48 protein-coding genes, 1 pseudogene and 1 riboswitch (2 of these 50 running past the window's edge) are annotated in these 57,671 nt (G+C 64.4%); of the genes and pseudogenes, 16 read left to right on the plus strand and 33 right to left on the minus strand.

The window, feature by feature from the left end; all coding sequences use genetic code 11:
• The 3 genes from cpdA to PSEEN_RS22995 all read right to left on the minus strand — a co-directional run.
• Window positions 1–48, minus strand: the start of a protein-coding gene (cpdA, locus tag PSEEN_RS22985) for a 3',5'-cyclic-AMP phosphodiesterase (RefSeq protein ID WP_011535972.1). Its footprint begins 756 nt before the window's first position; only the first 48 of its 804 coding nucleotides appear in the window; the start codon lies at window positions 46–48; its stop codon lies off the left edge, out of view.
• Between the two features lie 85 nt (window positions 49–133).
• Window positions 134–586, minus strand: coding sequence for a DUF1249 domain-containing protein (locus PSEEN_RS22990; RefSeq protein ID WP_011535973.1), 453 nt, complete (start codon window positions 584–586; stop codon window positions 134–136).
• Window positions 577–1,197, minus strand: a complete 621-nt coding sequence (locus tag PSEEN_RS22995; RefSeq protein ID WP_011535974.1) for an NUDIX domain-containing protein — start codon at window positions 1,195–1,197, stop codon at window positions 577–579. The genes PSEEN_RS22990 and PSEEN_RS22995 overlap by 10 nt, the downstream gene beginning before the upstream one ends.
• 185 nt (window positions 1,198–1,382) lie before the next feature.
• Between PSEEN_RS22995 and PSEEN_RS23000 the strand changes: the two genes are divergently transcribed.
• Window positions 1,383–2,129, plus strand: coding sequence for an RsiV family protein (locus PSEEN_RS23000; protein ID WP_011535975.1), 747 nt, complete (start codon window positions 1,383–1,385; stop codon window positions 2,127–2,129).
• On the opposite strand, the gene cytX is transcribed toward PSEEN_RS23000, so the two are convergent.
• Both cytX and thiC read right to left on the minus strand, forming a co-directional pair.
• A complete protein-coding gene (cytX, locus tag PSEEN_RS23005) occupies window positions 2,098–3,381 on the minus strand; it encodes a putative hydroxymethylpyrimidine transporter CytX (protein WP_011535976.1) in 1,284 nt (427 codons plus the stop codon). The genes PSEEN_RS23000 and cytX overlap by 32 nt on opposite strands.
• A 148-nt stretch (window positions 3,382–3,529) precedes the next feature.
• Window positions 3,530–5,410, minus strand: a complete 1,881-nt coding sequence (gene thiC / locus PSEEN_RS23010) for a phosphomethylpyrimidine synthase ThiC (protein WP_011535977.1) — start codon at window positions 5,408–5,410, stop codon at window positions 3,530–3,532.
• Between the two features lie 158 nt (window positions 5,411–5,568).
• A riboswitch (TPP riboswitch) is annotated at window positions 5,569–5,675 on the minus strand.
• A gap of 160 nt (window positions 5,676–5,835) precedes the next feature.
• On the opposite strand from thiC, the gene PSEEN_RS23015 reads away from it, so the two are divergent.
• Entirely contained in the window at window positions 5,836–7,272 is a 1,437-nt protein-coding gene (locus tag PSEEN_RS23015) for a TolC family outer membrane protein (RefSeq protein WP_011535978.1), read from the plus strand.
• A gap of 109 nt (window positions 7,273–7,381) precedes the next feature.
• Here PSEEN_RS23015 and waaA read toward each other — a convergent pair whose 3' ends face one another.
• Both waaA and PSEEN_RS23025 read right to left on the minus strand, forming a co-directional pair.
• Window positions 7,382–8,650, minus strand: coding sequence for a lipid IV(A) 3-deoxy-D-manno-octulosonic acid transferase (waaA, locus tag PSEEN_RS23020; protein WP_011535979.1), 1,269 nt, complete (start codon window positions 8,648–8,650; stop codon window positions 7,382–7,384).
• Window positions 8,651–8,688: 38 nt separating this feature from the next.
• Window positions 8,689–9,579: a LysR family transcriptional regulator gene (locus PSEEN_RS23025; RefSeq protein WP_011535980.1), complete on the minus strand. Its 891-nt coding sequence runs from the start codon at window positions 9,577–9,579 to the stop codon at window positions 8,689–8,691.
• Between the two features lie 90 nt (window positions 9,580–9,669).
• Between PSEEN_RS23025 and PSEEN_RS23030 the strand changes: the two genes are divergently transcribed.
• From PSEEN_RS23030 to PSEEN_RS23045, 4 genes are all read left to right on the plus strand, one after another.
• Window positions 9,670–10,002, plus strand: coding sequence for a DMT family transporter (locus tag PSEEN_RS23030; RefSeq protein ID WP_011535981.1), 333 nt, complete (start codon window positions 9,670–9,672; stop codon window positions 10,000–10,002).
• Between the two features lie 165 nt (window positions 10,003–10,167).
• On the plus strand, window positions 10,168–11,343 hold the full coding sequence (locus tag PSEEN_RS23035; protein WP_011535982.1) for an NAD(P)/FAD-dependent oxidoreductase: 1,176 nt from the start codon (window positions 10,168–10,170) through the stop codon (window positions 11,341–11,343).
• A complete protein-coding gene (locus PSEEN_RS23040) occupies window positions 11,340–12,152 on the plus strand; it encodes an aldo/keto reductase (protein ID WP_011535983.1) in 813 nt (270 codons plus the stop codon). The genes PSEEN_RS23035 and PSEEN_RS23040 overlap by 4 nt, the downstream gene beginning before the upstream one ends.
• A gap of 37 nt (window positions 12,153–12,189) precedes the next feature.
• The gene (locus tag PSEEN_RS23045) at window positions 12,190–13,158 is read left to right on the plus strand and encodes a hypothetical protein (RefSeq protein WP_011535984.1); all 969 of its coding nucleotides are present in this window, start codon (window positions 12,190–12,192) and stop codon (window positions 13,156–13,158) included.
• Between the two features lie 89 nt (window positions 13,159–13,247).
• Here the strand turns inward: PSEEN_RS23045 and hldE are convergent, their stop codons facing one another.
• The 3 genes and pseudogenes from hldE to PSEEN_RS23060 all read right to left on the minus strand — a co-directional run.
• Complete coding sequence (gene hldE / locus PSEEN_RS23050; RefSeq protein WP_011535985.1) at window positions 13,248–14,669, minus strand: bifunctional D-glycero-beta-D-manno-heptose-7-phosphate kinase/D-glycero-beta-D-manno-heptose 1-phosphate adenylyltransferase HldE; 1,422 nt, start codon at window positions 14,667–14,669, stop codon at window positions 13,248–13,250.
• Between the two features lie 129 nt (window positions 14,670–14,798).
• On the minus strand, window positions 14,799–16,607 hold the full coding sequence (msbA, locus tag PSEEN_RS23055; RefSeq protein ID WP_011535986.1) for a lipid A export permease/ATP-binding protein MsbA: 1,809 nt from the start codon (window positions 16,605–16,607) through the stop codon (window positions 14,799–14,801).
• 18 nt (window positions 16,608–16,625) lie between these two features.
• A pseudogene (locus PSEEN_RS23060) lies at window positions 16,626–17,797 on the minus strand (O-antigen ligase family protein); the annotation flags it as partial.
• A 103-nt stretch (window positions 17,798–17,900) separates the two neighbouring features.
• Here PSEEN_RS23060 and PSEEN_RS23065 point away from each other — a divergent pair.
• The gene (locus PSEEN_RS23065; RefSeq protein ID WP_011535988.1) at window positions 17,901–18,506 is read left to right on the plus strand and encodes a BUD32 family EKC/KEOPS complex subunit; all 606 of its coding nucleotides are present in this window, start codon (window positions 17,901–17,903) and stop codon (window positions 18,504–18,506) included.
• 3 nt (window positions 18,507–18,509) lie between these two features.
• Here PSEEN_RS23065 and PSEEN_RS23070 read toward each other — a convergent pair whose 3' ends face one another.
• From PSEEN_RS23070 to putP, 9 genes are all read right to left on the minus strand, one after another.
• Entirely contained in the window at window positions 18,510–19,598 is a 1,089-nt protein-coding gene (locus tag PSEEN_RS23070) for a glycosyltransferase (RefSeq protein WP_044488901.1), read from the minus strand.
• Between the two features lie 47 nt (window positions 19,599–19,645).
• Window positions 19,646–20,419: a hypothetical protein gene (locus tag PSEEN_RS23075; protein ID WP_011535990.1), complete on the minus strand. Its 774-nt coding sequence runs from the start codon at window positions 20,417–20,419 to the stop codon at window positions 19,646–19,648.
• A 63-nt stretch (window positions 20,420–20,482) separates the two neighbouring features.
• Window positions 20,483–21,439: a glycosyltransferase family protein gene (locus PSEEN_RS23080; RefSeq protein WP_011535991.1), complete on the minus strand. Its 957-nt coding sequence runs from the start codon at window positions 21,437–21,439 to the stop codon at window positions 20,483–20,485.
• 16 nt (window positions 21,440–21,455) lie between these two features.
• Window positions 21,456–22,859, minus strand: coding sequence for a PIG-L deacetylase family protein (locus PSEEN_RS23085; RefSeq protein ID WP_011535992.1), 1,404 nt, complete (start codon window positions 22,857–22,859; stop codon window positions 21,456–21,458).
• Window positions 22,856–23,752, minus strand: a complete 897-nt coding sequence (locus PSEEN_RS23090; RefSeq protein ID WP_011535993.1) for an antimicrobial resistance protein Mig-14 — start codon at window positions 23,750–23,752, stop codon at window positions 22,856–22,858. Before PSEEN_RS23090 ends, PSEEN_RS23085 begins: the two co-directional genes overlap by 4 nt.
• Window positions 23,752–24,882, minus strand: a complete 1,131-nt coding sequence (locus tag PSEEN_RS23095; protein WP_044488509.1) for a glycosyltransferase — start codon at window positions 24,880–24,882, stop codon at window positions 23,752–23,754. Before PSEEN_RS23095 ends, PSEEN_RS23090 begins: the two co-directional genes overlap by 1 nt.
• The gene (locus PSEEN_RS23100; RefSeq protein WP_011535995.1) at window positions 24,866–26,623 is read right to left on the minus strand and encodes a carbamoyltransferase family protein; all 1,758 of its coding nucleotides are present in this window, start codon (window positions 26,621–26,623) and stop codon (window positions 24,866–24,868) included. Before PSEEN_RS23100 ends, PSEEN_RS23095 begins: the two co-directional genes overlap by 17 nt.
• Window positions 26,624–26,829: 206 nt before the next feature.
• On the minus strand, window positions 26,830–27,666 hold the full coding sequence (locus PSEEN_RS23105) for a 23S rRNA (adenine(2030)-N(6))-methyltransferase RlmJ (protein ID WP_011535996.1): 837 nt from the start codon (window positions 27,664–27,666) through the stop codon (window positions 26,830–26,832).
• A gap of 152 nt (window positions 27,667–27,818) precedes the next feature.
• The gene (putP, locus tag PSEEN_RS23110; protein ID WP_011535997.1) at window positions 27,819–29,297 is read right to left on the minus strand and encodes a sodium/proline symporter PutP; all 1,479 of its coding nucleotides are present in this window, start codon (window positions 29,295–29,297) and stop codon (window positions 27,819–27,821) included.
• Between putP and PSEEN_RS26765 the strand changes: the two genes are divergently transcribed.
• On the plus strand, window positions 29,296–29,559 hold the full coding sequence (locus PSEEN_RS26765) for a hypothetical protein (RefSeq protein ID WP_158020274.1): 264 nt from the start codon (window positions 29,296–29,298) through the stop codon (window positions 29,557–29,559). The two genes, putP and PSEEN_RS26765, sit on opposite strands and share 2 nt — an antisense overlap.
• A 96-nt stretch (window positions 29,560–29,655) precedes the next feature.
• Window positions 29,656–33,609 (plus strand): trifunctional transcriptional regulator/proline dehydrogenase/L-glutamate gamma-semialdehyde dehydrogenase, encoded by a 3,954-nt coding sequence (gene putA, locus PSEEN_RS23115; RefSeq protein ID WP_011535998.1) that lies wholly within the window; start codon window positions 29,656–29,658, stop codon window positions 33,607–33,609.
• A 138-nt stretch (window positions 33,610–33,747) separates the two neighbouring features.
• Here putA and PSEEN_RS23120 read toward each other — a convergent pair whose 3' ends face one another.
• A complete protein-coding gene (locus PSEEN_RS23120) occupies window positions 33,748–34,176 on the minus strand; it encodes a hypothetical protein (protein WP_044488510.1) in 429 nt (142 codons plus the stop codon).
• Window positions 34,177–34,869 carry a hypothetical protein gene (locus PSEEN_RS26770; RefSeq protein ID WP_158020275.1) on the minus strand — a complete coding sequence of 231 codons (693 nt, stop codon included), beginning with the start codon at window positions 34,867–34,869 and terminating at the stop codon, window positions 34,177–34,179. It lies immediately after the preceding gene.
• A gap of 333 nt (window positions 34,870–35,202) precedes the next feature.
• On the opposite strand from PSEEN_RS26770, the gene PSEEN_RS23125 reads away from it, so the two are divergent.
• From PSEEN_RS23125 to yccS, 7 genes are all read left to right on the plus strand, one after another.
• A complete protein-coding gene (locus PSEEN_RS23125; RefSeq protein WP_011535999.1) occupies window positions 35,203–36,999 on the plus strand; it encodes an acyl-CoA dehydrogenase in 1,797 nt (598 codons plus the stop codon).
• A gap of 30 nt (window positions 37,000–37,029) precedes the next feature.
• Complete coding sequence (locus PSEEN_RS23130; RefSeq protein ID WP_011536000.1) at window positions 37,030–38,472, plus strand: TldD/PmbA family protein; 1,443 nt, start codon at window positions 37,030–37,032, stop codon at window positions 38,470–38,472.
• Complete coding sequence (locus PSEEN_RS23135) at window positions 38,472–39,803, plus strand: TldD/PmbA family protein (protein ID WP_011536001.1); 1,332 nt, start codon at window positions 38,472–38,474, stop codon at window positions 39,801–39,803. Before PSEEN_RS23130 ends, PSEEN_RS23135 begins: the two co-directional genes overlap by 1 nt.
• 106 nt (window positions 39,804–39,909) lie before the next feature.
• On the plus strand, window positions 39,910–41,337 hold the full coding sequence (gene mdtD, locus PSEEN_RS23140) for a multidrug transporter subunit MdtD (protein ID WP_011536002.1): 1,428 nt from the start codon (window positions 39,910–39,912) through the stop codon (window positions 41,335–41,337).
• A 112-nt stretch (window positions 41,338–41,449) separates the two neighbouring features.
• Window positions 41,450–42,787 carry an ATP-dependent RNA helicase DbpA gene (gene dbpA / locus PSEEN_RS23145; RefSeq protein WP_231845326.1) on the plus strand — a complete coding sequence of 446 codons (1,338 nt, stop codon included), beginning with the start codon at window positions 41,450–41,452 and terminating at the stop codon, window positions 42,785–42,787.
• A gap of 136 nt (window positions 42,788–42,923) precedes the next feature.
• The gene (locus PSEEN_RS23150) at window positions 42,924–44,105 is read left to right on the plus strand and encodes a BaiN/RdsA family NAD(P)/FAD-dependent oxidoreductase (RefSeq protein ID WP_011536004.1); all 1,182 of its coding nucleotides are present in this window, start codon (window positions 42,924–42,926) and stop codon (window positions 44,103–44,105) included.
• Between the two features lie 187 nt (window positions 44,106–44,292).
• A complete protein-coding gene (gene yccS / locus PSEEN_RS23155; protein WP_011536005.1) occupies window positions 44,293–46,476 on the plus strand; it encodes a YccS family putative transporter in 2,184 nt (727 codons plus the stop codon).
• 96 nt (window positions 46,477–46,572) lie between these two features.
• On the opposite strand, the gene PSEEN_RS23160 is transcribed toward yccS, so the two are convergent.
• From PSEEN_RS23160 to epd, 12 genes are all read right to left on the minus strand, one after another.
• On the minus strand, window positions 46,573–47,310 hold the full coding sequence (locus PSEEN_RS23160) for a substrate-binding periplasmic protein (protein WP_011536006.1): 738 nt from the start codon (window positions 47,308–47,310) through the stop codon (window positions 46,573–46,575).
• 141 nt (window positions 47,311–47,451) lie between these two features.
• The gene (locus PSEEN_RS23165; protein ID WP_011536007.1) at window positions 47,452–48,399 is read right to left on the minus strand and encodes an ornithine cyclodeaminase family protein; all 948 of its coding nucleotides are present in this window, start codon (window positions 48,397–48,399) and stop codon (window positions 47,452–47,454) included.
• Window positions 48,396–49,415 carry a threonine/serine dehydratase gene (locus PSEEN_RS23170; protein ID WP_044488511.1) on the minus strand — a complete coding sequence of 340 codons (1,020 nt, stop codon included), beginning with the start codon at window positions 49,413–49,415 and terminating at the stop codon, window positions 48,396–48,398. Before PSEEN_RS23170 ends, PSEEN_RS23165 begins: the two co-directional genes overlap by 4 nt.
• Window positions 49,416–49,490: 75 nt before the next feature.
• The gene (locus PSEEN_RS23175) at window positions 49,491–50,120 is read right to left on the minus strand and encodes a helix-turn-helix transcriptional regulator (RefSeq protein WP_011536009.1); all 630 of its coding nucleotides are present in this window, start codon (window positions 50,118–50,120) and stop codon (window positions 49,491–49,493) included.
• Between the two features lie 156 nt (window positions 50,121–50,276).
• Entirely contained in the window at window positions 50,277–50,579 is a 303-nt protein-coding gene (locus PSEEN_RS23180) for a winged helix-turn-helix domain-containing protein (RefSeq protein ID WP_011536010.1), read from the minus strand.
• A gap of 14 nt (window positions 50,580–50,593) precedes the next feature.
• Window positions 50,594–51,094, minus strand: coding sequence for a M48 metallopeptidase family protein (locus PSEEN_RS23185; protein ID WP_011536011.1), 501 nt, complete (start codon window positions 51,092–51,094; stop codon window positions 50,594–50,596).
• Window positions 51,095–51,133: 39 nt separating this feature from the next.
• Entirely contained in the window at window positions 51,134–53,251 is a 2,118-nt protein-coding gene (locus PSEEN_RS23190; RefSeq protein ID WP_011536012.1) for a putative bifunctional diguanylate cyclase/phosphodiesterase, read from the minus strand.
• Window positions 53,252–53,599: 348 nt separating this feature from the next.
• On the minus strand, window positions 53,600–54,664 hold the full coding sequence (gene fba, locus PSEEN_RS23195; RefSeq protein WP_011536013.1) for a class II fructose-bisphosphate aldolase: 1,065 nt from the start codon (window positions 54,662–54,664) through the stop codon (window positions 53,600–53,602).
• A 99-nt stretch (window positions 54,665–54,763) separates the two neighbouring features.
• Window positions 54,764–55,093 (minus strand): MliC family protein, encoded by a 330-nt coding sequence (locus PSEEN_RS23200; RefSeq protein ID WP_011536014.1) that lies wholly within the window; start codon window positions 55,091–55,093, stop codon window positions 54,764–54,766.
• Window positions 55,094–55,253: 160 nt separating this feature from the next.
• Window positions 55,254–55,505, minus strand: a complete 252-nt coding sequence (locus PSEEN_RS23205; protein ID WP_158020305.1) for a hypothetical protein — start codon at window positions 55,503–55,505, stop codon at window positions 55,254–55,256.
• Window positions 55,505–56,668 carry a phosphoglycerate kinase gene (locus PSEEN_RS23210; RefSeq protein WP_011536016.1) on the minus strand — a complete coding sequence of 388 codons (1,164 nt, stop codon included), beginning with the start codon at window positions 56,666–56,668 and terminating at the stop codon, window positions 55,505–55,507. The genes PSEEN_RS23205 and PSEEN_RS23210 overlap by 1 nt, the downstream gene beginning before the upstream one ends.
• Window positions 56,669–56,680: 12 nt before the next feature.
• Window positions 56,681–57,671, minus strand: the 3' portion of a protein-coding gene (gene epd / locus PSEEN_RS23215) for an erythrose-4-phosphate dehydrogenase (protein ID WP_011536017.1). The gene runs 71 nt beyond the window's last position; only the last 991 of its 1,062 coding nucleotides appear in the window; its start codon lies beyond the right edge, outside the window — the gene reads right to left on this strand; its stop codon occupies window positions 56,681–56,683.

A 57,671-nucleotide genomic window follows, 5' to 3' on the forward strand; every position in this document is an offset into this window, starting at 1 on the left:
CAGTTGCACCACATGAACGGGTGACGGAGTCGAAAGTGGTTGCGGCAACGGCCGTCTCCTCGAACGGATTCAGCACGGATTATGGCGGGGGATCGGTTGCGAGCAAACACTCGGAACCGACCTACATCACATTTCAGCGCACGGCTTCCAGTTCATGGCCGCACGCCAGGCAGTGGCTCAGCCACTCACCGAGGAACAGGTTGAGCTGGGCTTTTTCGTCCGGCTGGTGCATTGCCGTGTTGGGGTACGGATAAATACTGCGCAGGCGGCGGGTGTGTTCGGCGCTGACCACCTCGGCCATGCGCGCGTCGTGATAGACCTGCACTTCCAGTGCAGGCACCGGCAACCACGGCAGGCTATGCTCCTGGCGCACCCGCAGCGTGGTGGTATAGGGACAGGCCAGCACCACGTCGAGCACCAGCACACCGAGCATCTGGTCGCCCTGGGTCATGCCGATGCGCCGCGAACTTTGCGTGGTACGCATGTCCGGCAACAGGCGCATCAGGCGGGCATAGTTGGCCTCGCAGGCGGTCTGCAGCCCGACCAGGTCGACCCGATAGCGCTCACGCAGCAGGTTCACTTCCACATACCTCGGACTTCATCACGGTTCAGGGCCAGCCATTGCAGGGCGATGATCGTGGCCGCATTGTGAATCTTGCCATCGCGCACGGCTTGCAACGCATCCTCGAATGCCCACACGCGCACACGGATATCTTCGCTCTCTTCTTCGAGACCATGCAGGCCGCCTGCACCTTCACTCTCGCAACGACCCAGGTAGAGATGGACAAATTCGTCGCTGCCGCCAGGTGACGGGAAGTACTTGGTGATCGGCCAGAGCGCCTTGAACGTCAGGCCTGCTTCTTCTTCACCTTCGCGACGGGCAACTTCTTCAGGGTCTTCACCCTCCTTGTCGATCAGCCCAGCCACCATTTCGATGAGCCAAGGGTTGTCGACCTTGTCCAGGGCACCGACGCGGAACTGCTCGATCAGGACCACCTCGTCGCGCTGCGGATCGTAGGGCAACACGCAGACGGCGTCATGCCGCACGAACAGCTCGCGGGTGAACTCACGGCTCATGCCGCCGGCGAACAGTTCGTGACGCAGGTGCAGCTTGTCCAGCTTGTAGAAGCCCTTGAACAACTGCTCGCGCCTTGCGATCTCGACCTTCTGGGGCACTGAATTCAACGTGTCCGTCATGCAAACTCCTCATTACCTCGATTACCGCATCGCGCAATCCTACTCTGCGCGCCGCGCGGTTTCATCCCTTTCCGCCGACCGTTCGGGCAGCCGGGACAGGCGCGCCACTCTCTGTTAGCTTAGTGGCGAACTGAAGGCCGCGCAGGCGGTCCAAGGCCGATCATCACCGTTGTGCAAGGATCAACATGAGGCTAGTCAAACTGACTTGCGTGGCCGCCCTGGCCCTGGCGCTCGGCGCCTGCCAGAGCCTGTTCACGCCCAACTACCGGGCGCCGCTCGAGGTCAAGCGCGAAGCCTGGGAACACCTCAAGCCCGGCTGCAGTGAAAGCGACTGCCCGCTGGTCAACATCGACGTGGTGCACTTCCCGGCCCTGCCCAAGCTCGACGCCATCGTCGAAAAACGCCTGTTGCAACTGACCGAGGACAACCAGCGCGGCACCCCGCCGACCTCGCTGCAGATGTACGAACAGCAGTACCTGGCCCAGGCCGACAAGCGCAACAGCAGCTACCTGCAAGCCAAGGTACGCGAACAGCATGACGGCCTGGTGATCATCGAGCTGTCCAGCTACCTCGACAGCGGCGGCGCCCACGGCATGCCCGGGCGCGGCTTCATCAACTACTCGCGCAAGCTGGACAAGGTGCTGACGCTGCAGGACATGCTGGTGCCCGGCCAGGAAGAGACGTTCTGGAAGACCGCCGAGGAGTCCCACCGCGCCTGGCTGATCAGCACCGGCATGGACAAGGACCCGGAATTCATCAAGACCTGGCCATTCAAGCAGTCGCCGCACATCGCCCTGACCTACGGCGCGGTGGTGATCAAGTACGAGGTCTACGCCATCGCCCCGTACTCCATGGGCCACGTCGAGCTGAAGATCCCCTACCCGCGCCTCAATGGCGTGATCAAGCCCGAGCTGTTTCCCGGGCGCGGCTGAGCGATAGCACCAGGTGCAGCCCCCCTGCCAGCAGCAATGCCGGCAGGGTCGCCCCCAGCTCCGGCGCCGCGTTCGCCATCAGGTGATAGGCCGCCACCCCCACCGCCCAGGCCAGCAACGCCTGCCAGTGCAACCCCTCCACCACCGCCGGCAAACGGCGGCGACGGACCACGAAGTGGTCCACCAGCACCACGCCGAACAATGGCGCGAATACCGAGCCGATCAGCAGCAGGAAGTTCTGGTACTGGGCCAACGGCGCCAGCAGGGCGATCAGCGTACAAAGCACACCGATGGCCAAGGCCAGGTGCTCGACCTTTAGCTTGATCAGCAGCCCGGTGGAAACCGCAGCGGAATGAATGTCGGCGAAGGCGTTCTCCGACTCGTCCAGCAGAATCAGCAGCAGCGGAATACCCAGCCCGGCGCCTGCCAGCGCCAGCAGCAGTGCATTCACCTCACCGCTCGGTGCGAACGCCAGGGTGTAGGCCACACCCAGGCTCATCAACCAGGCATTGCCGATGAAAAAGCCCAGCGCCGTGCCGCCGAACACCCGGCTGGCGCGCTGGCCAAAGCGTGAATAGTCGGCGATCAACGGCAACCACGACAGCGGCATGGCAATGACGACGTCAAAGCCCACGGCCTGGGACAGCGAACCGTCCCCTGGGCGGCGCCACAGTTCGGCCAGGTCGGCCTTGGCGAACAGGTTCCAGGTCAGCCACAGGCAGGCGCCGAGCAACAGCCAGATGCCCCATTTGCGCAGCACCTTGCGCACGAAGGCCAGCGGCCCGCTGACCGCCAGGAGCGTCGCCAGGGCGCCAAAGCACAGGGTCCACAACAGTGGGCTGCTCCAGTGGCTGCCTTCTCCGAACGCGCGCGTACCCAGCAGACTGGCGGCGTCGCGCATGACGATGATCTCGAACGAGCCCCAGCCGATCAGTTGCAGCAGGTTGAGCAAGGCCGGCAGGCGCGCGCCGTGGCGGCCCAGGGTCAGGCGCAGGCTGCCCATCGCCGACAAGCCGGTGTCGCTGCCGATCACGCCAGCCGCCGCGAGCAGCAGCACCCCGACCGCCGTGCCGAGGGTGATCGCCAGGATCGAGCCGGCCAGGCCCAGACCTGGCGCCAGCAGCCCGCCGACCTGCAGGACCATCAGGCCGATGCCGAGGGAGAACCACAGCGAGAACAGGTCGCGGGCACCGAACTGGCGGTGGTGGGAGGGGACCGGGTGGTCGGGGGAGAAATGGCTGGGTGATGTCATGGGAGGCTCGCCGGAATATTGGAATTGTTGCTGGCGAGGACTTTGTCCTCGATTCGCGGCACAAGGCCGCTCCTACAGAGACCTGCACCGTCCCTGTAGGAGCGGCCTTGTGCCGCGAAAGGGCCGCGACGCGGCCCCCAAGGTTTACTTACACCTTTTGGTACAGCTGGCTGCCTTCCTGGCGGAACCGCTCGGACTGCTCGCGCATGCCCTGCTCGACCGTCACATCCACGGTTTCGATCTTGGCGGCGTACTCGCGCACTTCCTGGGTGATCTTCATCGAACAGAACTTCGGCCCGCACATGGAGCAGAAGTGCGCGACCTTGGCCGACTCCTTGGGCAAGGTTTCGTCGTGGAACGAGCGTGCGGTGTCCGGGTCCAGGCCCAGGTTGAACTGGTCCTCCCAACGGAACTCGAAGCGCGCCTTGGACAACGCGTTGTCACGAATCTGCGCGCCCGGGTGGCCCTTGGCAAGGTCGGCGGCATGGGCGGCGATCTTGTAGGTGATGATGCCGGTCTTCACGTCATCCTTGTTCGGCAGGCCCAGGTGTTCCTTGGGCGTGACATAGCAGAGCATGGCGCAACCGAACCAGCCGATCATCGCCGCGCCGATGCCCGAGGTGATGTGGTCGTAACCCGGGGCGATGTCGGTGGTCAGCGGGCCCAGGGTGTAGAACGGCGCCTCGTCGCAGCATTCGAGCTGCTTGTCCATGTTCTCCTTGATCAACTGCATCGGCACATGGCCAGGGCCTTCGATCATGCACTGCACGTCATGCTTCCAGGCGATCTTGGTCAGCTCGCCGAGGGTTTCCAGCTCACCAAACTGGGCAGCGTCGTTGGCGTCGGCGATCGAGCCCGGGCGCAGGCCGTCACCCAGCGAGAAGCTGACGTCGTAGGCCTTCATGATTTCGCAGATTTCGTCGAAGTGCGTGTACAGGAAGTTCTCTTTGTGGTGCGCCAGGCACCACTTGGCCATGATCGAGCCGCCGCGGCTGACGATGCCGGTGACGCGCTTGGCGGTCAGCGGTACGTAGCGCAGCAACACGCCGGCGTGGATGGTGAAGTAGTCCACGCCCTGTTCGGCCTGTTCGATCAGGGTGTCGCGGAACAGCTCCCAGGTCAGGTCCTCGGCGACGCCATTGACCTTCTCCAAGGCCTGGTAGATTGGCACGGTGCCGATCGGTACCGGCGAGTTGCGGATGATCCACTCGCGGGTTTCGTGGATGTGCTTGCCGGTGGACAGGTCCATGACCGTGTCCGAACCCCAACGGATGCCCCAGGTCAGCTTGGCCACTTCTTCCTCGATCGAGGAGCCCAGGGCGCTGTTGCCGATGTTGCCGTTGATCTTCACCAGGAAGTTGCGGCCGATGATCATCGGCTCCAGTTCCGTGTGGTTGATGTTGGCCGGGATGATCGCACGGCCACGGGCGATCTCCTCGCGAACGAACTCGGGGGTGATCTCTTTCGGAATGCTCGCGCCGAAGCTGTGGCCGGCGTGCTGCTGGTCCAGCAGGCCGGCGGCACGGGCTTCCTGCAGCTTCATGTTCTCGCGGATGGCGACGTATTCCATCTCGGCGGTGATGATGCCCTGGCGCGCGTAGTGCATCTGCGAAACGTTGGCGCCGGCCTTGGCGCGGCGTGGGTTGCGCACGTGGGCGAAGCGCAGCTTGGCAAGCTCCGCGTCGTTCAGGCGCTGCAGGCCGAAGTTCGAGCTCAGGCCCTCCAGGCGTTCGGTGTCGCCACGGGCGTCGATCCAGGCCGAGCGCACATCGCCCAGGCCCTTGCGCACGTCGATGACGACGTTGGGGTCGGTGTACGGGCCGGAGGTGTCATACACCAGCACCGGGGCGTTCTTCTCGCCGCCGAAGTCGGTGGGGGTGTCGTGCAGGCTGATCTCGCGCATGGGCACGCGGATATCGGGGCGCGAACCTTCGACATAGACCTTGCGCGAATTGGGCAGGGGTTGCACGGACTGTTGGTCGACTTGGGCCGACTCGCTCAGACTGATCGCTTTTTCTTGTTTGCTCATCACAGGCTCTCCAGACAGCTCCCTCGCGGGCGGAATGTCGGGGTGAACCTGAAAGGCGCGGACGCACCCGTATTGACGAGTGCAGTGCCGGATATGGGGTGCCGTGAGCTGCATGCAGCTGTGACGATCCCGGACCTGGCACAAGAGGCTCCCGGGATAATGAGAGCAATCTTGTTCCCTACGCAGGCGCTAACCTGATCAGGTTCAACGGGATCCGCAACTTTGCGATCTCAGCCTTTGCTTCAAGGCACCCCGACAAGAACATGCGCAGTCTAGACTGGAGTGGCCGGCAAAGCCAAGCGGGTAAATCCGGGGGTGATAAATGGCACAAGCGGCGGATTGTTGAGGACGGCGCGCGGCACTACACTGGCGCATCGCTCGATACCCGACAGTACAGTAAATAAAATTTGATCAAGGATTGCCCTATGCTGCGCAAACTCTCACTGGCAATTGCCGTGTCTTGTGCGTCCCACGGAGTGGCCTGGGCAGTGGATACGCCCACGACGGTGAAGACCGACCTGGTCAGCGTCTACCAGGAAGCGGTCGACAACAACGCCGACCTGGCCGCCGCCCGCGCCGACTATGGCGCCCGCCGTGAAGTGGTGCCCCAGGCCCGCGCCGGCCTGCTGCCCAACCTCTCGGCCGGTGCCGAGATGATGAACACCCGGACCAAGCTCGACGAGCCGTCGATCACCTCCAACCGCAGCGGCAACGCCTGGAGCGCCACCCTGGCGCAACCGATCTTCCGCGCCGACCGCTGGTTCCAGTTGCAGGCCGCCGAGTCCGTCAACGAACAGGCCGCGCTGGAACTGTCGGCCACCGAGCAGAACCTGATCCTGCAGACTGCCGAGAACTACTTCGCCGTGCTGCGCGCCCAGGACAACCTGGCCTCGACCAAAGCTGAAGAAGCGGCCTTCAAGCGCCAGCTGGACCAATCCAACGAACGCTTCGACGTCGGCCTTTCGGACAAGACCGACGTGCTGCAATCGCAAGCCAGCTACGACACTGCCCGGGCCAACCGGATCATCGCCGAGCGCCAGGTGCAGGATGCCTTCGAAGCCCTGATCACCCTGACCAACCGCCAGTACAGCGCGATCCAGGGCGTGGTCCACACCCTGCCGGTGCAGGTGCCGACCCCCAACGACGCCAAGGCCTGGGTCGAGACCGCCGGGCGGCAGAACCTCAACCTGCTGGCGACCAACCACGCCGTGACGGCCGCCGAAGAGACCGTACGCCAGCGCAAGGCCGGCCATGCGCCGACCCTTGATGCCGTGGCGAAATACCAGAAGGGTGACAACGACAATCTCGGTTTCACCAACTCGCAATTGCAACCGAACGTGCATTACGGTCGTGACGTGGAACAGACCAGCATCGGCCTGCAACTGAACATCCCGATCTACAGTGGCGGCCTGACCAGCTCGCAGGTTCGCGAAGCCTACGCGCGCCTCACTCAGACCGAACAGCAGCGCGAAAGCCTGCGCCGCCAGGTGGTGGAGAACACCCGCAACCTGCACCGCGCGGTGAACACCGACGTCGAGCAAGTGCAGGCGCGCAAGCAGTCGATCATCTCCAACCAGAGCGCGCTGGAAGCCACCGAGATCGGCTACCAGGTGGGTACCCGCAACATCGTCGATGTGCTCGACGCCCAGCGCCAGCTGTACACCTCGGTGCGCGACTATAACAACAGCCGCTATGACTACATCCTCGACAACCTGCGCCTGAAGCAGGCCGCGGGCACGTTGAGCCCGCAGGACCTGCAGGACCTTGGGCGCTACCTGAAAGCCGACTACAACCCGGACAAGGACTTCCTGCCACCGGACCTGGCGGCGGCGGCGGCGAAGAACTTCGAACGCCGCCCCTGATTGCCGACCCAGGCACCGCCATACCTGTAGGAGCCAGCGTTGCTGGCGAACGGCGCCACGCCGTTTTCGCTAGCAAGGCTACGCCTTGCATCGCCAGCAAAGCTGGCTCCTACAGCAGCCTTGCCAGCCCATCCAGCAGGCGCTGCAACGCGCCCTGATTAGCCTGCATCACCGCCCTGCCCGCCTCGCCCATGCGTCGGGCATCCTGGGGCAGCTCCACCAGTCGGCGCACCGCCCCTGCCAGCCCTTCGGCGTCATCCACCTGCTGCAACGCTCCCGCCTCGCGCAGCATCGCGCTGATCTCGAGGAAGTTGAACACGTGCGGCCCCATGAGCACCGGCAACGCCAATGCCGCTGGCTCCAACGGGTTGTGCCCGCCCGTGGGCACCAGGCTGCCGCCGACGAAGGCGATGTCGGCCAGGGCATAGAGGAACAGCAATTCCCCCATGGTGTCACCCAGCAACACCTGGGTCTGCGCCGCCACCGGCTCGCCCAGCGAGCGGCGCACCGTGGCGAACTGCTCGGCGCACAGGGCATGCACCGCGTTGAATCGCTCGGGATGGCGCGGCACCAGGATCAGCAGCGCATCACTGTGCACCTGCAGCAATTGCTGGTGGGCAGCGAGAATCAACGCATCCTCACCGTCATGGGTACTGGCGGCGATCCATACCGGGCGCTGGGTCGCGCCCCACTGCCCACGCAGCTCACGGGCACGCGGCAACAACTGCTCGTCGACCTTCAGGTCGAACTTGATCGAGCCGGTCACTTGCACGCACTCGGCGCGGGCACTCAGGCTGCGAAAACGCTCGGCCTCGGTCTCGGTCTGCACCGCGATCAGGCTCATCTCCTCGAGCATCGGCCGGGTCAGGCCGGCGAAACGGGCATAGCCCCGCGCCGAACGTTCGGACAGCCGTGCATTGGCCAGCGCCACCGGAATGCCGCGCTTCGCGCACTGGTGGATATGATTGGGCCACAGCTCGGTTTCCATGATGACGCCCAGCTTCGGCCGCACATGGTCGAGGAAGCGCCCCGCCGCCCACGGCAAATCGTAGGGCAGGTAGCAGTGCTGCACCCGTGGCTCGTTGGCGAACATCGCATGGATCCGCTCCGAGCCGGTCGGGGTCATGCAGGTGAGCGTGATGGGCAGGTCCGGGTACTGCGCGAGCAGGGCGCGAACCATCGGTGCGGCGGCGATGCTCTCGCCCACCGAGACCGCATGTACCCAGATGCCTCCCTGGCGCAGCGGCGGCAACTGCCAGGCGAAGCGCTCTGCAATGCGCGCTCGGTAGGCCGGCGCCTTGCGCCCGCGCAGGAACAGGCGCAGCGCGACCAGCGGCAGGCCCAGGTGAAACAGCAGGGTATAGAGGGTTCTGTTCATGGCGGCGGAGTTTACTAGGAACCGCGCGAAAAGGCCTGTCAGCCAATCGCTCGCAAGTGCACGGCGAAGCGCTCGGCCAGCCATTGGGCGGCCGGCCCCAGCGGTTCGTCACGGCGCCAGGCCAGCTCCGCGACCAGCGCTGGCGGGCGCCACTCGCTGTCCAGCTCGACCATCTGTGCCTGGTAGGTGGGGTACTGCACCACATGGCGGGGCAGCCAAGCCCACCCCAGGCCGCGCATCAGCAGCTCGGCCATGGCGTAGAAACTGTCGGCGCGCCAGACCTGCGGGCTGATCGCCTCGCCACCGGGGTAGCCGCTTTGCTGGGGGGTGATCAGCAATTGACGATGGCGGGCCAGTTGCTGGCGGCTGACCTTGGCCAGGCCGGCCAGTGGATGGTCGACGGCACACACCGTGACCATCTCGACACTGCCCAGCGCGCGGCGCTCAAGCGAAGCCGGAATGCTTTCGTGATGGAAGAACAGGCCAAGGTCGGCGCGCCGCTCCACTAGCTTGCGTGCCACATCCCCCTGGGCACCGCTGGCCAGTTGGACCTCCAGGTAGGGGAAGCGCGCCGCCAGTTCGTCGAGGCTATCGATCACCGGCTGGTACGGCATGGCCTCGTCCTGGGCCACCCGCAGCAAGGCTTCCTGACCACGCATCAATGCCAGGGCACGACCGTCGAGCCGTTCGCACTGGCGCAAGAGTTCGCGGGCATCCTCCAACAACGCGGCGCCGCTTTCGGTCAGCCGGGGCTGGCGCCCGCTGCTGCGCTCGAACAGCGCCACGCCCAAGTCCGCCTCCAACAAGGCGATGGCGTTGCTTACCGCCGACTGCGCCCTGCGCTGCTCGCGCGCCACGGCGGAAAACGAACGCAGTTCCGCCGTGCGCACGAACAGCCGCAGTTGCTCCAGGTTCCAGTGCTCGGCCATGACCAACCCATCTCCAAATCAGATAGGTAATGACTTTACCGCATCTTGGCATCCTCTAGAATGCACAGCCAGCAACGGAGGACCCGCACCATGAACGCCTATACCTATCTCGCCATCGCCATCTGCGCCGAAGTCATCGCCACCGCCTCCATGAAGGCGGTCAAGGGGCTGAGCACGCCGCTGCCGCTGCTGTTGATGATCTGCGGCTACGGGGTGGCGTTCTGGATGCTGACCCTGGTGGTGCGCAGCATTCCGGTGGGCATCGCTTATGCGATCTGGTCGGGGCTGGGCATCGTGCTGATCAGTGTCGCGGCCCTGGTGATCTATGGGCAGAAGCTGGATGTCCCGGCGATGCTGGGCATGGCCATGATCGTCGGCGGCGTGGTGGTGATCCAGGTGTTCTCCAACACCGCCGGGCACTGACGCCGCTCCCCCTGTAGGAGCCAGCTTGCTGGCGAACACGCTCGACACCGACTGGCAAGGCTGCGCCTTGCATCGCCAGCAAGCTGGCTCCTACAGGTCCTGTGCAAGCTGGCCGAGGGCTTAGCCTGTATACTGCGCACCTGTCCCAGCTTTCGAGGTGCCCGCATGCCATCCGCCATTTCCACTGACGTGCTGATCGTCGGCGCCGGGGTCGCAGGCCTCTGGCTCAACGCCCGCCTGCGCCGTCTGGGCTATTCGACAGTGCTGGTGGAGCGCGCCAGCCTGGGCGGCGAGCAGACCATCAAGTCGCAGGGGATCATCCACGGCGGCACCAAGTACGCCCTGCACGGCGCCCTGACCGGCGCCTCCGAGGCCATCGCCGACATGCCACGGCGCTGGCGCGAAGCGCTGGCCGGCAACGGCGAGCTGGATCTGACGGGCACCCGCCTGTTGTCCGACGCTCACTATCTGTGGTCTCCCGGCACCCTGGCCGGCAACCTCACCAGCTTCTTCGCCAGCAAGGCCGTGCGCGGCCGGGTCGACCAGGTCAAGGGCGAGCAACTGCCCCCGGCGCTGCAGGATCGGGCGTTCAAGGGCAAGGTCTACCGCCTGGCCGAGCTGGTCATCGACGTGCCCAGCCTGCTGGCCAACCTTGCACAGCTGGCCGGCGACAGCCTGCTGGCGGGCGAACATATCGAGCCCCTGCGCGACGACGGCGAACTGAGCGGGCTGATCGTCGATGGTCGCGAGATCCGCGCCCAACGCATCGTCCTCAGCGCCGGTGGCGGCACGGCGGACCTGCTGCACGCCCTTGGTCTCGACCAGCCCGCCATGCAGCGCCGCCCACTGCACATGGTCCTGGCCAAGGGGCCCAACCTCAAACCCCTGTACGCCCACTGCCTGGGCGGTGGCCCCAAGCCACGCATCACCGTGACCACCCACCCGGCCGCCGACGGCCAGTGGGTGTGGTACCTCGGCGGCGACATCGCCGAGGCCGACGGCGTGGCCCGCGAGCCTGCCGCGCAGATCGCCGCGGCGCAGAAGGAAGTTGCCGGCCTGTTGCCCTGGGTCGACCAGAACCAGGTACGCTGGGCCACCCTGCGGGTCGACCGCGCCGAGCCCGCGCAATCGGGCCTGGTGCGCCCGGACAACGCCTTCCTCGCCGAACAGCAGCGCCTGCTGGTGGGCTGGCCGACCAAGCTGGCCCTGGCGCCGGACTTTGCCGACCGTGTGCTGGCCAGCTTCGAGCGTGACGGTATCCGCCCCTCGGCGCAGCCAGACTTGGCCGACCTGCCGCGTCCACCGCTGGGTGTACCCGCCTGGGAGCAACTGCTGCCATGAGCCTGCCAACCCTGCACGACCACCACCGCCCCTTGGGCAGCACCGGCCTGCGCGTATCGCCCCTGGGCCTGGGCACGGTCAAGCTGGGCCGTGACCAGGGGGTGAAGTACCCCAACGGTTTCACCATCCCCGATGACCAAACCGCCCGTCTGCTGCTCGGGCAGGCGCGCGAACTGGGGATCAACCTGCTCGACACCGCCCCAGCCTACGGCCGCAGCGAGGAGCGCCTGGGCCCGCTGCTGCGCGGCCAGCGTGACAAGTGGGTCATCGTCAGCAAGGTTGGTGAAGAGTTCGACAACGGTCAGTCGCATTTCGACTTCAGTGCCGCCCACACACGCCGCTCTGTCGAGCGCAGCCTCAAACGCCTGGAAACCGACCGCATCGAGCTGGTGCTGGTGCACTCCGACGGCAACGACCTGGCGATCCTCGAACACGAGGCGGTCTATGAAACCCTCGCCACGCTCAAGCAGGAGGGCAAGATTCTCGGCTATGGTTTCTCCGGCAAGACCGTTGCCGGCGGCCTGAAAGCCTTGGAGCAGGGCGACTGCGCCATGGTCACCTACAACCTCAACGAGCAGGCGGAACGCCCGGTGCTGGACTACGCTGCCGAGCACGGCAAGGCGATCCTGGTGAAGAAGGCTCTGGCCAGCGGGCACATCTGCCTGGCGCCTGGCGTCGACCCGGTACAGGCCAGCTTCGAGCTGCTGTTTGCCCATCCAGGCGTCAACAGTGCCATTGTCGGCACCATCAACCCGGTTCACCTGGCCCACAACGTGGCCACCGTCGCCCGCATCCTGGGTCGCCCCTGAGCCGCCTGGGCGGGGGCCCATCGCAAGGAGGAGCCTCGTGCCGCGTACGCTGATCCGCAAGAACCCGAGCAACTTCAAGACCCTGCCCCTGCATGTCGAGGCCACGCACGACGGCCTCACCTACCAGAGCATCGGCATGCCGCTGAACTTCGCCCAGACGCTGCAGCGGCGCAAGGCGATCCAGTTGCAGAACAGTGACCACTTTGTGGCCGAGCTGGCCAACCTGGGCGTGTCGGTACGCCTGACCCTGCATTGGCATGGCCGCGACTATTGGGTGCTGGTGCGTCAACGCCGCCAGGATCGCGGCGATGTGGTGCTGAAACTGATCTCTGGCTATGTGCCCGCCCACGAACTGAACCTGCCCCTGCATACAGCGATTCAGGAGGTGGCCGAGGAGTGCCTGCTGGAAACACCCGAAGGCTGGCTCGGCGGCCGCTTCAATGACACCTGGCTGCCAGCGCCCTACGCCGACGCCCTGCATTATCGAGAGGCCCTGCCTTTCGTCCTGACACCGGCCTCGGGAGCCGCGCGCCCCGTGCACTGTGGCAACCTGATGTTGCTGGAGCGGCCACAAGCCTATGTGCACCTGCCCACTGCATCGTTGCAACTGATCTACGACCTGCGTCTTGAAGTGCCCAGGGAAGCCAAGTCACTGAGCCTGTTCCATGTCGACGAACGCCTCGAAGGCGACCAGTTGGTGGCACGCCTGGACCGCAAGCGCCCCGACCTGTACCTGATGCCCTTGCAGGACGGCAAGCCACTGGCAGAGCTCTACACCGTGAAAAAGGACCAACTGTTGCCAGCCAGCACGCGCGGGCTATGGCTGGCGGAGAGTTTCGCTCGCCAGGAAGGCTGGGTCGTTCGGGATGAGCGGGTGCGCTGGAAGCAATGGCTGAAGGACCAAGGGCTGGTCGAAAGCAGGGCGGCGCCGGCGTCGCACCTGGAGCGCTTCAGTGACAAGGCGCGTGCCCTGCTGGAGCGGGCGCGCACCTCACTGCATAAATAGGCCAACCCTCTGTAGGAGCCAGCCTTGCTGGCGAACACTGCGCAGAAACCGGTTCGCCAGCAAGGCTGGCTCCTACAGGAAGGTCGATGTCAGTGCTTGCGGATCTTCTCGACGATGGCCGTGGTCGAGCTGTTCTCCACCAACCCCAGCACCTTCACCGTGCCGCCATAGGCCTTGACGATGTCGGCGCCGACCACTTGGTCGATGCCATAGTCGCCGCCCTTGACCAGCACGTCCGGCTTGACCTGGCGCAGCAGGTTTTCCGGCGTGGCCTCGGGGAAGCTGATCACCCAGTCCACCGCCCCCAGGCCGGCCAGCACGGCCATGCGCCGGTCGACACTGTTGATCGGCCGGCCAGGCCCTTTCAGGCGGCTGACCGAGGCATCGTCGTTGATCGCGACGATCAGCCGGTCGCCTTGGGCGCGAGCCTGTTCCAGGTAGGTTACGTGGCCCGCGTGAAGAATATCGAAGCAGCCGTTGGTGAAGACGATCGTCTCGTTGTGCGCACGGGCATCGTCGATGGCCAGCAACAGCTGTTCCAGGCTCAACACACCACGCTCCGAGCCCTCCTCGCGCTGGATGGCCCGGCGCAGCTCGGGGGCGCTGATGGCGGCGGTACCGAGCTTGCCGACCACGATGCCGGCCGCCAGGTTGGCCAGGGCGACGGCATGGGGCAGGTCCTCGCCGGCGGCAATCGCAGCGGCAAGGGTCGAAATCACGGTATCACCGGCACCGGTCACATCGAACACTTCACGGGCACGAGCCGGCAGGTGCAGGGCCGGATGGCCGACGCGCAGCAGGGTCATGCCATGCTCGCCACGGGTCACCAGCAAGGCGCCGAGGTCCAGCTCTTCCAGCAGCTTCAAGCCTTTGGCAACCAGTTCGGCCTCGTCGGCACAGCGCCCGACGATGGCCTCGAACTCGCTCAGGTTCGGCGTGATCAGGCTGGCGCCACGGTAGATCGAGAAATCCTTGCCCTTGGGGTCGGCCAGGACCGGGATCTGCTTCTGGCGAGCGGCCTGGATCAGCGCCTGGTGATTGCGCAGCGCGCCCTTGCCATAGTCGGACAAGACCAGGACCTTGACGCCTTCGAGCAGCCCTTCGACCTCTTCCCCCAGCGACAAGGGATCGGTGGCGAAAGGCTCTTCGAAATCGATGCGCAGCAACTGCTGGTGCCGGCTCATGACCCGCAGCTTGACGATGGTCGGCTGGTGGGCGATGCGCTGGAAGATCGAACGCACGCCGGCAGCCTGCAGGCTGTTGGCGAGGCTGTCGGCAGCCTCGTCCTGGCCGGTGACACCGACCAGCGAGGCGGGCGCGCCGAGGGCGGCGATGTTCAAGGCCACGTTGGCCGCGCCACCGGGGCGATCCTCGATCTGGTCGACCTTGACTACCGGCACTGGCGCCTCGGGCGAAATACGTGAAGTACCGCCATGCCAGTAGCGGTCGAGCATGACATCGCCGACCACCAATACCGGGGCTTGATCGAAACGCGGCATGGACAACTTCATGGGCAACCCATATGAAAAAGTGAACAGGGGCAGGATATTAGCACAGGGGCGAGGATGGCTTTACGGCCACCTGCATCTGTGAACATCGTGGTGTCAATCGGGGCCCTGCAGGCCCCGATTCTCGAGGGGTCAGGTGATGTCGGCGTTTTCCGGTGCGTCCAGCCCCATGGCGTGCAGGCGGGCATAATAGCCATTGGCCGCGAGGAGTTCGGCGTGGGTGCCGCGCTCCACCAGGCGGCCCTGGTCCATCACCAGGATCATGTCCGCCTTCTCGATGGTCGACAGGCGGTGGGCGATCACCAGCGTGGTACGCCCCTGCATGACATGGTCCAGGGCCGCCTGGATATGGCGCTCGGACTCGGTGTCGAGGGCCGAAGTCGCCTCGTCGAGGATCAGCAATGGCGCGTTCTTCAACAGGGCTCGGGCAATCGCCAGGCGCTGGCGCTGGCCCCCGGACAGCAGCACGCCGTTCTCGCCTACTTCGGTGTCGAAGCCTTTGGGCAACTGGTCGACGAATTCCTTGGCATAGGCATCGGCCGCCGCTGCCTCGATGTCCTCGCGCGGCGCACCGGCAAGGTCACCGTAGGCGATGTTATTGGCCACCGTGTCGTTGAACAGGGTCACATGCTGGGTCACCTGAGACACATGCTGGCGCAGGTTGCGCAGGCGGTACTGCTCGATCTCCACGCCATCAAGCAGGATCTGCCCTTCGCTGTGGTGGTAGAAGCGCGGGATCAATGCCGCGAGCGTCGACTTGCCACTGCCGGAGCGCCCCACCAGTGCGATCATCTGGCCCGGCTCGGCGGTGAAGCTGATATCGCTGAGTACCTGGCGCTCGGTACCGGGGTAGGTGAAGCTGAGGTTGCGCACCTCCAGACGACCCTCGACTCGCGGCTTCTCGATGGTGCCGCTATCAACTTCGGTTTGTTCGTCCAACTGTTCAAAGATGCTCTCGGCGCCCGCCAGGCCCTTCTGGATGGTCGAGCTGACCTCGGAAAGCTGGCGGATAGGCTTGGGCAACAGGCCGGCAGCAGTGATGTAGGCGACCAGGTCCCCGGCCGACGCCTCGCCACGCAAGAACAGCACCAGGAACATCAACACGGCCATCGCGGTGTAGATCACCAACTGCAACAGTGGCGTGTACAGGGCGCCGGTCTTGGTCATGCGCAGTTGTTTGTCGGTGTTACTCTGGCTGGCCTTGCTGAAACGCTGCTCCTCGTAGCGCTCACCGCCAAAACTACGTACCACCCGGTAACCCTGGATGGTCTCGGAGGCGACATGTGTCACGTCGCCCATGGCCACCTGGATCTTCTTGCTCTGCTTGCGGAATTTCTTGCTGGCAGTGCTGACCATTACGGCGATGACCGGCAGGATCGCAAGCATGACCAATGTGAGCTGCCAGTTCATCCACAGCAGGTAGACGAACAGGAACACCACCGTCAGGCCTTCGCGGATCACGACCTTGATCGCATCAGTTGCCGCGCCGGTGACCATCGTCACGTTGAAGGTGATACGCGAGATCAGGTGACCGGAGTTGTGGTTGTCGAAATAGCGGTTAGGCAGTACCAGCAGCTTGTTGAACAGCTCGACCCGCAAATCATGCACCAGGCAGAGCGATACCTTGGCCAGGAAGTAGTTGCCCAGGAACGAGCCCAGGCCTTGCCAGGCGGCGATAAGGATGATCAGCAACGGTACTGCCTGCAGCAGTTGCAGGTCACGCAGGTACGGCACGTCGGGAAATAGCACGGCCTCAGGGTTGCTGAGGCCGTCGACGAAGTACTTGAGGATCCCGGCCAGCATGGGCTGGGTGGAGGCGAAGATCACGAAGCCCACGATGCTCAGCAGGAAGATGCCGATGTAGGGTTTCACATAGCTCAACAGCCGGAAGTAGATCTTCAGGCTGGAGGAATTTTCCGCAGGGCGCGGTGTTTCGGCCATCGTCAAGCTCGCTGTACAGGTTGAACCGGCGATTTTACCACAGGCTTGTCACCGGGCCGCGCTCCAGGTAGCAACATCGCCAACCCCACCGGCAACCAACTGACGAACCATTCGGCGCGTGGCGTGCCTGTCAGGCTTGCTGCGTCGAACTGCATCGCCAGGGTGGAGAACACCCACAGGCTCAACAACACCTTGCCGAACGGGGTCGAGCGCGCTCGTATGATCTCGCCCAGGGTGAACAGCCATACCGCGATCCACAGCAGCATGCCCGGCAGACCGAGTTCGACGGCAACATGGGTGAACATGTTATGGGTGTGATCGAACTGCAGGCCGGCTGCCTCGACCCGATAGAACGCCCCCAGTCCAAGCCCGGTCCAGGGATGCTCGCCGATCATTTGCAGGGCCACCTGGAATATCTCCGGGCGGTAAGATGAGCCACGCAGCATGATCAAGTCATAGGCCATGTAGGTTGCAGCACTCCCCACGACCAACACGCCCATGGCAAGGGCACCACTGAAGCGACTACGGAACCAGAGCGGCGCAAGCAGCACGGTGAGCGCCACGGACAGGAGCGCGCCCCGGCTTTGAGTGAGTGCGACAAACGCCCCCAGGCACGCGAGTGCGGCCAACCACCCCAATTGCAGCCCCCGATTCCGAGGGCAGTCGAACAACAACCAGATGATCGCCGCGCCAATGACATAGGCACCGAGAATCGGGTGGGAGATCTCCCCGATCCCCTCGAGCCGGGTATTAAGCGGATAGCCGAGCACACTGTAGAAGCGAATGATCGATACCAGCGCCGCGACGGCCAGCAGCGCCCCGCCAACGCGCAAAAGTACGCGGCTACGCTCCTCACCCCGCGGCGCCAGCAATGGGAAAGCCATCAGAAATACCAGGATGTACAGCAGACGCTTGACTTCGCGCGAGCCTTCCTCGGTGGAGGACCAGGCGAGCGTCGCGGCACTCCAGGCCAGCAACAAGGCGATACTGGCCCACAAGGCACGCTGACGGCGCCATGCCTGGGCAAAAAGATGCCGGGCCGGCCAAGCCAGCAACAAGGTCGGCAACCACAGGAACAGCAGCAGCCCCTGCTGGTACAGCTTGTTGCTCGGTGCCAGCGCAATCGCCGCCAGGAACCAGGCAAAACCCAACCCCAACCAGGCTTGCACCCAGCGCTTTTCGTAGAACATCAGTTTCCCCCGATGAATCGAACTCACACCCGCATGGTGCTTCCGGGCAATTTTCGGCATTATGGCCGGTCATTTTGCTTGCCCAGAAGACAAGGCCACCCCAATGCAATGCTCCCGGCTAACCCAGGTCGACTTCGATCAGCTGACACACGGCGCCACGATTCTTGAAGCAGACAGCCATGGCGCCAAAGTCTACCTGCTTGAGGATGGAAACATCCTCAAGGTTTTTCGTCGCAAACGCCTGATTTCATCCGCATTGCTGCGGCCGTATTCGCAGCGCTTCGTCGACAACGCCCTGCACCTCGCGCAACTGGGCTTTCCAACCCTGGAGGTGATCAGCCATCACAAGCTGGCACTGCCAGGTCGCACGGCCGTACTCTACCGCCCGCTCCCGGGGCGAACCCTGCTACAGCTGTCGCGTGAGGGCAGTTTCGACTGGGAGCAACACTTGCCACGGCTGGTGGACCTGGTTCGCCGGATGCACCGCTCGGGCATCTACTTCCGCTCGCTGCACCTGGGCAATGTGGTGGAAACTCCCGAAGGAGTCCTGGGGCTGATCGACGTCGCCGACATGCGTTTCCTGCGTGCCCCACTTTCATCGCGGATGGTAAGGCGCAACGTTCGCCACATGGTGCGTTACATCGAGCGTGAACGGCTCGCCAACCAGTTCCCCCTGGAAGCGTTCGAGGCAGCACTCTCGCAACACTGAACGTCAACGTTTCAGCAAGCCGGCCGAGCCCTCCTTGAAGGCCTCCCATCGCTCTTGCGGTGCCAAGGCTCGCCACTGCTCATGGGCCTGAGCAGCAGCATCACGCCGGCTGCATTGGCCGATCGCGTCGGCCCAGGCGCCCAGATCACCCACGGGCAGGTAGCATCCCGCCTCGCCCAACTGCTCGCGAAACACTGGCAAGTCGCTGCAGAACACCGGTACGCCTGACAGCACGGCCTCCTGCACTACCAAGCCAAGCCCTTCCGAGCGGGAAGGCACCAACAACCAGTCAAAGGCCGGGTACAGCCGGATCAGGTCATCTCGATGCCCACCGAAGTGCACGCTGCCCTCGACGCCAAGCGCCTTGGCCTGCGCCTCCAGCCGAGCGCGTAGCGGACCTCCACCAAGAATGGCCAGACGCAAATCGGGTTGACGCTCCCGCACCTGGGCGAATGCCTCGATCAGCATTTCGAAGCCCTTGCCCTCGACCAGGCGCCCCACAGCGCCCAGCAAAGGCCCTTGCACCGGAAGCGCCAGCGCCTGGCGGGCCTCTTCCCGATCCAGCAACTGCTGGGTGAATGCCTGGGGGTCCAGGGACATCCGCAAGGTGCCCACCGGGCAGCCAAGCCCCTGTTCAAGCGAACGCGCCAATGTCGCGGATACGGCAGCGATACTCAGTTGCTCGGGTGGCAGGCTGCGAAACAGCCTGACATCGCTTGTGCTCAGACGCGTCTTGCCATGGAACAGCACGATGATCCGCACGCCCGGCGTTTGCCGGACGAGCGGCAAGAGCAGCCGGGCCACGCCCAGCCCGTCCAGCAGCAGCAGGTCTACCGAAGCCTCGACCAACGCCTTGCGAAGGCGCCAGCGGAGCCATGGCATCGCCAGCACATAAGGCATTCGTCCCTTGAGCAAACGCTGCGGCAAATGCCAACAGCGCACCTGCCCGAAACTGCTGCACAGACCGTCACCGAGCAACAACCAGTTACAAACCCGCGCGTCCGAGTGCGCATGAACCAGAAGATCCCGATGGACCTTGTGTATGGACATGTAGGGCGAGCCGCCCGACCACATCACATTGACGATATTCAACGGCATTGCGCCCCTTTCAGGAGTCCGTGGGCTTCGTATGAGCCGTATCAATGTGCCAGGAAACCGATCCCCAGCCCAACCACCAGCCCGAGCAACGACGATAGCGCAAACTTCACCCGATCCCGTTGCCGACGGCGGACCTTGCGTTGAACCTCCTCCGGTACGGTCACGTGCATGCCGAAGCCGGTATGCAGTACCGCGTCACCTTCGAGGGTCACTGCCGTCAGGTTCAACTCGGCATAACGACGCGACAGCGCCTTCTCTCCAGAATAGGCCGCATAAGGCGCGCAGCATTGATAATCGCTCAAGCGCCGCAGCCCCGGGTTGAGCGAGAAGGCCTGCCACTCGGCTTTTTCGGAGATCAGCGGGTAGCAAGGCACGCCAGCGATCACCTGGCGATCACCCAGGTGGATGTACGGGCTGTGAATGGCCAGGTCGTGGGCGTGACTGCGCAGCCAGACCTGAAGCAGGTGTGGGCTGACTTCGAGGATTGCGCGGGAATCCTCGACGAACCCTGGGCGATAGAAACGCCAGTCATCCTCGCAATGGAAGATGAACGGTGTCCGCACACGGCTGTAGGCCAGGTCGATCGACGCCAGCTGGCCCAGCTTGGGTCGGTTCACGAATACCGTGCAATGCCCTTTCCAGTGCTCCGGCACCGCGTCATGCACCGCATCGTTGCCCGAGTCTTCGGTGATGAAGACCTCGCGGACCGTTGCGGTGTTGTACCGGTCAAAGCTTTCCAGGGTTTCCTTGAGCAGGTCGAAACGCCCGCAACTCGTCACCACCAGGGTGACATCACTTACATCGGAAAAACGCACGGGGTTCCCTCCGCCTCGCGGCAGGTACACTTCATGCCCATCGTTGATGGGCGAATCAAAAATTCAGATCCCGAGCTGCAGGCGCAGGCGCTGCCAAGGGGTCAGCGGTGGATGAGGCCGCAGCGCGGGGCTCATGTGTTCGACAATGCTACGGCCGACCTGGGCAAAACTGAAGCGGGAAGTCGCCAGTTCACAACCTTTTACAGCTATGCGTGCCGCCAGTTCCGGCTCATCGCGCAACCGGCGCAACTTGGCCTGCAACACCGGGATGCTGTCGTAGAGCACGACGTTGTGCATGTCCTCGAGGCCCAAGGCGCGGTTTTCCTGCTCACCTTGGTCATAGGCCAGCAGCACGCAACCACAGGCCATTGCCTCGAAGTTCTTGATCATGTACTCGCCCATGCCCACATCGGCACTGACGAAGAAGCGGATGCGATTGAGCGTGTTGCAGTAATCCTCGCCCGACTTGGTCCGGGTGACCACCAGGTTCTCCACCCGCCCCAGTTCGTCCAGCAGTGCCTTGCGACCGCTGTAGGCGACGCTGTTGGTGCTGCCCACGAACGCCAGCTCGATGTCACGCTCGCGCCCCTGGTCGGTGAGCAATTGCTCGTCATAGCCCTTGGGCACGAATACTGCGTCAAAACCTTCCTGGCGCAGGCGCTCGCTGACCATGTAGCCGGAACTGATGACCCGCGCCCATGGCAGCTTGCGGTAGTGCGCGCTGAACTTGCCGGTGTACTTGCAGGGGATGTAGTTCTGGTAAGCGTCGTGCTCGAGGATCACCAGGTTGGGGATGCTGCGGATGAACGCCACCTGGCGGATTTCCTGCTTGAAGCGCAGGAAGAACACGATGCGGTCGTAGCGCGTGACATCCACCTCGCGCTTGAAATAGCGGCGCAGGTTGCGTTGGTCTTCGCTGCTCAGCCAGCGCAGGTCGCAGTCGCAGTTGGCCGCGACGCCATCGTACAGGCGGTCGAGAATCGCCCGTTGTTCCTTCTGCACCAGAAATAGGACTTTCATTGCTTTCCTTGGGCGCTCACAAGTCGCGACGCCAGAACAGTTCATGTCGGCGCACCGCCTTGCGGAAGAACTCGTTCTCTCCGTAGGGCGATGGGCGGCGCCCTGCCAGCCAGCGTTGCAACGCACGGCGCAGGCGACGCTTGAAGGGGGGCGCGGGCTGCAGGTCGTGCATCATGCCCAGGGCCATGGCCTTGTCGCGCTGGGTATCGATATCCAGCACCAGGCTGCAGGGGGCCCAGGCTTCGGCGGCTTCCAGCTGGGGCGGCAGGGCCACGCCATCACCACTGTCGCCCATCGGCCAGCGGTCGTTGTCATGCAGGTGGTTGGCGTAGCACAGCAAGGTTTCAGGCTGCCACGCCAGACCTTGCAGCGCTTCGAGCACGGCGGCCTGGGCACAGATGTGATCCGGGTGCGGATCCAGCACCGGATGCGGCATTACCAGAACCTGGGGCCGGGCCAGCTCGAGCAGGGCACGCAGGTCGGCCAGCAGGTTGAGCCAGGTCGGCGCGCCGTCGGCATCGGCCGGCAGCGGGAACGGGTTGAAACGGCGGAAGGGACGAATGTCGGCAAGATCCGCTTCACGCGAACCCATCGGCTGATCCGGCGCGGCCTGCATGGCCGGCAATTGCAGGCAGAAGTAACCCAACTGCACGCAGCGCGACTCCGGCACGCCGGCCCAGCGTGGCACGGCGATGCTGTCCCAGGCACGCAAGCGGCCCTTCAGCCTGGCCGCCTCGGCCTTGGCCAGGCCCATGGCCTGGTAGTGTTCGGCTTCGATCTCACCGGCGGTCAGGGTGACCACCCAGGTTTCGTCGGCCTGGCTGTACAAGCCATAGGCTGCCAGCTCGGCGTCGTCGGCGTGGGGAGCGATGACCATCACCCGGCGTTTGCGCAGCTCGACCGCCGGGGTTATCCACAGGCGCGGCGCCCCCTGCAATCGGCAATGCCGACCACGCAGGCGCAACGTGCCGGCCGCCAGCGGCTCGGCCAACCCCGTCAGATTGAGGAAGCGCACCCCGTTAACGCAACGCTCGAACGTTTGCACATCACTGGCGGCCCCCGCCAGCAGCTCGACACAAGGGTCGAGGAAACGCCCGAGCCAACCGCAGCGGACTCCGACTTCGAGGATCAATGTCTCGTCGCCTTGCAGCGCAACATCGGTTTGCAGCAGATCGCCTTGCAGGCTTGCTGCGGCTTCGCGAGTGTCCTCGGCGAAACGGTAGGCATAGTCTTCACCCGGCGAATAGAACAGGTGATCGGCGAACCACGCCTCGTGCGCCGCCCACAGCAGCGGCAGCAACAACAGCGGCAACCACCAGGCCACCAGCACGCCCAGCACGAGCAGCAGCAGCAGGCCCACCAGCAGCCCCACGCGCTTGTTGCGCCGGTGGCGCTTGAGCAACTGCTGCTTGCGGCTCACGACTGGAACACCGGCACGGGGTTGCACCAACGGTCCTTGTACTCGCGATCGGCACGACCGAAGGAGAACCGCAGCGCCTTGCCACGGGCGTTGGCATCCTCCCAGGCGGCCTGGGTGTTGAGGAAGCTCAGCACGCTGCCCGGGCTGAAAGCCTTGGTTTCAGGGTCGACACCACCATTGACGTACTCCACGCTGACCCACTCGGGCGCCTCGACCCGGTATACCAGCTGGATGGCGATGGGCGCCCCCTCGAGGAACAGCACCGAGCCGATCAACAGATCGCGCAGGCGCTCGACCACCTCTGCCATGCGTGCCGCGCCAGTGGCCGGGAAACCCCAGCGGCGCTGGAACAGATCGCAGTACATGACGGCGATTTCGGTGGCAGTGAAGTCACCAATCGGGCGCACCTGGCCGCCCGCCTCTTCCAGCAGGCGCAGCTCGCGCCTCTGGTTGTAGCGAAACTTCTTTGAAAGGTCTTCGTGCGCACGGGCCATGGCCAACTGCTCGGGTTGCGCCTTCAAGCCGCTGAAGCGGCCTTGGTTCAGCTCCGACAGATAGCGCCCGGCATGGCGCAACGGTGCCGCCACATCGGTAGCGGCAGGCAGGATGATCTCGGCATTGCCCAGGTCGAACAGGCCTTTCTTGCCGTGACGCTTGAGCACGTCCTTGGACAGCGCCAGGTGGCGGCCCCAGGCCGGCAATGCGGCCTTGAGCTCACCGCCCTGCACCCAGCCGAGGTAACGCACCGGGATCTGCGCGAGGTCGGCCAACTGCTCGATCACCAGCGGATGCGTGGCCACACTCCCACCGAAACGCTGCCAGGTGTCGTTGTAGGCGGCCGCGTCAATCACCTGCCAGCCGCGTTCACGCCAGCCTTGAATGTACTTGAGCATCAGGCCTCCGCCGCCAGCGCGCGCACGTGCGGCAGTTGCCAGAAGGCATCGCGCACCGCCTGGTCGCTGAAGCGCTCGTGCAGGCGCTGGAGCATATGCTGCGCGCACAACGCACGCTGCTGCGCATCAAGCCCGGCCATGTGTTTCAGGCCCTGAGCCAGTTGCGCCGCGTCGCCCAATGGGAACAATACACCGACGCCCTCGACCACTTCGCGGGCACCGCCACAGGCGGTGGCCAGCACCGGTACGCCGGCAACCATCGCCTCGAGCAGGACCATCCCGAAGGGTTCGTGATCCGAGCTCAAGGCAAACACATCGAAGGCCTGGAAATAGCGGCGGGCATCCGGCACCTGGCCGAGAAAATCGACCTGGTCGGCAATCCCCAGCTCGATGGCCTGCGCCTTGAGCTTGGCTTCCAGGCGCCCTTTGCCCAGGATCGCCAGGCGCGCGCCGGCAGGCAGCCCCGGCAGCGCTTCGGCGAAGCCACGCAACAAGGTGGCTTGATCCTTGTCCGGGTGCAGCCGCCCGACGTTGCCCACGACCCAGGCCTGTTCGTCCAGCCCGAGGGCCCGGCGCGCCTCGTCACGCGGCACCAGGGACGCCAGCAGCGCCGCGACATCGATACGGTTGTACAGGGTCTGGATACGCTCGGCAGGCCACTGCGCCAGACAGCGACGCATGTCGTCACGCACCGCGTCCGACACGCCCAGCAGGCTCAAGCGCTTGCGGAACAGGTTGGCGAACAGCCGCCGCCCCTTGCGCTGGTAGTCGCCGAAGGCGTGATGCACGCCGATCACCGGTAAGCCAGTACCCAGCAGTGCCACGTAGATCGGCTTGAAGCGGTGGGCGATGCAGAAACTGAAGTTGCGCTGCGCGGCGATCTTGCGCAGCGCACGGATCGCGCCCAGCTTCAGGCCGCGCACGGCCTTTGAGCTGAACTCGAGAAACAGCACCTCGTCCGAGGCACAGCCTGCCGCGACCTGCGCGTCGGCTGCCCCGGTGAGGAAGACGGTGGTGACCTTGTAGCCGCGGCCCTGGAACAGGCTGGCATATTGACGGGCGCAATCGAGGAACGGCCCGTCATAGCCATGGCAGAACTGCAGGATCCGTGGTTCAGAGCGGCTGGTCATACGGCGCCGCGCCATCCTTGACCACCAGGATGTCTTCCATGATCAGGTACTGCAGGTCCGAGCCGAAGAACATGTTCAGGGCATCGGTCGGCGAGCAGATCATGGGTTCGCCACGGCGGTTGAGCGAGGTGTTCAGCGACACGCCGTTGCCGGTCAGGTCTTCCAGCGCCTTCATCATGTCGTAGTAGCGCGGGTTGTACTCGCGCTTGAGCACCTGGGCACGGGAGGTGCCGTCCTCGTGTACCACTTCCGGCACGCGGGTCTTCCACTCTTCAGCCACTTCGAAGGTGAAGGTCATGAATGGGGCCGGGTGATCGATCTTGATCATCTGCGGTGCGACGGTGTCGAGCATCGACGGGCAGAAAGGCCTCCAGCGCTCGCGGAACTTGATCTGGTGGTTAATGCGGTCGGCCACGCCTTCCACGCTCGGGCAGCCGATGATCGAACGACCGCCCAGCGCGCGCGGGCCGAACTCCATGCGGCCCTGGAACCAGGCCACCGGGTTGCCATCGACCATGATCTTGGCGATCTGCTCTGGCATGTTCTCGAGCTTGCGCCATTTCGGCTGGCTCGGGTGGCGGGCACAGGCGGCGATCACGTCTTCGTTGGAGTAAGCAGGGCCGAGGTAGACGTGCTCCATCTTCTCGACCGGCACACCACGGGCGTGAGACACATAGGCGGCCGCGCCAACGGCGGTACCGGCGTCGCCGGAAGCCGGCTGGACGAACAGCTCTTTCACGTCGTCACGGGCGATGATCTTCTGGTTCAGCTTGACGTTCAGCGCACAGCCGCCGGCGAAGGCCAGCTTGCCGGTTTCCTTCAGCGTGTCGCCCAGGTAGTGGTCGATCATCTGCAGTGCGAGTTTCTCGAACAGCGCCTGCATGCTCGCCGCGTAGTGGATGTACGGCTCGTCGGCGATGTCGCCTTCACGTTTCGGGCCCAGCCACTCGATCAGCTTGGGCGAGAAGTAGAAGCCCTTGCCTTTCTCTTTATAGCGGCGCAGGCCGATGACGTTGGCGTATTCGGTGTTGATCACCAGTTCGCCGTTTTCGAAGCTGGCCAGGCGCGAGAAATCGTACTTGCTGGCATCGCCGTACGGCGCCATGCCCATGACCTTGAACTCGCCGTCGAGCATCTCGAAGCCAAGGAACTCGGTGATCGCGCCATACAGGCCGCCCAGCGAGTCCGGATCGAAGAATTCCTTGATCTTGTGGATCTTGCCGTTTTCGCCGTAGCCGAAGAAGGTGGTGGCGTACTCACCCTTGCCGTCGATACCGAGGATCGCGGTCTTCTCTTTGAAGCCCGAGCAGTGGTAGGCGCTGGAGGCGTGGGCGAGGTGGTGCTCGACCGGCTCGATCTTGATCTTCTTCGGGTCGAAACCCAGCTGCTCCAGACACCAGACGATCTTCTTGCGGTAGCGCTTGTAGCGGCGGTTGCCCATCAGCAGCGCGTCGAGGGCGCGGTCCGGGGCGTACCAGTAGCGCTTGGCATAGTGCCAGCGGGCCTTGCCGAACAGGCTGATCGGGGCGAAGGGAATCGCCACCACGTCAACGTCCGATGGCTTGATGCCGGCCTGCTCCAGGCAGAACTTCGCCGACTCGTAGGGCATGCGGTTCTTCGCATGCTTGTCACGCACGAAGCGCTCCTCTTCGGCGGCGGCAATCAGCTTGCCGTCGATGTACAGGGCCGCGGAAGGGTCATGGCTAAGGGCGCCGGACAGGCCAAGAATCGTCAGTGCCAAGGGTCTAGCCTCTCAAATCGGTAGAAATGCGCCAGCGGCTCTTGGGCGGATGGCGGCTAAAGGGCGGGATTATAACGCAAACATGGCGGACACACTGCCCCCTGCTGGGGGGAACAGTTTGCGGTGTTTGCGCGGCCCGGTTCGCCGGCAAGCCGGCTCCTACGAGGTCTGTAGGAGCCGGCTTGCCGGCGAACCGGACTGAACGGCTATTCCGCGATCAGCCAGTCCATGCGGAAGCTGCCTTCGGTCTGCGCCAGCTCCTTGGCCAGCCAGGGCAGCAGCGCCTTGAGCTCGTCCTCCAGACCCCACGGCGGGTTGGCGATGGCCAGGCCCGAACCATTCAGGCCTTGCGGGCTGTCCTGGTGATGCACATACAGCTCGACCCGCAGCAGCTTGGGTGCGCCCGTGCTGGTCAGGTCCTGGTAGAAGCGGGTCAGCGAACGCTGGTCCTTGATCGGGTACCAGATGGCCGCGACGGTCTGGCGCATGCGGCCGATCGCCTCTTTCATGGCCACGGTGCAACGCTTGAGTTCGTCAGCCTGCTCGAACGGCGGGTCGATCAGCATGATCGCGCGCTTTTCCTGCACCGGCAGCAGCGCCCGCGGGATATGCCAGCCTTCGCCAAGGTGAACGGTGACCCGAGGGTCCTTCTTCATGTTCTCCTTGAGCAGCGCCCCGTCTTCAGGGTGTTTCTCGTTGAGCAGGGCGCGGTCCTGCTGACGCATCAGCCGGCGGGCCAGTTCGGGCGAACCCGGATAGTAGCGCAGCTCGCCGTCCTGATTCAGGCGCTTGATGATACGCAGGTAGTCGGCGGTCACTTCCGGCAGGTCGTCGCGGTTCCACAGGCGGGCGACACCTTCAAGGTATTCGCCGGTGCGGGTCGCCTGGTCGCCTTGCAAGTCATAGAGACCCAGGCCGGCGTGGGTGTCGATGTAGGCGAACGGCTGCTCCTTGCGCGACATCAGGGCAATGAGGCGGGTGAGCACGATGTGCTTGAGGACGTCGGCGTGGTTGCCGGCGTGGAAGGCGTGACGATAGTTCATGGCGACTCCTGCGGGGGCGGCAAGTTTACCTTGTCGCGACGGCGTCGTCAGGTGCGGCGGTCGATCGGTGCTGAAGCGTTCGCCGGCAAGCTGGCTCCTACAAGCACAGCATCATCTTGTAGGAGCCGGCTTGCCGGCGAACCGCTCAACGATCACTTGTCGGCGTGATAGGCCGCGTCAGCGGTTTCAAAACGCGAAACCATGCTGTTCGACGGGCTGCCCAGCTTGCTCACCACCAGGATGGCGATGCTGGCGAACAGGAAGCCCGGGATGATCTCGTACAGGCCCAGGCCCACGTAGTTCTTCCACAGGATCACGGTCAGCGCACCGACCACGATACCGGCCAGCGCGCCGTTGCGGGTCATGCCTTTCCACAGCACCGAGATCAGCACCACCGGGCCGAAGGCGGCACCGAAGCCAGCCCAGGCGTAGGCCACCAGGCCCAGCACGCGGTTCTCAGGGTTGGCGGCCATGGCGATGGCGATCAAGGCAACGGCCAGCACCATCAGACGACCGACCCATACCAACTCCTTCTGCGAAGCGTTCTTGCGCAGGAAGGACTTGTAGAAGTCTTCAGTCAGGGCACTGGAGCACACCAGCAGCTGGCAGCTCAGGGTACTCATCACCGCGGCCAGGATGGCCGACAGCAGCACACCGGCGATCCATGGGTTGAACAGAATCTTGGCCAGCTCGATGAACACACGCTCATGGTTCTCAGTGACCGGGCCTGCCAGGTCAGGGTGCGCCGAGAAGTAGGCGATACCGAAGAAACCGACGGCGCAGGTGCCGCCCAGGCACAGGATCATCCAGGTCATGGAGATGCGGCGGGCGTTGGCGATCGATTTCACCGAATCAGCGGCCATGAAGCGCGCCAGGATATGCGGCTGACCGAAGTAGCCCAGGCCCCAGCCCATCAGCGAGATGATACCGATGAAGGTGGCACCCTTGAACATGTCGAAGTGAGCCGGGTTCACCGCCTCGATCGCCAGGAAGGTAGTATCGAAGCCACCGGTGGAGATCAGTACGATGATCGGGGTCAGGATCAACGCGAAGATCATCAGCGAGGCCTGCACGGTGTCGGTCCAGCTCACCGCCAGGAAACCACCGACGAAGGTGTAGGCGATGGTGGCCGCGGCACCCGCCCACAGGGCGGTCTCGTACGGCATGTCGAAAGTGCTTTCGAACAGGCGGGCGCCGGCGACGATGCCGGAGGCGCAGTAGATGGTGAAGAACACCAGGATGACGATCGCCGAGATGATCCGCAGCAGGCCGGTCCTGTCTTCGAAGCGGCTGGAGAAGTAGTCCGGCAGCGTCAGGGCGTCACCGTTGTGCTCGGTCTGCACGCGCAGACGGCCGGCGACGAACAGCCAGTTCAGGTAGGCGCCGACGGTCAGGCCGATGGCGATCCAGGCCTCGGAAAGGCCCGCGAAGTAGATGGCGCCCGGCAGGCCCATCAACAGCCAGCCGCTCATGTCCGATGCGCCGGCGGAAAGCGCGGTGACCACGCTGCCGAGACTACGGCCGCCGAGAATATAGTCGGAAAGGTTCTTGGTGGAGCGATAGGCGGCGAAGCCGATCAGCACCATTGCCGCAATGTAGATCACGAAGGTGATCGTTAGTGGATTGCCCATGAGTTGTGCCCTGGCGTTGTTTTTATCTCTTGCTACCGCCGTGCACGACGGTTGCACCCAGGCGGCGCATCCTATGCAACAACATGAACGAGGTGCAACCATTTTTCATTTGCAAGTTGCACCCAACCATGTGTTTTCGGATAAAACACCTTTTTTGCTCCTTTTCGGAGCAAACATCGCGTTTTACATAATCAAATGCACCAAAACGGCGCCTTTCATCCATTCAATAACGCCCTTCAGACGAGTTGCACCTTTGTCATGAAGATTTCGGGTTGCACCCGGTTGCACCTGAATTGTCCTACAGGCTAATCTTGCCTTCAGCTTAGGCCACACCCGTGGCCAATAACGAGGATAAGAAATGGCGACGACCACCCTTGGGGTCAAACTCGACGACCCGACCCGTGAGCGACTCAAAGCAGCTGCGCAGTCCATCGACCGCACGCCGCACTGGTTGATCAAGCAAGCGATCTTCAACTATCTCGAGAAGCTCGAGGGTGGCGCCACCCTGAACGACCTCAACGGCCACGCCGCCGCTGCTGGCGACGACGCCGGCGAAGTCGCCGCCGACCACGCCCACCAGTGCTTCCTGGAATTTGCCGAAAGCATCCTGCCGCAGTCGGTGCTGCGCTCGGCGATCACCGCCGCCTACCGCCGCCCCGAGCAGGAAGTGGTACCGATGCTGCTGGAGCAGGCGCGCCTGCCGGCCGCACAGGCCGAAGCCACCAACAAGCTGGCCGCGAGCCTGGCCGACAAGCTGCGCAACCAAAAGAGCGCTGGTGGCCGCGCCGGTATCGTCCAGGGCCTGCTGCAGGAGTTCTCTCTGTCTTCGCAAGAAGGCGTGGCGCTGATGTGCCTGGCCGAGGCCCTGCTGCGCATCCCCGACAAGGGCACCCGCGACGCGCTGATCCGCGACAAGATCAGCACCGGCAACTGGCAGCCGCACCTGGGCAACAGCCCGTCGCTGTTCGTCAACGCCGCCACCTGGGGCCTGCTGCTGACCGGCAAGCTGGTCAGCACCCACAACGAATCCGGCCTGACCTCCTCGCTCACCCGCATCATCGGCAAGAGCGGCGAGCCGATGATCCGCAAGGGCGTCGACATGGCCATGCGCCTGATGGGCGAGCAGTTCGTCACCGGCGAGACCATCGCCGAAGCCCTGGCCAATGCCAGCAAATTCGAAGCCAAGGGCTTCCGCTACAGCTATGACATGCTTGGCGAAGCGGCCCTGACCGAACACGACGCGCAGAAGTACCTGGCCTCCTACGAGCAGGCGATTCACTCGATCGGCAAGGCCTCCCACGGCCGCGGCATCTATGAAGGCCCCGGCATCTCGATCAAGCTCTCGGCCCTGCACCCGCGCTACAGCCGCGCCCAGTACGAGCGCGTGATGAATGAGCTGTACCCGCGCCTGCTGTCGCTCACGCTTCTGGCCAAGCAGTACGACATCGGCCTGAACATCGACGCCGAGGAAGCCGACCGCCTGGAGCTGTCGCTGGACCTGCTCGAGCGCCTGTGCTTCGAGCCGTCGCTGGCCGGCTGGAACGGCATCGGTTTCGTCATCCAGGCCTACCAGAAGCGCTGCCCGTACGTGATCGACTACGTCATCGACCTGGCCAAGCGCAGCCGCCACCGCCTGATGATCCGCCTGGTGAAGGGCGCCTATTGGGACAGCGAAATCAAGCGCGCCCAGGTCGAGGGCCTGGAAGGCTATCCGGTCTATACCCGCAAGGTGTACACCGACGTGTCCTACGTCGCCTGCGCCCGCAAGCTGCTGGCCGTGCCAGAAGCCATCTACCCGCAGTTCGCCACTCACAACGCCCACACCCTGTCGGCCATCTACACCATCGCCGGGCAGAACTACTACCCGGGCCAGTACGAGTTCCAGTGCCTGCACGGCATGGGCGAACCGCTGTACGAGCAAGTCGTGGGCAAGATCTCCGAGGGCAAACTGAACCGTCCGTGCCGCGTGTACGCACCGGTCGGCACCCACGAGACCCTGCTGGCCTACCTGGTCCGCCGCCTGCTGGAAAACGGCGCCAACACCTCGTTCGTCAACCGCATCGCCGACCACTCGATCTCCATCCAGGAGCTGGTCGCCGACCCGGTCGCCAGCATCGAGCGCATGGGCACCCAGGAAGGCAGCATCGGCCTGCCGCACCCGCGCATCCCGATGCCGCGTGAGCTGTATGGCAGCGAGCGAGCCAACTCGGCCGGTATCGACATGGCCAACGAACACCGCCTGGCGTCGCTGTCCTGCGCCCTGCTGGCCACCGCTCACAATGACTGGAAAGCTACCCCACTGCTGGGCTGCACTGCCAGCGAACAAGCTGCGGTACCGGTGCACAACCCAGCCGACCACCGCGATATCGTGGGCCATGTGCAGGAAGCCACCGTCGCCGACGTCGACAACGCCATCCAGTGCGCACTGAACGCCGCGCCGATCTGGCAGGCCACTCCACCGGCCGAACGCGCCGCGATCCTCGAACGCGCCGCCGACCTGATGGAGGCCGACATCCAGCCGCTGATGGGCCTGCTGGTGCGCGAAGCCGGCAAGACCTACGCCAACGCCATCGCCGAAGTGCGCGAGGCCGTGGACTTCCTGCGCTACTACGCGGTGCAGGCACGCAACGACCTGCGCAACGACAACTGCCGCCCGCTGGGCCCGGTGGTGTGCATCAGCCCGTGGAACTTCCCGCTGGCGATCTTCTCCGGCCAGGTGGCCGCGGCCCTGGCTGCCGGCAACCCGGTATTGGCCAAGCCGGCCGAACAGACCCCGCTGGTCGCCGCCCAGGCCGTGCGCCTGCTGCTGGAAGCCGGCATCCCCGAAGGCGTGCTGCAACTGCTGCCAGGCCAGGGTGAAACCGTCGGTGCCGGCCTGGTCGGTGACGAGCGCGTCAAGGGCGTGATGTTCACCGGTTCCACCGAAGTCGCCCGCCTGCTGCAGCGCAACATCGCTGGCCGCCTGGACAACCAGGGCCGTCCGATCCCGCTGATCGCCGAAACCGGTGGCCAGAACGCCATGATCGTCGACTCCTCGGCCCTGACCGAGCAGGTGGTGATCGACGTGGTGTCCTCCGCGTTCGACAGCGCCGGCCAGCGTTGCTCGGCCCTGCGCGTGCTGTGCCTGCAGGAAGACTCCGCCGACCGCGTGATCGAGATGCTCAAGGGCGCCATGGCCGAAAGCCGCCTGGGCAACCCGGAGCGCCTGTCTGTGGACATCGGCCCGGTGATCGACGCCGAAGCCAAGGCTGGCATCGAGAAACACATCCAGGGCATGCGCGACAAAGGCCGTACTGTTTACCAGGTGGCCATCGCCGAAGGCGAAGAGATCAAGCGCGGCACCTTCGTGATGCCGACCCTGATCGAGCTGGAAAGCTTCGACGAACTCAAGCGCGAGATCTTCGGCCCGGTGCTGCACGTGGTGCGCTACAACCGCAAGGACCTGGACCAGCTGATCGAGCAGATCAACGCCTCCGGCTACGGCCTGACCCTCGGCGTGCACACCCGCATCGACGAGACCATCGCCAAGGTGGTGGACAGCGTCAACGCCGGCAACATGTACGTCAACCGCAACATCGTCGGCGCCGTGGTCGGTGTGCAGCCGTTCGGCGGTGAAGGCCTGTCCGGCACCGGCCCGAAAGCCGGCGGCCCGCTGTACCTGTACCGCCTGCTGTCGACCCGCCCGGCCGACGCCATCGCCCGCCACTTCCAGGCCGACGATGCGCGCAGCGCTGCCGACACCACCCTGCGCGACCAGCAGATCAAACCGCTGACCACCCTCAAGACCTGGGCGGCCAGCAGCCAGATGAGCGACCTGGTCGCCCTGTGCGAGCAGTTCGCCGAACACTCGCAGAGCGGTATCAGCCGTGTGCTGCCAGGCCCGACCGGCGAGCGCAACACCTACACCGTGTTGCCGCGCGAGCACGTGCTGTGCCTGGCCGACAACGAAGCCGACCTGCTGGCCCAGCTGGCAGCGGTACTCTCGGTAGGCAGCTCGGTGGTGTTCCAGGATGGCGAGCCGGCCAAGACCGTGCGCAGCCGTCTGCCGAAAGAGCTGCAGGCGAAGATCAAGCTGGTGGCCGACTGGAATAAGGACGACGTGGCCTTCGACGCGGTCATCCACCACGGTCACTCCGACCAGCTGCGCGGCGTCTGCGAGCAGGTGGCCAAGCGTGCCGGGGCGATCGTCGGTGTGCACGGGCTGTCGAGTGGCGATCACCAGATTGCCCTGGAGCGCCTGGTGATCGAGCGGGCGGTGAGTGTGAACACCGCGGCGGCGGGCGGTAACGCCAGCCTGATGACCATTGGTTGACGCTGACGGTTGTTGAACAGAAAAAGGAGAGCTCAGGCTCTCCTTTTTTATTGGTCCCTCGCGGGCCTCTTCGCGGGTAACACCGCTCTCACCAATACAGCGCTATGCCTTCGAGGGAACAGGGATAATCATACGACTCTAGCGGGCACTTCTAAAGAACCAGAGACTCCAGACCTTCACCAATTCGGTGACGACCACCAATGCGATCAGTTGCACCGACCCGGCCGTGAAATGGAAACCCGCATAAGATAAGAGCGCAGACACTGAAGGAGCGAACAAGAAGAGCCTGAGCGGCAACTGTAGCCATACCAGCCTCTGCCCCCACACGCTTCGGCGCATAAGCAGGATGCTGCTTGCAATGATCGACAACTGCAGCGCCCATCCGAGTGCTACAAATGCGATCGCATAATCACCGTGGTCGTCGATCAGCCGCATTGCACTCAGCGCATCAGAGTAGAAAGGGAGGTCGCCTCGCAAAATACTGCTTACCCCATAATCAAGAAGATAAAGCACATCCAGAAGGCCCCACCCCCACCAGATACTCTTATTTAACGCGGGTGCACGCACTTAGTTTCTCCGTTCGAAGATTTTGTCAGGTGTTGCTGGCACCCAGTGCCATGACTGGCCTTTCAATGCCCAATGATCCCCTGCCTCGACATACTTCTGGGTCGTCCTCTTGAGCTCACCATAACGATGAATAGCCGGGCCCAGCTCAAAACTCTTTTCATCCGTACTCAATCTAACCCACTCATGTATGAGTGTACGGCGTGTATTGGCCCAGTCCTTGCCATCGGAGAAGATAACCCCACCCTCATTGGAGATTGTGCCGCTCCTGTTCGCGGTAATTGCCAATATGTTCCAAAGCGCATCATGATCAATGCTTTTTAACACCCATTTTCCAGGTCCTGTGCCCGCCGCTACCTGCAAGGCATGATCAGTAGCTCGTGGCGAATTACGCACCACAGTCCCACTGGAGCCGCCGAGTTTATGGTGCATATGACCAACCGGTCTGTACGGACTGAATGGATTTGAGCATGCGAGCAGCCACTCAGCGCTTTCGACCTTGTCCAAAATGATCTGTTTTGGCAGTGGCTCCAAGCACTGGTCGGGATAGAAACCTATCTCAAGGATCAATTCTGTCAGCCCAAATATCTCATCGGGATCCAACAGCGCTTGCTCGACATGTGAAACCGCGAAAAAAGGGCTCTCGAATTGACTATCTGGATAAAGGTAAATTTTATGACGAGGTATTAGTTGCATGAGGTTCTCCAGTCTCAGAAGGAGCACCAAGTGAACCGCAACAGCCTCAATAAAGGATTGCCAGGCAATTCCTACATTTACGTAGGACGACTCCTAATATTTCGCAAAATATTCCAGACCCATCATCGCCGTGCATGAGCTATCGAGCGGGTGATGTACTTAAACTCTACACCTGCCGGTGTAACGCCTGCTTGGGCGGATTCCATCGCGAGACACACGACGTACGCTTCGGGCCATTGCGCTTTCTGAACCCATATCACCCAAACCAATTAACCTGTCCCCTGCCCCGCCACCCCGCCTAGACTCGCTGCATCCCGAACCAGGAATGCCGCCATGTCCGAGCAACTCCTCAGCAGCCGCAACCTCGCCTTCGAACTCTACGAGGTCCTCGACGCCGAGGCCCTGACCCAGCGCCCGCGCTTCGCCGAGCACAACCGCGAGACCTTCGACGCCGCGCTGGCCACCGCCCGCACCCTCGCCGAGAAATACTTCGCCCCGCACAACCGCAAGGGCGACGAGCACGAGCCGCGCTACGTCGACGGTCGCGCCGAACTGATCCCGGAAGTAAAGCCCGCAGTCGACGCCTTTCTCGACGCAGGCTTCCTCAACGCCAACCGCGACTTCGAAGTTGGCGGCATGCAGTTGCCAAGCCTGGTATCGCAAGCCTGCTTCGCCCACTTCCAGGCCGCCAATGCCGGTACCACGGCCTACCCGTTCCTGACCATGGGCGCGGCCAACCTGATCGAGAGCTTCGGCAGCGACGAGCAGAAACGCCTGTTCCTGCAACCGATGATCGAGGGCCGCTACTTCGGCACCATGGCCCTGACCGAGCCCCATGCCGGTTCATCCCTGGCCGATATCCGCACCCGTGCCGAGCCCGCAGGCGACGGCACCTACCGGCTCAAGGGCAACAAGATCTTCATCTCCGGCGGCGACCACGAACTGTCGGAAAACATCGTGCACATGGTCCTGGCCAAGCTGCCGGATGCGCCGCCCGGGGTGAAGGGCATCTCGCTGTTCATCGTGCCCAAGTACCTGGTCAACGTCGACGGCAGCCTGGGCCAGCGCAACGACGTGCTGCTGGCCGGCCTGTTCCACAAGATGGGCTGGCGCGGCACCACCTCCACCGCGCTGAACTTCGGCGACAACGGCCAGTGCGTCGGCTACCTCGTGGGGCAGCCCCATCAGGGCCTGGCTTGCATGTTCCAGATGATGAACGAAGCACGCATCGGCGTCGGCATGGGCGCGGTGATGCTGGGTTACGCCGGCTACCTCTATTCGCTGGACTACGCCCGCCAACGCCCGCAGGGCCGCCTGCCGGACAACAAGGACCCGCACAGCCCCGCCGTGCCGATCATCGAGCACAGCGACGTGAAGCGCATGCTGCTGGCACAGAAGGCCTATGTGGAGGGTGCCTTCGACCTGGGCTTGTACGCTGCGCGGCTGTTCGACGACACCCACACTGCGGCGGATGAGAACGCACGTCGGCAAGCCCTGGAACTGCTCGACCTGCTCACCCCCATCGTCAAATCCTGGCCGTCGGCGTTCTGCCTGAAGGCCAACGAGCTGGCGATCCAGATACTGGGCGGCCACGGCTACACCCGCGAGTACCCGGTCGAACAGTACTACCGCGACAACCGCCTCAACCCGATCCACGAAGGTACCGAGGGCATCCAGTCCCTCGACCTGCTCGGGCGCAAGCTGGCACAGAACAACGGGGCCGGGCTCAAGCGACTGATCCGCCTGATCGCCGGCACCTGCGAGCGCGCCAGCCATCACCCGAACCTCGACGCGCTGCTTCAGCCGCTGGAGCAACTGGTCAACCGCCTGCAAACAGTGACGCTTACGCTGCTCGGCGACCTGGCCAGTGGCAAGGTCGCGGGCGCACTGGCCAACTCGGCGCTGTACCTCAAAGTGTTTGGCCACTGCGTGATCGGCTGGCGCTGGCTGGAGCAGGCCATCCATGCCGAGGTCGGTCTGCTCAAGGGCAGTGACCGCGACTTCTACCAGGGCAAACTCCAGGCCGCGCGTTATTTCCTCACTTGGGAGGTGCCGGGCTGCCATAATGACCTCGCGTTGCTCGAGGCCCGCGACGACACGTGCCTCGCCATGCAAGAGGGGTGGTTCTAGGGGGAGCCACCGCACACACGGAGGTTTCCGATGTTCGACTCCAGCACCCTGTTGCGCCAGCGCTTCAATGCGCTGCGCAGCACGGCCGAACTGTTCTCGCTTCGCCATGTGAAGCAATCGCACCAGTCACTGTCGGTCCGGCGCAATGTCGCCGAGCCGCCCTTCTTCAGCCAGGACGAGGGCGCCATGCTCACCGTGCGGGTAGCCGGCGTCGAGGCCTACGCGGCCACCGCCGACCTCTCGCAGGCAGGCCTGCAACGCGCCCTGGAACAAGCCGAGGCGCTGGCCCGGCGGATCAAGGCCAGCAGCCTGTTGGACCTGAGCGGCCAGCCAGCGCCATCCGGCCGTCACGATCACGTCTCGCCCAACTTCGAACAGGCACTGCCCAACCTCGCCGACTGCCTCGAACTGCTGGCCAGCGAATCGGCCAGCGTGCCGAAGGACAGCCGCCTGGTGGACTGGCAGGCTAGCCTGAGCATCAGCCTGGTCGAGCAGACTTACCTGAGCTCCGCCGGCGCCGAACTGCGCCACGCCCAGCGCTTCATCTACCCGGGCCTGGGCGTCACCGCCAGCGACGGCCAGGACAGCCAGAGCCGCAGCCTGGGCCGGGAGAACTTCGGCCAGCAAGGCGGCTTTGAGGTGATCGAACGCTGCGGCCTGGTCGGCGCGGCGCGCCGTGTGGCCGACGAGGCCCTGCAACTGCTGCTGGCCCCCAATACGCCCAGCGGCAAGCGCGACTTGCTGCTGATGCCCGACCAGATGATGCTGCAGATCCACGAGTCCATCGGCCACCCGCTGGAGATGGACCGCATCCTGGGGGACGAGCGCAATTACGCTGGCACCAGCTTCGTCAAAGCCGGCGACTTCGGCCATCTGCAATACGGCTCCAAGCTACTCAATGTGACCTTCGACCCGACCATCGGCGAAGAGCTGGCCAGCTACAGCTTCGATGACGACGGCACGCCGGCCAGCAAGCAGTTCCTGATCCGCGATGGCCTGCTGGTTCGCCCCCTGGGTGGCGCGCTGTCGCAGCTGCGCTCGGGCCTGGACGGCGTCGCCAACAGCCGCGCCTGCGGCTGGAACCGGGCGCCGATCGACCGCATGGCCAACCTCAACATCGAGCCGGGCGAGCAGTCGCTCGAACAACTGATCGGAGGGATCGAGCACGGCATCCTGATGCGCACCAACCGCTCGTGGTCCATCGACGATGCGCGCAACAAATTCCAGTTCGGCTGCGAGTGGGGCCAGCTGATCGAGCACGGTGAACTCAAAGGCGTGGTGAAGAACCCGAACTACCGCGGCATCTCCGCCGACTTCTGGCGCAACCTGTCGGCGGTCGGCGACCGCAGCACCTTCCAGGTGCTCGGCACGCCCAACTGCGGCAAAGGCGAGCCCAACCAGGTGGTACGGGTCGGCCATGCCTCGCCGGCCTGCGTATTCCGCCAGATCGACGTCTTCGGAGGGGATGCCTGATGAGCACCGTGTATCAACAACGCTTCGAAAGCCTGCTCGACAGCTTGAACGCCGCCGTGCAGCCGGGCGAGCAGTTCACCCTCGGCTACAGCGCCGAACAATCGCAATTCGTGCGTTTCAACCACGCCAAGGTGCGCCAGGCCGGGCTGGTCAGCCAGGCCAGTGCGCAGCTGCGGCTGGTCCGCGACGGCCGCCAGGCCGAACAACAGGTCACCCTGGGCGATGACGCCGAACTCGATCGCCAGCGCCTGCATGACGCACTCGCGCAATTGCGCCAGACCCTGCCGTTGCTGCCGGTGGACCCCTACCTGAGCCTCGACGAAAGTGCCTGGCACAGTCATAGCCTTCTGGAGCCGCCGCTGCCCGAGCTGGATGAGGTGCTGGCCTTGATCGAGCGTGAAGCCGGCGACCTGGACCTGGTCGGCATCTACGCCGCCGGGCCTATCTGCCGGGGCTTCGCCAGCTCCTTCGGCGCCTTCGGCTGGCACCAGGCCAATAGCTTCAACATCGACTGGAGCCTGTTCCACGCCAACGGCCAGGCGGTCAAGGCCAACTACGCGGGGCAATCCTGGCGCGGCGACAAGTTTGCTAAACGCCTGCGCCAGGCCCGCGAGCAACTGGAGCACCTGGGACGCCCAGCCATCACCCTCAAGCCGGGTACCTACCGCGCCTACCTGGCGCCGGCGGCGATGGACGAGATCGCCGGCATGCTCTGCTGGGGCGCTTTCTCCGCACAGTCCCTGGCCACCGGCAACAGCGCGTTGCAACGCCTGTACAACGGTGACGCACGCCTGAGCCCGCTGGTGAGTTTCAGCGAGCAGGTCAGTGGTTCGCTGAGCCCGGCGTTCTCCGACGAAGGCTCGCCCCGTCGCGACCTGCTGCTGATCGGCGAAGGGCGTGGGCTGGAGCGGTTGGTGAGCGCCCGCAGCGCCGCCGAGTTCAAGCTTGTGGCCAACGGCGCCGACAGCCACGAATCACCCTGCGCGCTCAGCCTGGCGCCGGGCAACCTGCCCAGCGCGCAGATCCTCGAACGCCTCGGCACCGGCCTGTACATCAGCAACCTCTGGTACCTGAACTATTCGGACCTGCCAGCAGCACGCATGACCGGGCTGACCCGCTTTGCCACGTTCTGGGTCGAGAACGGCAGGATCCAGGGGCCGGTGAGCACCATGCGTTTCGACGACAGCCTGTACAACCTGCTGGGCAGCCAGTTGGAGGACCTGACCCAGGAGCGCGAGATGATCCTGTCGACCAGCACCTATGGGCAGCGCAGTACCGGATCAAGCCATCTGCCGGGGGCGCTGGTCAAAGGGTTGACCCTGACATTGTGATTGGCAGGTCCGGCCTGTTCGCCGGCAAGCCGGCTCCTACAGAGGGTTGTGCGTAGGAGCCGGCTTGCCGGCGAACAAACCCGAATGCAGAACAAAGAGAAGCCCCATGCCCGACCGTGCCCCGCTGGACCCTGTCACCGCCCGCTGGATCCCCTGGGTGGTGGCCATCGCCTTCTTCATGCAGTCGCTTGACGGCACCATCCTCAACACCGCACTGCCGGCGATGGCCCGCTCCCTGGCCGAAGACCCATTGCGCATGCAGGGGGTGATCATCGCCTACATGCTCACCGTGGCCCTGCTGATCCCGGCCTCGGGCTGGATCGCCGACCGTTTCGGGACCAAACGCATCTTCTTCAGCGCCATCCTGCTGTTCAGCTTCGGCTCGCTGCTGTGCGCCATGGCCAACAGCCTGGGCTTCCTGATCCTCGCCCGAGTGATCCAAGGCCTGGGCGGCGCGCTGATGCTGCCGGTCGGACGGCTGGTGGTACTGCGCGCCTATCCGCGCAGCGAACTGGTGCGGATCATGAGCTTCATCACCATTCCCGGCCTGCTCGGCCCACTGCTCGGCCCGACCCTGGGCGGCTGGCTGGTGGAAATTCTCACCTGGCACTGGATCTTCCTGCTCAACCTACCGGTGGGCGCACTGGGTTGCTACGCGGTATGGAAATTCATCCCCGACCTGCGCGGCGCCGAGCGTACCACCTTCGACGGCCCGGGCTTCCTGCTGTTCGGCGCGGCGATGGTGCTGATCACCATCGCCATGGAAGGCCTGGGCGAACTGCACCTGCCGCACCTGCGGGTGATGCTGTTGCTGTTCGCCGGCATGGCCTGCCTGGCCGCCTATTGGCTGCGCGCCGGGCGTGACCCGGAGCCACTGTTCTCGCCGTCGCTGTTTCGTGTGCGCACCTTCGCCATCGGCATCCTCGGCAACCTGTTCGCCCGCCTGGGCAGCGGCGCCCTGCCCTTCCTCGTGCCCCTGCTGCTGCAAGTGGCCCTGGGCTATTCACCGGCCCAGGCCGGCATGAGCATGATCCCGCTGGCGGCGGCGGCGATGCTCGCCAAATCCATCGCCCGGCCACTGATCGAACGCCTGGGCTACCGTATCGTGCTCACCGGCAACACCCTGCTGCTGGGCCTGCTGCTGGCCAGCCTGGGGCTGGTGGACGAGCAGACGCCCTACGCCTTGCTGCTGGTGCAGCTGGCACTGCTGGGGGCAGTGAACTCGATGCAGTTCACCGCGATGAACACGGTGACCCTGATCGACCTCGACGACGCCAGCGCCAGCAGCGGCAACAGCTTGCTGTCGGTGGTCGCGCAGCTGTCACTGAGCCTGGGCGTGGCCTGCGCCGGCGCCTTGCTCGGCGGCTTCACCGCAGCCGGCAGCGCCGAGGGCGTGGAGAGCACGCTGGGCGCGTTCCAGCTGACCTTCGTCACCATCGGCGTGATGGCCATGCTGGCGGCAGCCATCTTCCTGCAACTGGCGCCGACGGACGGAAGGCGCGCCCGTCGTCCGGAACATCACGTCGAGTCGTAGGGCGAATGGCCACGAGGCTGGTAGACTGTGCGGCATTTTTCGCTTCGCACCGCAGGCCCGCCTCGTGACCGTTGAAACCACCGCCTTTGCCACCCTCCCGCTGTCCGCCGCCATGCTGGCCAACCTGGACGCCCTGGGCTATGCCTCGATGACCCCGATCCAGGCCCAGAGCCTGCCGGTCATCCTCAAGGGCCAGGACCTGATCGCCCAGGCCAAGACCGGCAGCGGCAAGACCGCCGCCTTCGGCATCGGCCTGCTCAACCCGATCAACCCGCGCTATTTCGGCTGCCAGGCGCTGGTGCTGTGCCCGACCCGGGAGCTGGCCGACCAGGTGGCCAAGGAACTGCGCCGCCTGGCCCGCGCCGAGGACAACATCAAGATCCTCACCCTGTGCGGCGGCGTCTCGCTCGGCCCGCAGATCGCTTCGCTGGAGCACGGCGCGCACATCATCGTCGGCACCCCGGGGCGCATCCAGCAGCACCTGGACAAAGGCACCCTGGTACTCGACGGGCTCAACACCCTGGTGCTCGACGAAGCCGACCGCATGCTCGACATGGGTTTCTTCGACGCCATCGCCAGCATCATCGGCAAGACCCCGTCGCGCCGCCAGACCCTGCTGTTCTCCGCCACCTACCCGGCCGGCATCGAGCAGTTGGCCAAGGACTTCATGCGCCAGCCACAGCAGGTCAAGGTCGAGGCGTTGCACAGCGACAGCCAGATCGAGCAGCGCTTCATCGAGATCGACCCGCAACAGCGTCTCGAAGCAGTGACCCGCGTGCTCGGCCACTACCGCCCGCAGTCCTGCGTAGCGTTCTGCTTCACCAAGCAGCAGTGCGAGGACCTGGTCACCCACCTGACCGCCAAGGGCATCGTCGCCCAGGCCCTGCACGGCGACCTGGAGCAGCGCGACCGCGACCAGGTGCTGACGATGTTCGCCAACCGCAGCAGCTCTGTGCTGGTGGCCACCGATGTGGCCGCCCGCGGCCTGGACATCGACGGCCTGGACCTGGTGATCAACGTCGAGCTGGCCCGTGACGCCGAGATCCATGTACACCGTGTCGGCCGTACCGGCCGTGCCGGCGAGAAAGGCGTGGCGATCAGCCTGGTGGCCCCGGCCGAAGGCCACCGCGCCCAGGCCATCGAGGACCTGCAGAACAAGCCGCTGCGCTGGGAGCAGCTGGACAACCTCAAGAGCAAGGGCGGTGAGCCGCTGCTGCCGACGATGACCACCCTGTGCATCGGCGCCGGGCGCAAGGACAAGCTGCGCCCGGGTGACATCCTCGGCGCACTGACCGGCGATGCCGGGCTGCCGGGCAAGCAGGTGGGCAAGATCGCCATCTTCGACTTCGTGGCGTTCGTCGCCGTGGAGCGGGCGGTGGCCAAACAAGCCATGCAGCGCCTGAACAGCGGCAAGATCAAGGGCCGTGCCCTGAAAGTCCGCATCGTCTGACCTATTTGGGGGCCGCTTTGCGACCCTTTCGCGGCACAAGGCCGCTCCTACAGGGGATCGCGTACATCCTGTAGGAGCGGCCTTGTGCCGCGAAAGGGCTGCAAAGCAGCCCCGGCAATTCTGAAGAGGTAACACCGTGCACTCCACCGACGTGATCATCCTCGGCGCCGGCGCCGCCGGCCTGATGTGTGCCCTACTCAGCGCCCAGCGCGGGCGCCGGGTGCTGGTGCTCGACCACGCCAACAAGCCGGGCAAGAAGATCCTCATGTCCGGCGGCGGGCGCTGCAACTTCACCAATATGTACACCGAGCCTGCCAACTTCCTTTCGCACAACCCGCACTTCTGCAAGTCGGCGCTGGCTCGCTACACCCAGTGGGACTTCATCGAGCTGGTGTGCAAGCACGGCGTGCCGTACCACGAGAAAAAGCTCGGCCAGCTGTTCTGCGACAACAAGTCCAGCGACATCCTCGACATGCTCCTGGCCGAGTGTGATAACGCGGGCGCCGAATTGCGCATGAACACCAGCATCGAACAGATCGAGAAAACCGAGGCTGGCTACACCTTGCAGACCAGCGCCGGCCCGTTCGCCTGCCAGTCGCTGGTGATCGCTACCGGCGGCCTGTCGATCCCCACCTTGGGCGCCACTGGCTTCGGCTACCAGGTCGCCCGCCAGTTCGGCCATGAACTGCTGCCGACCCGCGCCGGACTGGTGCCGTTCACCATCACCGAGCCCCAGCTCAAGGCACTGTGCACCGAGTTGTCCGGCACGTCGCTGGATTGCGTCGCCAGTTGCAACGGCACCAGCTTCCGCGAAAACCTGCTGTTCACCCACCGCGGCCTGAGCGGCCCGGCGATCCTGCAGATCTCGTCGTTCTGGGAGGCCGGCGACACGGTCGAAATCAACCTGCTGCCCGACCGCGATGCGCTGGAGTGGTTGCAGGGCCAGCAGGTCGAACGCCCCAACAGCGAACTGAAGACCGTGCTGGGCGAGGTGTTCACCCGCAAGCTGGCCAACCTGCTGGCCGAGCAGTGGTTCGTTTCGAAACCCTTGAAACAGTACACGCCGGCAGAATTGACCCAGATCGCCGAGAAACTCTCGGCCTGGCAGGTGGTGCCCGCGGGTACCGAGGGCTACCGCACCGCCGAGGTCACCCTGGGTGGCGTCGATACCCGCGAGGTGTCGTCCAAGACCATGGAGTCGCTGAAAAGTCCGGGGCTGTACTTCATCGGCGAGGTGCTGGACGTGAGCGGGCACCTGGGCGGTTTCAACTTCCAGTGGGCCTGGGCTTCGGCCAACGCCGCGGCGCAGTTCGTGTAGAGTAGAATCCATTCAGCAGCACGGAACGCTTCTTGCTGGTCTGTGCTCGGAGTGCCATTTTTGGGGGCTGCTGCGCAGCCCTTCGCCGGCAAGGCCGGCTCCTACAGGGATCGTGTCAACTTGTAGGAGCCGGCCTTGCCGGCGAATGGCCTCGACGCTACTCAACCGATCTCAGCCCAAGGCCATCATGTCATCGAGCTCGTTCCGCCATTCATTGCGTCGCCTGTGGGGCCAAGACAAGTTCAGCTACGCCATCCGCGTGACCATTGCCCTCACCGGCAGCATGGCCTGGTGCTGGTACCAGAACGAGATGAGCCTGCTGATCCCGCTGTTCCTCGGCATCATCGCCAGCGCCCTGGCCGAGACCGACGATGGCTGGCAGGGCCGCCTCAGCGCCCTGGCCGTCACCCTGGTGTGTTTCGCCATCGCCGCCCTGTCGGTGGAGCTGCTGTTCCCCTACCCCTGGATCTTCGCCGGTGCCCTGGCCCTGGCGGCCTTCGGCCTGACCATGCTCGGCGCCCTGGGCGAACGCTATGGCGCGATCGCCTCGGCGACGCTGATCCTGTCGGTGTACACCATGATCGGTGTGGACCAGCGCGGCGGCGAGGTCAGCGACTTCTGGCACGAACCCTTGCTGCTGGTGGCCGGCGCGGCCTGGTACGGGTCGCTGTCGGTACTGTGGCAGGCGCTGTTTTCCAACCAACCGGTGCAACAGAGCCTGGCCAAGCTGTTCTTTGAGCTGGGCAGCTACCTCAAGCTCAAGGCCAGCCTGTTCGAACCGGTGCGCACCCTTGACGTCGAGGCCACGCGCCTGGAGCTGGCCAAGCAGAACGGCAAGGTGGTGGCCGCGCTCAACGCCGCCAAGGAGATCATCCTGCACCGGGTCGGCAACAGCCAGCCCAACTCCAAGGTCAGCCGCTACCTCAAGCTGTATTTCCTGGCCCAGGACATCCATGAACGGGTCAGCGCCTCGCACTACCCCTACAACGCCCTGACCGACGCGTTCTTCCACAGCGACGTGATGTTCCGCTGCCAGCGCCTGCTGCGCAAACAGGGTGCGTCCTGCCAGGAATTGGCCCGGTCGATCCGCCTGCGCCAGCCTTTCGTGCTGGCCAGCGGCTACCCCGAGGCCCTGGAAGACCTTAACGCCTCGCTGGAGCACCTGCGAATACAGAGCAATCCAGCCTGGCGCGGCCTGTTGCGCTCGCTGCGGGCACTGGCGGCCAACCTGGCGACCCTTGACCGCCTGCTCAGCGCCGCCAGCAACCCCGACAGCCTGGCCGACGCCAGCGACAGCAGCCTGCTCGACCGCTCGCCGCGCACATTGAAGGATGTCTGGACGCGCCTGCGCACCCAGCTGACCCCGACCTCGCTGCTGTTCCGCCATGCGCTGCGCCTGCCCCTGGCGCTGTCGATCGGCTATGGCATGGTGCACCTGATCCACCCGACGCAGGGTTACTGGATCATCCTCACCACTTTGTTCGTCTGCCAGCCCAACTATGGCGCCACCCGGCGCAAGCTGGTGCAACGGATCTTCGGCACCGCCGTCGGCCTGACCGTAGGCTGGGCGCTGTTCGACCTGTTCCCCAACCCGTTGATCCAGTCGGCCTTCGCCGTGGTGGCCGGGGTGGTGTTCTTCGTCAACCGCACCACCCGCTACACCTTGGCCACGGCAGCGATCACCCTGATGGTGCTGTTCTGCTTCAACCAGATCGGCGATGGCTACGGCCTGTTCCTGCCGCGCCTGTTCGATACCCTGGTCGGCAGCCTGATCGCCATCCTCGCGGTATTCCTGTTCCTGCCCGACTGGCAGGGCCGGCGCCTGAACAAGGTGTTGGCCAACACCCTGGCCTGCGCCAGCCAGTACCTGCGCCAGATCATGCAGCAGTACGCCCACGGCAAGCGCGACGACCTCGCCTACCGCCTGGCCCGGCGCAACGCGCACAACGCCGACGCGGCGCTGTCGACCACCCTGGCCAACATGCTCATGGAGCCGGGGCACTTCCGCAAGGAGGCCGACGTGGGCTTCCGCTTCCTGGTGCTGTCGCACACCTTGCTCAGCTACCTCTCGGGGCTGGGGGCGCACCGCGACACGGCACTGCCGGCCGAGGTGCATGAGCAACTGATCGAGGGGGCCGGGCAAGCGCTGGCCGCGAGCCTGGACGAGATTGCCAATGGCCTGGCGGCGCGGCTGCCGGTGGCGATTCACAGTGATGCCGAGGAGGCCCTGGCCAACAGCCTGGAGCAGATGCCCGAGGAGCTGGACGAGCATCAGCGCCTGGTGCAGTCGCAACTGGCGTTGATCTGCCGACAGCTGGGGCCTTTGCGTACGCTGGCCGGGCATCTGATCAAGGAAGGCGAACCCGCATGACGTGAGGGCCCATTCGCCGGCAACGCCGGCTCCTACAGGTGCAGCGAAAACCCGCAATCGGTAGGAGCCGGCCTTGCCGGCGAACGGGCTCTCAGGTCAAAAGCCATGCTGGCGCAACAACCGGTCATAGCTCCCGTCGGCTTTCATCGCCGCGATGGCCTTCTCGAAGCGCTTGACGATCTGCTGGTGCTCGGGGTGCTTGAGGCTCACCAGGATATGCAAGCTGTTCTCCGCCAACGGCGGCTCGACGAAGGCAACCGACTCGCGCACCTGCGGCGGCTCGCGTTGCAGGTTGTAGCGCGCCACATACTCGTCCTCTATCGCCAGGTTGACCCTGCCCGCTGCCAACATGCGCACTGCTGACGAAAAGCTGCGCACCGGCACCTTGTTCAACCGGGTGTCACTGTCGAAAGCCGGTGAATAGGCGTAGTCACGCACCACGGCAATGCTATAGGGGTAGAGGTCGGCGAGTTTCTGGTAGCCGAAGGTTTCACCTTCGTGCTTCAGCAGGCGGATGCGGTTGGTGAGGTAGGCATCCGAGAACTGGCCGATGCGTGTGCGCTCGTCATTGAACCACGCGTTGATCAACACGTCGTAGCGCCCTTCCCCCACGCCCATCAGCGCCCGGGCCCAGGGCACCTCTTCGAACTCGGTGGCATAGCCGGCGCGCGTGAGGGCAGTGGTGACGATATTGGTCGCCAGGCCGCCGCCGGGCATCCCGCTATCCGTGAAAGGCGGCCAGCTGTCCGCCACCAGGCGCAGCTTCTCGAGGCCGGAGGCCGGACCTGCGCACAACACACTCAGCAATCCAAGAACGCAAAGCAGTGGCCGCATGCTCAAGTCCTTTCGCAGTGGGGGGCACACGCTGGAAATGGCGATCTTCGCTACAGACCTTGCAGATTACACAAAGCCTGTTGCCGACGGCAGCGGCAAGTAATATCAAATAGCCTCTATTTTGGTCGAACTACAGGGTCCTCAGTGCCGCAACGCCTGGTAAGCGTAGCAAGCGATCTGCGCGTCCTGGATCGCTACACCGGTCAGGTCCGCCACGGTCAACTGGTCGTCACTGGCGCGCCCCATGCTGGGATTGCCGAGCAAGGTGCCCAGTTCCAGCAAGCGCGAGCGTTCGAGCAACCCGGCCTGCAGCGCATGGGAGACTTCACCGTACTGGCTGCATTGGCTGAGCGAATCGACCACGACCAGGTCGGCCTTCGCCACTAGATGTGCAGCGAGCTCCTGCTTGCCAGGCGCATCGGCACCGACCGCGGTGATATGGGTGCCGGGGCGGACCCAATCGCTATCGAGCAGGGCTTCGCGCGAAGGCGTTGCAGTGATGATGAGGTTTGCGGCCTCTGCCACGGCCCGCGGCTCATGTTCCAGGCGCACCGTGAAACCCAGCCGCTCGGCGAAATCACGGTAACTGGCCAGCCCAGCGTCGCTGCGGCCCCAGACACTCAACTCGCGACAGGGGATAACCGGCATCAGTTGCTCAAGCTGCATGCGTGCCTGGGTGCCGGTGCCCAGGATGCCAATGCGCTCGACCTGGCGCGGCGCCAGCAACCGCGCCACGATGCGCCCGGCCAGGGCGGTGCGCATGCAGGTCAGCCAACCCTGGTCAGCCAGCAGGGCCAGCGGTTGGCCCGTGCGCGCGCTGAACACCAGCATCAGGCCGTCATTGCTTTCCAGGCCCTGCGCGGGATTGTCGTAGAAACCCGTGGAGACCTTGACGGTGAAGGTATCGCCGCCTTCGAGATAGGCGGACTTCACGCAGCAGTCGCCATTGGCCTGCGCAAACACGAAAGCCTGCACGGGGGGCGCCTGGACCCGCCCCTGTGAATAGGCCACGAAGCCCTGCTCCAGCCTGCGCACGGCCTCGTCGAGGTCCAGGTTGGCGATGATCGCGTCACGTTCATGGATTTTCATGCCATGGCCTCGAGAAAGGTCTCCAGCTTCACGTTGCGCCCGCACAGGATCACCGCCACTTTCTTACCCTGGTAATCCCCCGCGACCTGCTTCATGCCTGCCAGCGCCACTGCGGCGGCCCCCTCGATGATCCAGCGCTCACAAACGGCGGCGTCGCGCATGGCCTGCTTGATCTCGTCCTCACTCACCAACACGGTTTTCTTCAGCAGCCGCTGGAGAATCGGGAAGGTGACGGCGTCCTGTTCCACGCCTCCGGCGGTCCCATCGGACAGCGTGGGCTGCTCTTCCATGTCGATGATCCGGCCAACTTCAAGCGAGCGCTGCAAGGTCGGCGCATTGGCCGGCCAGCAGCCGATGATTTCGGTCGAAGGGGACAACATGTGCAAGGCGGTGGCGATGCCGGACACCATGCCACCGCCCCCCACAGCGACGAACACCGCGTCCAGGTCCGGCGCCTGGTCGAACAACTCCATGCCGATGGTGCCCTGCCCGGCGATCACTTCCAGGTCGTTGTAGGGCGAGACGAACGGCTTGCCCTGGCGCTCGGCTTCGCGACGGGCGTGCATTTCGGCGCCCAGAGAGTCGACGTCCAGCACCGTCACCTCGGCGCCAAGCTGACGCATGGCATCGATCTTCACGGGCGAGGCCTCATGGCTGACATGCACGGTCACCGGCACACCAAGTAGCTGCCCGGCCAGCGCCAGCCCCTGACCATGATTGCCGGAAGAGGCCGCGATTACGCCCTTGGTACGTTGCTCGGCATCCAGCAGCCGCAGCTTGTTGCTGGCGCCGCGAAACTTGAAGGAGCCGGTGAGCTGCAGGTGTTCGCACTTGAGGTGGACGTCGCATCCCGTCATCGCCGAAAGGCCGGGGCTACGCGCCAGCGGCGTCACCGGCACCTGGGGGCGCAGGGCGGCATGGGCCAGGTGGATGGACTGGTACAGCTGATCGAGCGCAATGTCGTCGATTGCCACGGGTGGATGCTCCTGGGTCAGACGGCGGGTATAGGCCACCATCAATGGAATAAAAATCCACCGTAGAATAATTTTCCACAAAGCACAAGCCGGCAACGGACCACCGGCTCGCGGGCCTCAGGCCTCCCGGGCAATCTTCACGTACTTGTAGATCGTCGCCCGGCCCATGCCCAGGACATTGGCCACGTAGTCGTAGGCGCTGCCGCCGCGGAAAGCCCCTTCACCGTGCAGCGCCTCCACCAGCTCGCGCTTGTGCTCGCGGGTGAGGCCATCGAGGCTCAAGCCACGCTCCCTGAGCCAGCCATGCAGGAAGGTGTTGATGCGCTCCTGCCAATCGTCGCGGAACAGCACGTCGGGCTGGGGCAGCAAGCGGCTGGCCTGGAAGAACAGGTCCAGCGCCTGCTTGGCCTGCTCCAGCACCGAGACATTGAAATTGATGCACAGCAGCGCCTCGGGTACCCCAGCGTCATCGACCATGACGCTGCTGATCGAGCGAACTTTCTGGCCGTTCCAGTTGAGCTTTTCGTAGGGCCCCAACGGCGTGTCGGTACTCAGCTCGCCTGGCAGGTCCTCGAGCGCCGAGTCGTCGCCCAACTGCCGCTTGGAGATGTTGTTGGCGATATGCACCACGGTCTGGCTGCGCAGTTCGTGAACCACGACTTCGGCGTGGGGGAACAGCAGGGTGGCGACACCATCGGCCATGGCGGCGTAGTTGCTGAAACGTGCGTTGATGGCCTTGGCAGACATCGGAACATCCTGAAAATTGGGTGTGGTGTGAAGAGTCGGCACGGTCCCTGTAGGAGCGGCTTTAGCCGCGATACAAGCGACGCGTTGCATGGCACCGGCTGCGCCGGTGATCGCGGCTTAAGCCGCTCCTACAGAGGTTGCGCCGCGCCTTCCCGCTCAGGGGTAGCCCAGCACTTCGCGGATCTGGCGCAGGTGCTGGATGATCCACTGCTTGTCGATGGCACCCCAGTCGCGGATGCGGTAGTGCCCGGCATGGTTGCGCGCCCCGGCCTGCTGCTCGAACTCGCAGACGATGTCCAGGTCGGCCAGGGCGGTGATGGTGTCCTGGGCGGTGCGCCGCGGCATACCGGTAGCCTCCATCAATGCCGGCACGCTGGTGGCGGTCTGGCTGTCGATCAGCCAGGCCACGTACAGGCGGCGGTAGAAGCTGCTGCGGGTCTTGCTCACTTCCGTGGTCATGGGGTGCTTGTCCCTCAGGTGTTGCCCGGCAGCTCCCGATAGGTCAGGTAGACGCGCAGGTCGAATTCCAGTTGATGGTAGTCCGGCTCCATGTGCTGGCAGAGCTGGTAGAACGCCTTGTTGTGGTCGCGCTCCTTCAGGTGCGCCAGCTCATGCACCACGATCATGCGCAGGAACTGCGGCGCAGCCTCCTTGAACAGCGAGGCGACGCGGATCTCCTTCTTCGCCTTGAGCTTGCCACCCTGCACACGCGACACCGCGGTGTTCAGCCCCAACGCGCGATGGGTGAGGTCCAGGCGGTTGTCGAACAGCACCTTGTCCAGCGGCGGCGCGCTGCGCAGGTACTGTTGCTTGAGGTCCTGGGCGTAGGTGTACAGCGCCTTGTCGTTCTGCACCGCGTGATGCTCGGGGTAACGCTGCTGCAGGTAGTCGCCCAGGCGTTGGCTGGCGATCATCTGGCGCACCTGTTCCTGGAGGTGAGGCGGGTAGGCTTGCAGATAGCGAAGTGCGGTCATGGCGGGAGGGTCGGACTGGGAAGACGCGAGTGTAGCCAATCACGGGGTCCAGGGGAAAATCGGCGGAAAACCACTGGCATCACTGGCGGTCATCGGGCGGGCGACCAGGAACCCCTGCACATAGGTGCAACCGCTGCTCTTGAGCCAGTCGGCCTGGGCCTTGGTTTCCACGCCCTCGGCAATCACGGTGATGCCATAGTCGGCGCACAGGCCGATGACACTGCGGGCCATGGCGATGTCCGCCGCCGACTCCGGCAGCCGCGCCACCAGGTGGCGGTCGATTTTCAACGTGTCGATGGGCAAGTCGCGCAACATGCGCAACGAGCAGTCGCCAGCGCCAAAATCATCCAGCGCCACGCGGATGCCCAGCTCGCGCAGACGATGCACCTGCTTCACCGCGGCGTCGATGTTGTACATCAGCGAAGTCTCGGCCACCTCCACTTCCAACTGGGCCGGCTGCAAGCCATGCTCGTCGAGTACCCGTGCCAGCTCATCGGCCAGGCCCGGCATGGCGAACTGCGCCCGGCTGAGGCTGATCCCCAGGACCAGCTGCGAGCCAAAGCGCTCGCCCCACTCCCGGCGCTGGGCGGCGCCCTTGCGGTAGATCCAGCTGGCCAGGCGGTTGATCAGCCGTGCCTCTTCGAGCAGCGGGATGAACAGCCCGGGCGGCACATCGCCGACGCTCGGGTGCTGCCAGCGCAGCAGGGCCTCGAAGCCACGCAGGCGACCATCGGCAAAGGCTACCTGGGGCTGGTAGACCAACGTGAAGTCGTTCTGCTCGATGGCTTCACGCACACTGTCTTCGAGCATCAATCGCGAACGGGCGCGGCCGTTGAGCTCTTCGTCATAGAAGCGATACTGCTGTCGCCCGGCTTGCTTGGCCGCATACATGGCAGCATCGGCCGCGCGCAGCAGCCCTTCGACATTGGCGCCGCAGTCCGGGTAGGTGGCGATACCAATGCTCACGCCGAGGCTGACTTCCAACCCATCGAGTTGCTGGAAGCTGGACATCCGTTCGAGCAATTTCTCGGCGTAGCGCCCGGCCTGCTCCGGGTACGGCAAACCATCGAACAACGCAGTGAACTCGTCCCCGCCCATGCGCGCCAGCAACGCCTCGCTGCCCAGGCACTCCTTGAGCTGCTCGGCGACCCAGCGCAGTACCTTGTCCCCGGCTTCGTGCCCAAGCAAATCATTGATTCGCTTGAAACCGTCCAGGTCCATGTACATCAGGGCGCGAACCTTGTCGGAGCGCTCATTGCGCATCAGCGCGCCCTCGGCGGCCTGGTAGAAACCGCGGCGGTTGAGCAGGCCGGTCAGCGGGTCGGTGACCGCCTGGTACTCCAGTTGCTGGTGCAGGCTGCGCACCACCGACATGTCCAGCACCGTCACCACCATCGCCCGCTGCTCGGCGGGCAGCGGCGCACAGGAAAGCGCCACGGGTATCAGCTGGCCGCTGACGGTGCGCAACTGCGCGTCGTGGACCCGGAAGATCTGGCGCTTGAGGTAAGCCTGGTAAAAATCCGACTCATGCCACAGGTTGGCGCATGGCAACTGAATCAAATCCAGCACATGCGCGCCCTGCAGCTTCTCCACCGGTGTGTCGAGCAGACGCGAGATCGCCGGGTTGGCGAAATTGATGGTGCCCGATTCGTCCACCACCAGGATGCCTTCGGCGGCGTTCTCGAGGATCGAGGCATTGAAGGCACGGGCCGATTCCAGCTCGCGGGTCAGGCTCTGCAGCATGCGTCGGTTGCGCTGTTGCTCGAGCAGCGCCTGGACTTTGGGTTTGAGGATCTGCGGGTCGAACGGCTTGAACAGGTAGTCCACCGCGCCATTGGCGTAGCCCTTGAGCACGGCGGCCTCGGACTGTTCATTGGCGGTGAGGAAGATGATCGGCGTCAGCCGGGTCCGCTGGCTGCCACGCATCAGCCGGGCGACCTCAAAGCCGTCCATTTCGGGCATCTGCACATCGAGCAGCACGAGGTCGACCTCGTTTTCCAGCAGGGCACTCAGGGCTTCCATCCCTGAGCTGGCGGTCAATACCTGCCAGTCCTGGCGGGACAGCAAGGCCCGCATGCTGATGAGATTCTCCGGGTAATCGTCTACGACGAGCAGAACCGAGCGATTGTCCGGTGGTTGAGTGTGAGCGACATCCATGCTGCTTCTCTTGTTAGGCCGATTACGACGAGCCATTGGATCCGATCTTTACTCTAGACTCGGGGACCGAAGACGCAACGCGTGCAGATGGCTATAAGCCATCGGAAGTGATGTTAGCCGACTAACGGTATGAACGCTGCAGCCCATTCGCCGGCAAAGCCGGCTCCTACAGATACAACGCTGATCTTGAGGCTGGTGTGGGCCCTGTAGGAGCCGGCTTTGCCGGCGAATGGCCGGTATCGTCAGCACAAGACCCTTGCTCCCAAAGAGGAGCGCACCTGGCCCCCCCTTCACCCAGGCACAAAAAAACCCGCATCACTGCGGGTTTTTTTGTGAAGCGACGCCGGATCAGTTGATCTTGGCGGCCAGCTCGCCCTTGGCGTAACGCTGGAACATGCCTTCCAGGGAGATCGGCTTGATCTTCGAGGCGTTGCCGGCGGTGCCAAAGGCTTCGTAGCGAGCGATGCACACGTCACGCATGGCCTTGACGGTTTCACCGAAGAACTTGCGTGGGTCGAACTCGCTCGGGTTCTGCGCCATCAGGCGACGCATGGCGCCGGTGGAGGCCAGGCGCAGGTCGGTGTCGATGTTGACCTTGCGCACGCCGTACTTGATGCCTTCGACGATCTCTTCGACCGGCACGCCGTAGGTCTCTTTGATGTCGCCACCGTACTGGTTGATGATCGCCAGCCACTCTTGCGGCACCGAGGACGAACCGTGCATCACCAGGTGGGTGTTGGGGATGCGCTTGTGGATTTCCTTGATACGGTCGATCGCCAGCACGTCACCAGTCGGTGGCTTGGTGAACTTGTAGGCGCCGTGGCTGGTGCCGATGGCGATGGCCAGGGCGTCCACCTGGGTCTTCTTGACGAAGTCGGCGGCCTCTTCCGGGTCGGTCAGCATCTGGCTGTGGTCCAGCACGCCTTCGGCGCCGATGCCGTCTTCTTCACCGGCCATGCCGGTTTCCAGCGAGCCCAGGCAGCCCAGCTCGCCTTCCACCGAAACGCCGCAGGCGTGCGCCATGGCAACGGTCTGCTGGGTGACGCGGACGTTGTACTCGTATTCGGTCGGGGTCTTGCCATCTTCACCCAGCGAGCCGTCCATCATTACCGAGCTGAAGCCCAGCTGGATCGAGCGCTGGCACACGTCAGGGCTGGTGCCGTGGTCCTGGTGCATGCACACCGGGATGTGCGGGAACTCTTCGATGGCGGCCAGGATCAGGTGGCGCAGGAACGGGGCGCCAGCGTACTTGCGGGCACCGGCGGAGGCCTGGACGATGACCGGAGAGTCGGTCTTGTCGGCGGCTTCCATGATGGCGCGCATCTGCTCGAGGTTGTTGACGTTGAAAGCCGGTACGCCGTAACCGAACTCGGCGGCGTGGTCCAGCATCTGGCGCATGCTAATGAGTGCCATTGTGTATCTCTCTCCCGACAAGCGTCGTTGTTTCGTGCAAGCCTGCCGCAGGGGCGGTTGCTGTTCAAGTAGTGTGGGCCATCCATGCGGCCCGGCCAGTCACGGTGCCTTGCAGCCCCGCCCAATCAGATCGTTGGTTGCCACCCAGTACACCAGGCCTTCATTGCCTTTGGTGTGCAGGGCGAGCACGCCATCGCTGTACAGCGCGCCCGAGGCGCCCGGCTCGGACTTGAGCCGGTAGACCTGGTCGCCGCCGCCAAGGCGCACGTCAACCGCATCCTGTTTCGCGTCGGTGAAACGCCACAGCACCTCGGCCTGGCTGTCGCAGACCCAGCGGGTCCAGTTGTCCGCCGGGGCGGGTTGGGCAGGTTGCAGCATCGAGCAGCCTGCCAGGGTCGCCAGGGCCAACGTGGCCAGAAGCGCTTTCATCCTAAAACCTCGTTGAGGGCTGCTATGCAGCCCATCGCCGGCAAAGCCGCCTCCTACAGGGATCGCGTCGCCTGTAGGAGCCGGCTTTGCCGGCGATGGGCCGCACAGCGGCCCCAATGTCCAAGACCACGAAACCCGCGTTAGGTTGCCCGCCACCCGATCAAGGGCAGCCGGCCGCCTTGCGCTGGTGTTCGTCGTCGTATTTTTCCAGGCCATCCGGGCCCAGGCGCTTGTTGATCACCGGCGCGGTCTCGGCCTGCCACTGGGACTGGTAGCAACCGCCCTTGGGCGGCTGCGCCGGATCTGCGTCGCTGCCCCGATTGCTGGAGCAGGCGCCCAGCAACACGGCCACGATCATCACAGGCAATTGCTTGACCATCAGGTCGCTCCCTTTGCCAGGCGCCTTCAAAATCAGGCCTTGGCCCGCTCTTCCAGGATTGCCACCGCAGGCAGGACCTTGCCCTCGACGAACTCGAGGAACGCGCCGCCACCGGTAGAAATGTAGGAGATATCGGCACCAACGCCATACTTGTCGATGGCCGCCAGGGTGTCACCACCACCGGCGATGGAGAACGCGGCGCTGTCGGCAATGGCCTTGGCCAGCACTTTGGTGCCGTTGCCGAACTGGTCGAACTCGAACACGCCGACCGGACCGTTCCACAGAATAGTCTTCGAGGTCTTCAGCAATTCGGCGAACTGCTCGGCGGTCTTTGGACCAATGTCCAGGATCATGTCGTCGGCAGCCACGTCGGCGATGGCCTTTACAGTGGCTTCGGCGTCTTCTGCGAATGCCTTGGCAACCACCACGTCGACCGGCAGCGGCACGCTGACCTTGGCGGCGATGGCCTTGGCGGTCTCGACCAGGTCGGGTTCGTACAGCGACTTGCCGACCGGGTGACCGGCGGCGGCGAGGAAGGTGTTGGCGATACCGCCACCGACGATCAGCTGATCGCACACAGTGCTCAGGCTGTTCAGCACGTCCAGTTTGGTGGAGACCTTGGAGCCGGCAACGATGGCGGCCATCGGCTTGGCCGGGGCTTTCAGGGCCTTGCCCAGGGCATCCAGTTCGGCAGCCAGCAGCGGGCCTGCGGTCGCGACCTTGGCGAACTTGGCAACACCGTGGGTGGAGCCCTCGGCGCGGTGGGCGGTGCCGAAGGCGTCCATGACGAACACGTCGCACAGGGCGGCGTACTTCTGCGCCAGCTCGTCGGCGTTCTTCTTCTCGCCCTTGTTGAAGCGCACGTTCTCGAACAGCACCAGGTCACCGGCCTTCACTTCGACGCCGTCGAGGTAATCGGCGACCAGCGGCACTTCGCGGCCCAGGGCCTTGCTCAGGTAAGCGGCGACCGGCTTCAGGCTGTTCTCTTCGGAGAACTCGCCTTCGGTCGGGCGGCCCAGGTGCGAGCAGACCATTACCGCCGCGCCCTTTTCCAGGGCCAGCTTGATGGTCGGCAGCGCTGCCAGGATACGCGCATCGCTGGTTACCACACCGTCCTTCACAGGCACGTTGAGGTCTTCGCGGATCAGTACGCGCTTACCTTGCAGGTCGAGGTCGGTCATCTTCAACACGGTCATGAATGCAGTCCTTCAGGGCTGTTTGGTGCGGGTTGGGTGGACGACGTGCAGGAAGTGCTCCGCAACGTCGAGCATACGGTTGGCGAACCCCCATTCGTTGTCGAACCAGGCCAGCAGGTTCACCAGGCGTGGGCCTGAGACGCGGGTCTGGCTGGCATCGACGATGGCCGAATGCGGGTCATGGTTGAAATCACAGCTGGCGTGGGGCAGCTCGGTGTAGGCCAGCAGGCCTTTCAGCGGGCCGTCCAGGGCGGCCTCGCGCAGCACCCGGTTGACCTCCTCGGTGCTGGTATCGCGGGAGGTCTGCAGGGTGATGTCCAGGCACGACACGTTGACAGTGGGCACGCGTACCGCTTTGGCCTGAATTCGCCCGGCAAGTTCCGGCAGCAGTCGCTCGATGCCGCGCGCCAGGCCAGTGGACACCGGGATCACCGACTGGAATGCCGAACGGGTGCGGCGCAAGTCTTCGTGGTGGTAGGCGTCGATCACCGGCTGGTCGTTCATCGCCGAGTGGATGGTGGTGATCTGCACGTACTCGATGCCGAAGGCCTGGTCCAGCACACGCAGCAGCGGCACGCCGCAGTTGGTGGTGCAGGAGGCGTTCGACACCAGCAGCTCATCGCCGGTCAGGCAATCCTGGTTCACGCCGTAGACCACCGTGGCATCGACGTCCGCCTCGCTGGCCATGGGCTGGGAGAACAGCACCCGGGGCGCGCCGGCGTCGATGAAACGCTGGCCGTCGGCCCGGCTGTTATAGGCACCGGAGCACTCCAGCACCAGGTCGATGCCCAGGGCCGCCCAATCGATGCCTTCGGGGGTGGCGCTGCGCAGCACTTTCACGCAGTCGCCATTGATATGCAGACAGTCGCCGTCGACCTTCACCTCGCCGGGGAAACGCCCGTGGGTGGAGTCGAAGCGCGTCAGGTATTCCAGGCTGGCCTGGTCGGCCAGGTCGTTCAGCGCGACGATCTCGAAACCGGCCTTCGCCCCTCGCTCAAACAGC

The organism is Pseudomonas entomophila L48, from assembly GCF_000026105.1.
Lineage (GTDB): Bacteria > Pseudomonadota > Gammaproteobacteria > Pseudomonadales > Pseudomonadaceae > Aquipseudomonas > Aquipseudomonas entomophila.

Bases quoted from the DNA above. Each gene is read 5' to 3' on its own strand.
- PSEEN_RS23095 (WP_044488509.1), bottom strand. From the start codon at position 24,882: ATGACCAGCCGCTCTGAACCACGGATCCTGCAGTTCTGCCATGGCTAT.
- PSEEN_RS23165 (WP_011536007.1), bottom strand. From the start codon at position 48,399: ATGAAAATCCATGAACGTGACGCGATCATCGCCAACCTGGACCTCGAC.
- PSEEN_RS23175 (WP_011536009.1), bottom strand. From the start codon at position 50,120: ATGTCTGCCAAGGCCATCAACGCACGTTTCAGCAACTACGCCGCCATG.
- mdtD (WP_011536002.1), top strand. From the start codon at position 39,910: ATGCCCGACCGTGCCCCGCTGGACCCTGTCACCGCCCGCTGGATCCCC.
- PSEEN_RS23090 (WP_011535993.1), bottom strand. From the start codon at position 23,752: ATGCTCAAGTACATTCAAGGCTGGCGTGAACGCGGCTGGCAGGTGATT.
- PSEEN_RS26765 (WP_158020274.1), top strand. From the start codon at position 29,296: ATGAGTTGTGCCCTGGCGTTGTTTTTATCTCTTGCTACCGCCGTGCAC.
- PSEEN_RS23210 (WP_011536016.1), bottom strand. From the start codon at position 56,668: ATGACCGTGTTGAAGATGACCGACCTCGACCTGCAAGGTAAGCGCGTA.
- PSEEN_RS23080 (WP_011535991.1), bottom strand. From the start codon at position 21,439: ATGAAAGTCCTATTTCTGGTGCAGAAGGAACAACGGGCGATTCTCGAC.
- dbpA (WP_231845326.1), top strand. From the start codon at position 41,450: ATGCTGGCCAACCTGGACGCCCTGGGCTATGCCTCGATGACCCCGATC.
- PSEEN_RS23065 (WP_011535988.1), top strand. From the start codon at position 17,901: ATGCAATGCTCCCGGCTAACCCAGGTCGACTTCGATCAGCTGACACAC.
- yccS (WP_011536005.1), top strand. From the start codon at position 44,293: ATGTCATCGAGCTCGTTCCGCCATTCATTGCGTCGCCTGTGGGGCCAA.
- waaA (WP_011535979.1), bottom strand. From the start codon at position 8,650: ATGAACAGAACCCTCTATACCCTGCTGTTTCACCTGGGCCTGCCGCTG.
- PSEEN_RS23000 (WP_011535975.1), top strand. From the start codon at position 1,383: ATGAGGCTAGTCAAACTGACTTGCGTGGCCGCCCTGGCCCTGGCGCTC.
- PSEEN_RS23190 (WP_011536012.1), bottom strand. From the start codon at position 53,251: ATGGATGTCGCTCACACTCAACCACCGGACAATCGCTCGGTTCTGCTC.
- PSEEN_RS23025 (WP_011535980.1), bottom strand. From the start codon at position 9,579: ATGGCCGAGCACTGGAACCTGGAGCAACTGCGGCTGTTCGTGCGCACG.
- PSEEN_RS23160 (WP_011536006.1), bottom strand. From the start codon at position 47,310: ATGCGGCCACTGCTTTGCGTTCTTGGATTGCTGAGTGTGTTGTGCGCA.
- PSEEN_RS22995 (WP_011535974.1), bottom strand. From the start codon at position 1,197: ATGACGGACACGTTGAATTCAGTGCCCCAGAAGGTCGAGATCGCAAGG.
- PSEEN_RS26770 (WP_158020275.1), bottom strand. From the start codon at position 34,869: ATGCAACTAATACCTCGTCATAAAATTTACCTTTATCCAGATAGTCAA.
- PSEEN_RS23135 (WP_011536001.1), top strand. From the start codon at position 38,472: ATGAGCACCGTGTATCAACAACGCTTCGAAAGCCTGCTCGACAGCTTG.
- cytX (WP_011535976.1), bottom strand. From the start codon at position 3,381: ATGACATCACCCAGCCATTTCTCCCCCGACCACCCGGTCCCCTCCCAC.
- PSEEN_RS23185 (WP_011536011.1), bottom strand. From the start codon at position 51,094: ATGACCGCACTTCGCTATCTGCAAGCCTACCCGCCTCACCTCCAGGAA.
- msbA (WP_011535986.1), bottom strand. From the start codon at position 16,607: ATGGCCGAAACACCGCGCCCTGCGGAAAATTCCTCCAGCCTGAAGATC.
- thiC (WP_011535977.1), bottom strand. From the start codon at position 5,410: ATGAGCAAACAAGAAAAAGCGATCAGTCTGAGCGAGTCGGCCCAAGTC.
- fba (WP_011536013.1), bottom strand. From the start codon at position 54,664: ATGGCACTCATTAGCATGCGCCAGATGCTGGACCACGCCGCCGAGTTC.
- PSEEN_RS23200 (WP_011536014.1), bottom strand. From the start codon at position 55,093: ATGAAAGCGCTTCTGGCCACGTTGGCCCTGGCGACCCTGGCAGGCTGC.
- PSEEN_RS23040 (WP_011535983.1), top strand. From the start codon at position 11,340: ATGAGCCTGCCAACCCTGCACGACCACCACCGCCCCTTGGGCAGCACC.
- putA (WP_011535998.1), top strand. From the start codon at position 29,656: ATGGCGACGACCACCCTTGGGGTCAAACTCGACGACCCGACCCGTGAG.
- hldE (WP_011535985.1), bottom strand. From the start codon at position 14,669: ATGAAGTTGTCCATGCCGCGTTTCGATCAAGCCCCGGTATTGGTGGTC.
- PSEEN_RS23130 (WP_011536000.1), top strand. From the start codon at position 37,030: ATGTTCGACTCCAGCACCCTGTTGCGCCAGCGCTTCAATGCGCTGCGC.
- PSEEN_RS23105 (WP_011535996.1), bottom strand. From the start codon at position 27,666: ATGAACTATCGTCACGCCTTCCACGCCGGCAACCACGCCGACGTCCTC.
- PSEEN_RS23015 (WP_011535978.1), top strand. From the start codon at position 5,836: ATGCTGCGCAAACTCTCACTGGCAATTGCCGTGTCTTGTGCGTCCCAC.
- PSEEN_RS23035 (WP_011535982.1), top strand. From the start codon at position 10,168: ATGCCATCCGCCATTTCCACTGACGTGCTGATCGTCGGCGCCGGGGTC.
- PSEEN_RS23170 (WP_044488511.1), bottom strand. From the start codon at position 49,415: ATGGTGGCCTATACCCGCCGTCTGACCCAGGAGCATCCACCCGTGGCA.
- PSEEN_RS23030 (WP_011535981.1), top strand. From the start codon at position 9,670: ATGAACGCCTATACCTATCTCGCCATCGCCATCTGCGCCGAAGTCATC.
- PSEEN_RS23125 (WP_011535999.1), top strand. From the start codon at position 35,203: ATGTCCGAGCAACTCCTCAGCAGCCGCAACCTCGCCTTCGAACTCTAC.
- putP (WP_011535997.1), bottom strand. From the start codon at position 29,297: ATGGGCAATCCACTAACGATCACCTTCGTGATCTACATTGCGGCAATG.
- PSEEN_RS23180 (WP_011536010.1), bottom strand. From the start codon at position 50,579: ATGACCACGGAAGTGAGCAAGACCCGCAGCAGCTTCTACCGCCGCCTG.